Source organism: Bradyrhizobium sp. SZCCHNPS1003, assembly GCF_032381555.1.
Classification (GTDB): domain Bacteria; phylum Pseudomonadota; class Alphaproteobacteria; order Rhizobiales; family Xanthobacteraceae; genus Bradyrhizobium.
In genome coordinates, this window is record NZ_JAUHIU010000015.1 from 1 (window position 1) to 57671 (window position 57671).

General features: G+C 65.7%; 52 protein-coding genes and 1 riboswitch. Of the genes, 23 read left to right on the top strand and 29 right to left on the bottom strand.

Annotated elements, in window-relative coordinates; genetic code table 11:
• Positions 1–426 precede the first annotated feature (426 nt).
• Positions 427–1128, bottom strand: coding sequence for a response regulator transcription factor CtrA (ctrA, locus tag QX126_RS23645; RefSeq protein WP_012046382.1), 702 nt, complete (start codon positions 1126–1128; stop codon positions 427–429).
• A 422-nt stretch (positions 1129–1550) separates the two neighbouring features.
• Between ctrA and fliI the strand changes: the two genes are divergently transcribed.
• From fliI to QX126_RS23665, 4 genes are all read left to right on the top strand, one after another.
• A complete protein-coding gene (gene fliI, locus QX126_RS23650; RefSeq protein ID WP_315734073.1) occupies positions 1551–2873 on the top strand; it encodes a flagellar protein export ATPase FliI in 1323 nt (440 codons plus the stop codon).
• A 109-nt stretch (positions 2874–2982) separates the two neighbouring features.
• Positions 2983–3402: a flagellar export protein FliJ gene (gene fliJ, locus QX126_RS23655; protein ID WP_315714036.1), complete on the top strand. Its 420-nt coding sequence runs from the start codon at positions 2983–2985 to the stop codon at positions 3400–3402.
• Between the two features lie 153 nt (positions 3403–3555).
• Positions 3556–4104 (top strand): sigma-70 family RNA polymerase sigma factor, encoded by a 549-nt coding sequence (locus QX126_RS23660; protein WP_315714037.1) that lies wholly within the window; start codon positions 3556–3558, stop codon positions 4102–4104.
• Between the two features lie 51 nt (positions 4105–4155).
• Positions 4156–5145, top strand: coding sequence for an anti-sigma factor domain-containing protein (locus QX126_RS23665; RefSeq protein WP_315784001.1), 990 nt, complete (start codon positions 4156–4158; stop codon positions 5143–5145).
• 132 nt (positions 5146–5277) lie between these two features.
• Here the strand turns inward: QX126_RS23665 and QX126_RS23670 are convergent, their stop codons facing one another.
• From QX126_RS23670 to QX126_RS23685, 4 genes are all read right to left on the bottom strand, one after another.
• Entirely contained in the window at positions 5278–5478 is a 201-nt protein-coding gene (locus QX126_RS23670) for a hypothetical protein (RefSeq protein ID WP_315734069.1), read from the bottom strand.
• Between the two features lie 372 nt (positions 5479–5850).
• The gene (gene flhA, locus QX126_RS23675; protein WP_315714040.1) at positions 5851–7977 is read right to left on the bottom strand and encodes a flagellar biosynthesis protein FlhA; all 2127 of its coding nucleotides are present in this window, start codon (positions 7975–7977) and stop codon (positions 5851–5853) included.
• An 885-nt stretch (positions 7978–8862) separates the two neighbouring features.
• Complete coding sequence (locus tag QX126_RS23680) at positions 8863–10527, bottom strand: hypothetical protein (RefSeq protein WP_315784003.1); 1665 nt, start codon at positions 10525–10527, stop codon at positions 8863–8865.
• Entirely contained in the window at positions 10527–10964 is a 438-nt protein-coding gene (locus tag QX126_RS23685) for a very short patch repair endonuclease (RefSeq protein WP_315784005.1), read from the bottom strand. Before QX126_RS23685 ends, QX126_RS23680 begins: the two co-directional genes overlap by 1 nt.
• 46 nt (positions 10965–11010) lie before the next feature.
• Here QX126_RS23685 and QX126_RS23690 point away from each other — a divergent pair, with 46 nt between their 5' ends.
• Positions 11011–13110 carry a Z1 domain-containing protein gene (locus tag QX126_RS23690; RefSeq protein ID WP_315784007.1) on the top strand — a complete coding sequence of 700 codons (2100 nt, stop codon included), beginning with the start codon at positions 11011–11013 and terminating at the stop codon, positions 13108–13110.
• A 6-nt stretch (positions 13111–13116) separates the two neighbouring features.
• Positions 13117–14217 (top strand): DNA (cytosine-5-)-methyltransferase, encoded by a 1101-nt coding sequence (locus QX126_RS23695; protein WP_315784008.1) that lies wholly within the window; start codon positions 13117–13119, stop codon positions 14215–14217.
• 234 nt (positions 14218–14451) lie between these two features.
• Here the strand turns inward: QX126_RS23695 and QX126_RS23700 are convergent, their stop codons facing one another.
• The gene (locus QX126_RS23700; RefSeq protein ID WP_315784010.1) at positions 14452–15462 is read right to left on the bottom strand and encodes an NAD(P)-dependent alcohol dehydrogenase; all 1011 of its coding nucleotides are present in this window, start codon (positions 15460–15462) and stop codon (positions 14452–14454) included.
• An 83-nt stretch (positions 15463–15545) separates the two neighbouring features.
• Between QX126_RS23700 and QX126_RS23705 the strand changes: the two genes are divergently transcribed.
• From QX126_RS23705 to maiA, 3 genes are all read left to right on the top strand, one after another.
• On the top strand, positions 15546–15893 hold the full coding sequence (locus QX126_RS23705; protein ID WP_315784012.1) for a MerR family transcriptional regulator: 348 nt from the start codon (positions 15546–15548) through the stop codon (positions 15891–15893).
• Positions 15894–16398: 505 nt separating this feature from the next.
• Complete coding sequence (locus QX126_RS23710; RefSeq protein ID WP_315784014.1) at positions 16399–16914, top strand: cytochrome family protein; 516 nt, start codon at positions 16399–16401, stop codon at positions 16912–16914.
• Between the two features lie 99 nt (positions 16915–17013).
• Positions 17014–17685 carry a maleylacetoacetate isomerase gene (maiA, locus tag QX126_RS23715; protein ID WP_315784016.1) on the top strand — a complete coding sequence of 224 codons (672 nt, stop codon included), beginning with the start codon at positions 17014–17016 and terminating at the stop codon, positions 17683–17685.
• A 110-nt stretch (positions 17686–17795) separates the two neighbouring features.
• Here maiA and QX126_RS23720 read toward each other — a convergent pair whose 3' ends face one another.
• The 5 genes from QX126_RS23720 to QX126_RS23740 all read right to left on the bottom strand — a co-directional run bounded on the left by QX126_RS23720 (position 17796) and on the right by QX126_RS23740 (position 23435).
• Positions 17796–18965, bottom strand: a complete 1170-nt coding sequence (locus tag QX126_RS23720) for a TAXI family TRAP transporter solute-binding subunit (RefSeq protein WP_315734048.1) — start codon at positions 18963–18965, stop codon at positions 17796–17798.
• Between the two features lie 383 nt (positions 18966–19348).
• The gene (locus tag QX126_RS23725; RefSeq protein ID WP_315784018.1) at positions 19349–21580 is read right to left on the bottom strand and encodes a tetratricopeptide repeat protein; all 2232 of its coding nucleotides are present in this window, start codon (positions 21578–21580) and stop codon (positions 19349–19351) included.
• 360 nt (positions 21581–21940) lie between these two features.
• Positions 21941–22234 carry a DUF1330 domain-containing protein gene (locus QX126_RS23730; RefSeq protein ID WP_315784020.1) on the bottom strand — a complete coding sequence of 98 codons (294 nt, stop codon included), beginning with the start codon at positions 22232–22234 and terminating at the stop codon, positions 21941–21943.
• 192 nt (positions 22235–22426) lie between these two features.
• Positions 22427–22639 carry a 4-oxalocrotonate tautomerase family protein gene (locus QX126_RS23735; RefSeq protein WP_315734040.1) on the bottom strand — a complete coding sequence of 71 codons (213 nt, stop codon included), beginning with the start codon at positions 22637–22639 and terminating at the stop codon, positions 22427–22429.
• A gap of 55 nt (positions 22640–22694) precedes the next feature.
• Positions 22695–23435, bottom strand: coding sequence for an SDR family oxidoreductase (locus tag QX126_RS23740; RefSeq protein ID WP_315784022.1), 741 nt, complete (start codon positions 23433–23435; stop codon positions 22695–22697).
• A gap of 103 nt (positions 23436–23538) precedes the next feature.
• On the opposite strand from QX126_RS23740, the gene QX126_RS23745 reads away from it, so the two are divergent.
• Positions 23539–24432: a LysR family transcriptional regulator gene (locus QX126_RS23745; RefSeq protein WP_315784024.1), complete on the top strand. Its 894-nt coding sequence runs from the start codon at positions 23539–23541 to the stop codon at positions 24430–24432.
• Between the two features lie 30 nt (positions 24433–24462).
• On the opposite strand, the gene QX126_RS23750 is transcribed toward QX126_RS23745, so the two are convergent.
• The 6 genes from QX126_RS23750 to QX126_RS23775 all read right to left on the bottom strand — a co-directional run bounded on the left by QX126_RS23750 (position 24463) and on the right by QX126_RS23775 (position 28938).
• Positions 24463–24759: a copper-binding protein gene (locus QX126_RS23750; RefSeq protein ID WP_315734032.1), complete on the bottom strand. Its 297-nt coding sequence runs from the start codon at positions 24757–24759 to the stop codon at positions 24463–24465.
• A gap of 95 nt (positions 24760–24854) precedes the next feature.
• On the bottom strand, positions 24855–25313 hold the full coding sequence (locus tag QX126_RS23755) for a cupredoxin family protein (protein WP_315784027.1): 459 nt from the start codon (positions 25311–25313) through the stop codon (positions 24855–24857).
• Positions 25314–25360: 47 nt separating this feature from the next.
• Complete coding sequence (locus QX126_RS23760) at positions 25361–26695, bottom strand: copper oxidase (RefSeq protein WP_315784029.1); 1335 nt, start codon at positions 26693–26695, stop codon at positions 25361–25363.
• Between the two features lie 13 nt (positions 26696–26708).
• A complete protein-coding gene (locus QX126_RS23765; protein ID WP_315784030.1) occupies positions 26709–28121 on the bottom strand; it encodes a TolC family protein in 1413 nt (470 codons plus the stop codon).
• Positions 28122–28131: 10 nt separating this feature from the next.
• Complete coding sequence (locus QX126_RS23770; RefSeq protein WP_315784032.1) at positions 28132–28422, bottom strand: hypothetical protein; 291 nt, start codon at positions 28420–28422, stop codon at positions 28132–28134.
• 72 nt (positions 28423–28494) lie between these two features.
• On the bottom strand, positions 28495–28938 hold the full coding sequence (locus tag QX126_RS23775; protein ID WP_315734021.1) for a hypothetical protein: 444 nt from the start codon (positions 28936–28938) through the stop codon (positions 28495–28497).
• 195 nt (positions 28939–29133) lie between these two features.
• Between QX126_RS23775 and QX126_RS23780 the strand changes: the two genes are divergently transcribed.
• Both QX126_RS23780 and QX126_RS23785 read left to right on the top strand, forming a co-directional pair.
• Complete coding sequence (locus tag QX126_RS23780; protein ID WP_315784035.1) at positions 29134–30372, top strand: MFS transporter; 1239 nt, start codon at positions 29134–29136, stop codon at positions 30370–30372.
• A gap of 310 nt (positions 30373–30682) precedes the next feature.
• Positions 30683–31999 carry a TAXI family TRAP transporter solute-binding subunit gene (locus tag QX126_RS23785; RefSeq protein WP_315784038.1) on the top strand — a complete coding sequence of 439 codons (1317 nt, stop codon included), beginning with the start codon at positions 30683–30685 and terminating at the stop codon, positions 31997–31999.
• A gap of 19 nt (positions 32000–32018) precedes the next feature.
• Here the strand turns inward: QX126_RS23785 and proC are convergent, their stop codons facing one another.
• Positions 32019–32846: a pyrroline-5-carboxylate reductase gene (gene proC / locus QX126_RS23790; protein ID WP_315784041.1), complete on the bottom strand. Its 828-nt coding sequence runs from the start codon at positions 32844–32846 to the stop codon at positions 32019–32021.
• Between the two features lie 163 nt (positions 32847–33009).
• Positions 33010–33510, bottom strand: coding sequence for a YbjN domain-containing protein (locus QX126_RS23795; RefSeq protein WP_315771836.1), 501 nt, complete (start codon positions 33508–33510; stop codon positions 33010–33012).
• A 393-nt stretch (positions 33511–33903) separates the two neighbouring features.
• Positions 33904–34100, top strand: a riboswitch (FMN riboswitch).
• Between the two features lie 76 nt (positions 34101–34176).
• Here QX126_RS23795 and QX126_RS23800 point away from each other — a divergent pair.
• From QX126_RS23800 to QX126_RS23835, 8 genes are all read left to right on the top strand, one after another.
• Complete coding sequence (locus tag QX126_RS23800) at positions 34177–34782, top strand: 6,7-dimethyl-8-ribityllumazine synthase (RefSeq protein WP_315784044.1); 606 nt, start codon at positions 34177–34179, stop codon at positions 34780–34782.
• A gap of 482 nt (positions 34783–35264) precedes the next feature.
• Positions 35265–36473, top strand: a complete 1209-nt coding sequence (locus tag QX126_RS23805; RefSeq protein ID WP_315784047.1) for an MHYT domain-containing protein — start codon at positions 35265–35267, stop codon at positions 36471–36473.
• A gap of 328 nt (positions 36474–36801) precedes the next feature.
• Complete coding sequence (locus tag QX126_RS23810; RefSeq protein ID WP_315784049.1) at positions 36802–37665, top strand: xanthine dehydrogenase family protein subunit M; 864 nt, start codon at positions 36802–36804, stop codon at positions 37663–37665.
• A 192-nt stretch (positions 37666–37857) separates the two neighbouring features.
• Complete coding sequence (locus QX126_RS23815; RefSeq protein ID WP_315734004.1) at positions 37858–38358, top strand: (2Fe-2S)-binding protein; 501 nt, start codon at positions 37858–37860, stop codon at positions 38356–38358.
• The gene (locus QX126_RS23820) at positions 38355–40778 is read left to right on the top strand and encodes an aerobic carbon-monoxide dehydrogenase large subunit (RefSeq protein WP_315784052.1); all 2424 of its coding nucleotides are present in this window, start codon (positions 38355–38357) and stop codon (positions 40776–40778) included. The genes QX126_RS23815 and QX126_RS23820 overlap by 4 nt, the downstream gene beginning before the upstream one ends.
• A 169-nt stretch (positions 40779–40947) precedes the next feature.
• Positions 40948–41817, top strand: coding sequence for a MoxR family ATPase (locus tag QX126_RS23825; protein ID WP_315784055.1), 870 nt, complete (start codon positions 40948–40950; stop codon positions 41815–41817).
• A complete protein-coding gene (locus QX126_RS23830; protein WP_315784058.1) occupies positions 41814–43019 on the top strand; it encodes a VWA domain-containing protein in 1206 nt (401 codons plus the stop codon). Before QX126_RS23825 ends, QX126_RS23830 begins: the two co-directional genes overlap by 4 nt.
• 216 nt (positions 43020–43235) lie before the next feature.
• Positions 43236–44051 (top strand): XdhC/CoxI family protein, encoded by an 816-nt coding sequence (locus QX126_RS23835; RefSeq protein WP_315784060.1) that lies wholly within the window; start codon positions 43236–43238, stop codon positions 44049–44051.
• A 6-nt stretch (positions 44052–44057) separates the two neighbouring features.
• Here the strand turns inward: QX126_RS23835 and QX126_RS23840 are convergent, their stop codons facing one another.
• From QX126_RS23840 to lgt, 10 genes are all read right to left on the bottom strand, one after another.
• Positions 44058–45152, bottom strand: a complete 1095-nt coding sequence (locus QX126_RS23840; RefSeq protein WP_315784063.1) for an HWE histidine kinase domain-containing protein — start codon at positions 45150–45152, stop codon at positions 44058–44060.
• A 274-nt stretch (positions 45153–45426) separates the two neighbouring features.
• Positions 45427–46251, bottom strand: coding sequence for a carbohydrate ABC transporter permease (locus QX126_RS23845; RefSeq protein WP_315784066.1), 825 nt, complete (start codon positions 46249–46251; stop codon positions 45427–45429).
• Positions 46248–47183 carry a sugar ABC transporter permease gene (locus tag QX126_RS23850; RefSeq protein WP_315757369.1) on the bottom strand — a complete coding sequence of 312 codons (936 nt, stop codon included), beginning with the start codon at positions 47181–47183 and terminating at the stop codon, positions 46248–46250. The genes QX126_RS23845 and QX126_RS23850 overlap by 4 nt, the downstream gene beginning before the upstream one ends.
• Positions 47180–48499 (bottom strand): sugar ABC transporter substrate-binding protein, encoded by a 1320-nt coding sequence (locus QX126_RS23855; RefSeq protein WP_315757368.1) that lies wholly within the window; start codon positions 48497–48499, stop codon positions 47180–47182. The genes QX126_RS23850 and QX126_RS23855 overlap by 4 nt, the downstream gene beginning before the upstream one ends.
• Positions 48500–48624: 125 nt before the next feature.
• Entirely contained in the window at positions 48625–49857 is a 1233-nt protein-coding gene (locus QX126_RS23860) for a benzoate/H(+) symporter BenE family transporter (RefSeq protein ID WP_315784068.1), read from the bottom strand.
• A gap of 1048 nt (positions 49858–50905) precedes the next feature.
• Entirely contained in the window at positions 50906–51859 is a 954-nt protein-coding gene (locus QX126_RS23865; RefSeq protein ID WP_315735662.1) for a ribose-phosphate pyrophosphokinase, read from the bottom strand.
• A gap of 186 nt (positions 51860–52045) precedes the next feature.
• Complete coding sequence (locus tag QX126_RS23870) at positions 52046–52609, bottom strand: hypothetical protein (protein ID WP_315733982.1); 564 nt, start codon at positions 52607–52609, stop codon at positions 52046–52048.
• 198 nt (positions 52610–52807) lie between these two features.
• On the bottom strand, positions 52808–53554 hold the full coding sequence (gene pgeF, locus QX126_RS23875) for a peptidoglycan editing factor PgeF (RefSeq protein ID WP_409999119.1): 747 nt from the start codon (positions 53552–53554) through the stop codon (positions 52808–52810).
• 20 nt (positions 53555–53574) lie between these two features.
• Positions 53575–54702, bottom strand: coding sequence for a class I SAM-dependent methyltransferase (locus QX126_RS23880; protein ID WP_315784075.1), 1128 nt, complete (start codon positions 54700–54702; stop codon positions 53575–53577).
• Entirely contained in the window at positions 54699–55556 is an 858-nt protein-coding gene (gene lgt, locus QX126_RS23885) for a prolipoprotein diacylglyceryl transferase (protein WP_315784077.1), read from the bottom strand. Before lgt ends, QX126_RS23880 begins: the two co-directional genes overlap by 4 nt.
• Positions 55557–55814: 258 nt before the next feature.
• On the opposite strand from lgt, the gene QX126_RS23890 reads away from it, so the two are divergent.
• The 3 genes from QX126_RS23890 to pth all read left to right on the top strand — a co-directional run bounded on the left by QX126_RS23890 (position 55815) and on the right by pth (position 57658).
• Positions 55815–56105, top strand: a complete 291-nt coding sequence (locus QX126_RS23890; protein ID WP_315714079.1) for an accessory factor UbiK family protein — start codon at positions 55815–55817, stop codon at positions 56103–56105.
• Between the two features lie 185 nt (positions 56106–56290).
• Positions 56291–56980 carry a 50S ribosomal protein L25/general stress protein Ctc gene (locus tag QX126_RS23895; protein WP_315733977.1) on the top strand — a complete coding sequence of 230 codons (690 nt, stop codon included), beginning with the start codon at positions 56291–56293 and terminating at the stop codon, positions 56978–56980.
• A 72-nt stretch (positions 56981–57052) separates the two neighbouring features.
• Entirely contained in the window at positions 57053–57658 is a 606-nt protein-coding gene (gene pth / locus QX126_RS23900) for an aminoacyl-tRNA hydrolase (RefSeq protein ID WP_315733976.1), read from the top strand.
• Positions 57659–57671: the final 13 nt, after the last annotated feature.

Sequence of the window (57671 nt, forward strand, 5' to 3'; positions counted from 1 at the left end):
CTCTCCACCGAACCGGTCGAAAACTTTGAATCACATCCAGAAATCGCTTGGAATCGCTTTCGGGCATCCCGTAGCCCCTTGCGGGGAGGGGTTGGGGGTGGGGGTTTCTTGCTCCGAACGAAGTTTGTGGCGCATGCAGGCACGAGCGGCGTGTGCGCTGTAGGGATGACTAATCAGCTGTCGGTGGGGTGGCTTCCATGAAGTCCATTTCCGTGGACCCCCACCCCCGACCCCTCCCCGCAAGGGGGAGGGGAGCGCACTGATCGGGTCGCGAGAGTTTGGGTCGAGCGCCCCCAAGGCTCCGAGCAAACAAGCACCGGCCCCACAGCAATCACACCCCCCACAAACAAAAACCCCGCCATTTGCGGCGGGGCCCAGTCTGGGAGGAGCAAGCCGGTGAGGCCTGCCGGAGTACCCAGTGAAAGATCAGGCGGGGATGCGCTCGTCCATGTCGTGCGGCTCGCGCAGCACGTAGCCGCGGCCCCAGACGGTCTCGATGAAGTTGCGGCCTTCGGAGGCGTTGGCGAGCTTCTTGCGCAGCTTGCAGATGAAGACGTCGATGATCTTCAGCTCGGGCTCGTCCATGCCGCCGTAGAGATGGTTGAGGAACATCTCCTTGGTGAGCGTGGTGCCCTTGCGGAGCGAGAGCAGCTCCAGCATCTGGTATTCCTTGCCGGTCAGGTGCACGCGCTGGCCGCCGACCTCCACCGTCTTGGTGTCCAGGTTGACGACGAGGTCGCCGGTCTGGATGACCGACTGGGCGTGGCCCTTGGAACGGCGGACGATCGCGTGGATGCGGGCGATCAGCTCGTCCTTGTGGAACGGCTTGGTCATGTAGTCGTCGGCGCCGAAGCCGAGACCCTTGACCTTGTCCTCGATCCCGGCGAGGCCGGAGAGGATCAGGATCGGCGTCTTGATCTTCGAGACGCGCAGCTGCTTGAGCACGTCGTAACCGGACATGTCGGGCAGATTGAGGTCGAGAAGGATGATGTCGTAATCGTACAACTTGCCGAGGTCGACGCCTTCTTCGCCAAGGTCAGTCGTGTAGACGTTGAAGCTCTCAGACTTCAACATCAGCTCGATCGACTGCGCGACGGCGCTGTCATCCTCAATCAGCAAAACGCGCATGCCAGTTCCCCATAGTCGCCGCTCCGGGCGTCAGGTCGGCCGCCATCGCGGCACTCAAAACGCCTTTGAACAACTGATTCGGATCCTGACGAGAGATGGTTAACAAATCCTGATTCCCCTCCGCAAGCTCTATCCGTGCAATTTTTATCGAATCGCCGTAAGGTGTTGCGATAAGGCAGTTTTTCTTAGCCGTCCTCGTTCAAGCTCCATGTTAAGAGATGGACCTAACCGACTCTCAGATCTCACCGCTTTTCGAAGGCGGCAAAGCGAAGCACGTCAGTCACTCCAGACCATGACGTAATGATTAATGATGCGAGTAAACACAGAGTTAAACCGACGACGCGAATCTGCCCCTACTTAAGGTTTTCGCAATGAAGGCTCTGGCGCAATGAACTTTCTCTCGCGATGAAGGCGCTTTGGCAATGAAGGCCCTGGCCGAGCAGATCAGCGACATCGACGCCGTGAACACCTATGGGCGTGTCGTCGGCGTGAAGGGACTCATGGTGGAGATCGCCGGGCCGATTCATGCGATGTCGGTCGGCGCGCGCATCGTGATCGAGACCGGCAACAATTACATCCCTGCCGAAGTGATCGGTTTCTCCGGCAAGAATGCCGTGGTGATGCCGTTCGCCGGGCTGGAGGGCGTGCGCCGCGGCTGCCGCGCCGTGATCGCCAATGCGGCCAACCAGGTGCGGCCGTCGCCGGCCTGGCTCGGCCGCGTCATCAATGCGATGGGCGAGCCGATCGACGGCAAGGGGCCGCTGCCGCAGGGCGCCTCGCCGGTTCCTTATCGGAACAATCCGCCGCCGGCGCATTCGCGCAGGCGCGTCGGCTCGCCGCTCGATCTCGGCGTCCGCGCATTGAACACCTTTCTCACCTGTTGCCGCGGTCAGCGGCTCGGCATCTTCGCCGGCTCGGGCGTCGGCAAATCGGTGCTGCTGTCGATGCTGGCGCGCAACGTCGATGCGGCGGTGTCGGTGATCGGACTGATCGGCGAGCGCGGCCGCGAGGTGCAGGAGTTCCTGCAGGACGATCTCGGCGATGAGGGTCTCGCGCGCTCGGTCGTCGTGGTCGCGACCTCCGACGAGCCGGCGCTGATGCGAAGGCAGGCGGCGTATCTGACGCTCGCGATCTCCGAATATTTCCGCGACGAGGGCAAGGATGTCCTTTGTCTAATGGACTCTGTGACGCGCTTTGCGATGGCGCAGCGCGAGATCGGGCTGTCGGCTGGCGAGCCGCCGACCGCCAAGGGCTACACGCCCACCGTGTTCACCGAGCTGCCGAAACTGCTGGAGAGGGCGGGGCCGGGCAGCGGCGACGGCACCATCACCGGGATCTTCACGGTGCTGGTCGATGGCGACGATCACAACGAGCCGGTGGCGGATGCGGTGCGCGGCATTCTCGACGGCCACGTCGTGATGCAACGTTCGATCGCCGAACGCGGCCGCTATCCGGCGATCAACGTCCTCAAATCCGTGTCGCGGACGATGCCGAAATCGGCCGACCCCGTATTCTTGCCGACCATCATGCGGGCGCGCCAGGTGATGGCGACCTACGCCGACATGGAGGAGCTGATCCGGCTCGGCGCCTACCGCGCCGGTTCCAGTCCGGAGGTCGACGAGGCGATCCGGCTGCACGAGCCGTTGGAGGCGTTCCTGCGCCAGCGCAAGGACGAGGTCTCGACGTTGCAAAGCGGGTATCGGGAGCTGGAACAGATCCTGGGGCGCTTGGAAACGGAAAGCTAACTTTGTCGGGTAATCATCCCCTCCATGTAACGAGCCTAGTCGGCGAGCCCAGGGAGGGCGGCCGGCCCTGTCCCGCGCCGTACACGGGACTTCTGGGGAGTATGAGTCGATGAAGTCGCGCGAAACGCTGATCCGTCTGAAGAAGTTTCAGGTGGATGAGAAACGCCGCCGGGTGACGCAGATCGAGGGCATGATCGCTGACTTCCAGCGCATGTCGGCCGAGCTCGAGCGGGAGATCCAGACCGAGCAGGAGCGGGCCGGCATCAACGACCCGACCCATTTTGCCTATCCGACCTACGCCAAGGCCGCGATCCAGCGCCGGGAAAACCTGACGCGCTCGGCCGACGAGCTGCGCACCCAGCTCGAGGACGCCAAGGCCGCGTTGTCCGAGGCGTTCGAGGAGATGAAGAAGGTCGAGCTGCTCGACGAGCGTGACCAGGCCCGAGAAAAGGCCGAGGAGAGCGCCCGCGAGCAGGCCGACATGGACTCTATCGGCCTGATGCGCGCCCGGCTCGGCGTCATCGCCTGAGCCTCTCGCCGTCACGGCTGTCGCTTTCGAAAACCCGGGCCGCGAGGTCCGGGTTTTTCGTCGCGCCCGCCCCGGTGGAGAGTTGCCCAGGACTTGTGCTACGGGAGGACGTAGGCTCGAACGAGGGAGTGGGGCGATTTTCGGGGAAGCTGAATGCTGACGCCGGCAGAGCTGGTCTGGTTGCTTGCCGCTGTTGCCAAGGGGGACGAGGCCGCCTTCGAGCGCCTCTACGCGGCGACGCGCGCGAAACTCTATGGCGTCGTGCTCCGTATCTTGCACCGACAGGACCTCGCCGAGGAGGTCGTCCAGGAGACCTATGTGAAGGTCTGGAACAACGCCGCGCAGTTCAACCCGGCCGTTTCTTCCCCGATCACCTGGATGGCCGCCATCGCCCGCAACCGCGCCATCGACCTGGTGCGCAAGCGCGGTGAGTTGTCTTTGGAGGATGAGCCCTCCGCGCTCGAGGTTGCGGCCGAGACGCCGGATCCGCTGGCGCGGCGCGAGATGTCGGAGGAGCTCAAGCGTCTTTTGGAATGTGTCGGCCAGCTCGAGCCCGACCGCCAGAAGCTCGTGCTGCTTGCCTACTATAACGGCTGGAGCCGCGAGCAATTGGCGACCAAGTTCGAGGCGCCGGTGAACACGGTGAAGACCTGGTTGCGGCGGAGCATGATGGACATCCGCCAATGCCTCGGTCTCGGATGAGGTGCCGTTCGAGCCGGCGAGAGACCTTGTAGGACGTGACCTGGACCTGTGATGGCGTATAGCGAAGACCATATCGCGCTGGCGGCGGAATATGCGCTCGGGACGCTCGACGCCGCCGAACGGGCGCAGGTCGAGACCATGATGGTGGTCGACAAGGATTTTGTCGCGCTGGTCCAGGCGTGGGAATTTCGTCTCGGTCCGCTCAACCAGATGGTCGGGCTGGTCGAGCCGCGCCCCGAGCTGTGGGAGCGCATCAAGGCCGAGATCGCGCGGTTGCGCGCGTTCGCCGAGAGCGCGCCGCCGGCTGAACCGGTGGCGGTGGCCGAGGCTCCAGTCTTTGCTGTTCATCCTGACCCTGCGCCTCCCGAGGGTTCGCCTGTCGCGGCGGAAGCCCGGCCGATCGAAGCGGCTTCGGTCGAGGCGCCCGAGCCTGAGGTCGCGGCCGTCGCCGCGATGCGCAGCGCGTCTGCAGCGCATGAGATCGCGAATGACGATGCGAATGTGGTGCGGCTCTCGTCCAAGGTCCGGCAGTTGCGCGCGGTTGCCAACAGCATGACCGCGCTCGCGGCCGTGCTGCTCGCGCTGGTCGGTGTCCAGGTTTACCGCCCCGATCTCTTGCCGCAGCCATTGCGGCCGAAGCCGCGGATCCAGACTGTGGAGGTCAAGGTGCCGGTCGCGCAACCCTCCGCCCAGTTCGTTGCCCTCCTGCAGAAGGACGCGGCGTCGCCGGCGTTCATCTTGACCGTCGATGCTGCCAGCAAAAGCTACACCGTGCGCCGGGTCGGCGCTGCGCCGGAGCCGGGCAAGAGCTTCGAGCTGTGGCTCGTATCCGACAAGCTGCAGAAGCCGCGCTCGCTCGGCGTGATCGGCGGCAGCGACTTCACCAGCCGTCCCGTTCTCTCGTCCTACGACGCCGACACCGTGAGTCGCGCGACCTACGCCGTCACGGTCGAGCCCGAGGGCGGGTCGCCGACCGGGCAGGCGACCGGGCCGATCGTTTTTTCCGGCAAGCTGATCGAGACGGTGCCGCCGGCGCGGTGATTCAAGGCCCAAAAAAGAAAACGCCCGTGGGGAGCGGGCGTTTTCAGTAGTCGACTTGGGGTTGGGTCTACTACATATCCACGCGGCCAGTTGGGGGGGCTGTGAGAACCGCGTGAATTCGGGAAATTCCTGTCAGCGAACCAGCGATGTCTCCGAACTCGTCACCACGACCGGCTTGCCGGCCTTGAGGACCTTTGCCGTCTGCGCGTAGTTCGGCTCCGCGTTGAGACGGGCGGAGATGCCGAAGCCGGCCACTGCGATGCCAGCCACGAGCGCCACCACCACGATCTTGAGGTGGGTGGTCCGATCCGCGCTGTAAATCGAGTGGTTCATGGAAGCCTCCTGCCGTCTTCCGTCCTTCGCTGATTCGTGTGAGCCGGGGGCTTTCCGGTTCATCGTCTCGCGTGAACTAACGTAGGAAACCTCAATTCTGTTTCGTAGACCACATCACAAGTGTGTGATAAGGCGTGATGCTTCGCGATCGAAAGTCGATGAAACATACATTTATATAGCTATATCAATAACTTGACTTGTTGTTCGGTGTGCGGATGAAACTTCAGCCACTTAACGCAAATTTAAGAATTTGTTTGCCTGTGGCGGTAAAGCAAGGGGTGGTCTGCCGGTAAAAACGGCAAAAGCCGGCGCCTGGCGCCGGCCCCGCTGATCAAACGCGCTCGGGATTCCGCGGTTCCGCAACGCCAGCCGTCACACGCTCCCCACCGTCTTCAGCCGCGCCCGCGGATGGATTTCTGCCTGCGACAGCACCGTGGTCTGGGCCCGGAAGCGCTCGACCAGCGAGCGCACGAAGGGCCGGATCGCGGCCGACGTCACCAGCACCGGCGATTCGCCCTCGCGCGCGGCGCGCTCGAACGCATCGCGCGTCGCGGTCATGAACTCCGACAGCTTCGACGGCTGCATCGCCAGGCTGCGCTCCTCGCCCTGGCCGATCAGCGATTCCGCAAACGCCTGCTCCCACCTGGCCGACAGCGCGATCAGCGGCAGGTAGCCCATCGGCGAGGTGTTCTGAGCGCAGATCTGGCGGGCGAGGCGGGCGCGCACGTGCTCGACGATCGTGGCCGGGTTGCGCGAGAACGCGAGCGCGTCGGCGATGCCTTCGAGGATGGTCGAGAGGTCGCGGATCGAGATGCGCTCCGACAACAGCAGCTGCAGCACGCGCTGGATGCCGGAAATCGTGATCTGCGTCGGCACGATGTCCTTGACCAGCTCGCTCTGCTCCTTCGGCAGCTCCTTCAGGAGCTTCTGCACCTCGCCGTAGGACAGCAGGTCGCTCATATTGGCCTTGAGCAGCTCGGTCAGGTGCGTCGACAGCACGGTCGCCGCGTCGACGACCGTGTAGCCCTTGAGCGTCGCCTCTTCCTTCAGGCCGGCGTCGACCCAGGTGGCGGGCAGGCCGAAGGTCGGCTCCGTCGTGTGGATGCCGGGCACCGCGACCTGGTTGCCGCCGGGGTCCATGACCATGAACTGGCTCGGCCAGATCTTGCCGGAGCCGGCGTCGACCTCCTTGATCTTGATGATGTAGGTGTTGGCCTCGAGCTGCACGTTGTCGAGGATGCGCACCGACGGCATCACGAAACCCATCTCGATCGCCAGCGACCGGCGCAGCGCCTTGATCTGGTCGGTCAGGCGGTCGGTGCCGTCGGGTGCGTTCACGAGCGGCAGCAGCGCATAGCCGAGCTCGATCTTGAGGTCGTCGATCTTGAGCGCGGCCGAGATCGGCTCCTCGGCGGCCGCGGCGGTGGCAGCCGCCGCCGGCGCTGCAGCCGCGGCGACCTCCTCGGCCTTCGCGACCTCCTTCTGCTTGCGCGCCTTGAGGGCGAGCGCGGCGGCGCCGCCGCCGAGCGCCAGGAACGGAAGGGTCGGGATGCCCGGCAGCAGCGCCAGCACCAGCATCACGGCGGCCGACATGCCGAGCGCCTGCGGATAGCCCGAGAACTGCTTGATCAGCGCCTTGTCGGCGGCGCCGCTGACGCCGGCCTTGGAGACCAGGAGGCCCGCGGCGGTCGAGACGATCAGCGCCGGCACCTGGGTGACGAGGCCGTCGCCGACGGTCAGCGTGGTGTAGGTGCGGGCGGCCTCGGCAAAGCCGAGACCCTGCTGGGCGACGCCGATGATGATGCCGCCGATGATGTTGATGAAGACGACGAGCAGGCCGGCGACGGCGTCGCCGCGGACGAATTTCGAGGCACCGTCCATGGCGCCGAAGAAGCCGCTTTCGTCCTCCAGCTCCTTGCGCCTGATCTTGGCGACCTTCTCGTCGATCAGGCCGGCGGAGAGGTCGGCGTCGATCGCCATCTGCTTGCCGGGCATGGAGTCCAGATGGAAGCGCGCCGCGACCTCGGCGATGCGGCCCGAACCCTTGGTGATGACGACGAAGTTCACCGTCACCAGGATGGCGAACACGATGATGCCGATGACGAAATTGCCGCTCATCACGAAGTTGCCGAACGCCTCGATGACGTGGCCGGCGGCATCCGTGCCCTCGTGGCCGCGCGACAGGATCAGCCGGGTCGAAGCCAGGTTGAGCGACAGCCGCAGCATCGTGGAGATCAGGAGGATGGTCGGGAAGGACGAGAATTCCAGCGGCGCCTGGATGAACAAGGCGGTCATCAGGATCAGGATCGACAGGGTGATCGAGATCGCCAGGAACAGATCGAGCACCAGCGAGGGCAGCGGCAGGATCAGCACCACCAGGATGGTAAGGATGCCGAGCGCCAGCGCGATGTCGCCGCGCAGGACTGCTGTCTTGAGGTCAGCGAATGAGAACCCGCCGGCCGGAGATCCGACCCCCTGACCCGCCGTGACGTCGACCATGGCTTTCGCCCCTTCCCGCCGGCCGCGTGTGCCGGCCCCAAACGACTGCGCGACGGCCGCAGGGCCGCCGTTCCGAAACTGAGGTACCGCGCCGGCGTCCACGGAAGGTCTCCTCCGTCAACTGCACCCAACCACGACACGCACATTCCACCCGGCAATTTTTGCCCGGTGGTTGGTTAGCGTTCGGTTAACGGCGGTTAACAAAAGGTTGCGGGGGGCAGGAGAGCGGGCGCACTCGGCGAGCCAGGCGCTGATCTGCATCGGTCGGTCTCCTGCATCGGCTTGGTTGGCGTGCGCCCGCGGTCTCGCGGCGCCGTGCGCCCGAGTTGTGCGTCAGGTCCGCCCTCGATCGGATGGAGGGCGCAGGGAAGGCCGGGCGCTGGCCGCGCCCGTGGCCCGCCTGCAGAAAAAAAGCAGGCGGCAGTCACCACAGGTCTGGCCGAAACACCCGGCCTTCCCTGCGCGACGGTTGGAACGGCTTATACGTGGTCTCCCTGGTGCACCGGGCTTGTTGGCCACCATGCGCGACGGCGCGCTTGCGCACGCCAGCCGCGGGACACCAGCATCGGGGTGTCAGGACCGCACGATTTCGCCGTGCGCAACGAACCGTTCGTCCGCGCGACCAGGGGCCACGCTGCGATTCCTCGCGCCCATCGCATCCCACTCCCCACGTCTCATGACGGTCGCGACACGCCCCTCCGGCGGAAGCAGGACGGGGGGATATAAGCATGATTTCTGAAAAAAGGAAATAGAAAAATTACTGTGTGACTTGGGCCTAGAAGCTGGACGCAAGAGTGTTGCAGGGTCGATCATGCGCGCGGATCCAAGCTGCAGCGTCAAGACGCAGAGCGGCTCGGTTCACGAGAGCCGCGCAGCGGTCGCGCCTTACAGCGCCGATACAAGAACGTCTAGCCCGCGTAGCTTGTAAGTGAAGTCCTCCGGGCGACTATAGGATGCGAGAGATCCGCCACTCTTGAAGTCGCGATGGAGGTCGAACAGAGGGGCTTCGGCCTCTTTGTTTTCTGTCCGCATCCGCACCACTTCGGGCCATGCGACCCAACAGGCGCGTTCATCAAGGTGGTCATTCAGCGTGAACCGGGCTGCATACCGCGGAATCACCATAAGGGTCGGCGGTTTCGATTCAGAGGCTCCGTCGGGCATGCCAAGCGCTTTTGCAATCCGTCTCGCGCTGCGCCCATCGACCCAACTAGAGACCCGATCCACCCATTCATTTGCCTTGAGCAGATTAAGTCTTCGACTTTCGCGCTCCTTCGGCGACATACCGTGTATATCGGGCCACTTCAGCTGAACCAGAGCGAGATCACCGGTCTGGCGGTCAAGAATGGCCGCATCCACATCGGTGATATGGCTGCCGTCTTCACGACGGAGTGTCATGCCGTGATCAGGCACATGGAAGCGTGGTTCGCCAAAGTGATTTTTCAGGTCCTCGCGAAAATACACCTCGCGCCCATCCACTGCTTTGTCCCAGTCGCGGGTGTGTCTCAACCGCAGTGTGCGAACAAGGCCGCAAACGGGATTGAGAAGGCCGCCGAACAACGGAAGCAGAAGCCAGCCGCCGCCAACGTCCACATAGAACGGAGCCGGGATTTCGTGGTGGTGCTGCCAGGACGCGATCGACTGCGCGTCCAAAGCCAAGTGCGCGATCGTATCATTCGCATGTTTCGGCTGGTCTCCCGCTTCGATCCACACGGCACGGGCATCGCGTCGAAGTACGGGAACCGTGAGCAAGTTTCGGATCGATAAAGCGGGAAACCGCGTCATGAGGCGTGAGGCATACGCGACGTGGTTGAACACGCGACCAAGCGCGGCCACGCAAAGCGTACGCCATTCGGCAAATGGTCTGCCGCCAATCATGGCGTCGTGAGGCAATGCTTCCGCTTCCGCGCAGCCGAGCACATCGATCATTGCGCGTTGTCGGTACGTCTCGATCAGTTCGGGATGGCCTTCGTAGTTGATGAACCATCCGTCATGCACGGTAGAGGTGGCGTCCAGCAGGCTCTCTACATACGCATTATCACGCGTCGGACCCTGCATGAGCGCGACGCGGCGCATGGTTTCGGCGGTCAACCAGCGTGCGGCATGTACGTCCATTAACTCCCCCACACCAGCGTTCATCTCAATCCGCATCGTGGCGACGTCGACCATTTCGCTTCGCGCGAGGCCATACCGCTCTAAGGCGGCGAAGCGCCGCATGCGGGCAAGCGTACCGAACTCGAAGAGCATCCGGTCGATCCAGCGGGCAGTCTGAGGCGCCGCCGGGCCAAAGGGCAGCCCCCGGCCTCCCTTTATCAGCGGCAGGAAAGTGGCAAGCGCGGGCGCGACACCCAATAGGATCAGCCGCAACTCGTCCCGGGCCACCGCGTTCAGGGAATTGTCCGCTTCGGACGCGCACTGGATAATGTAGGCCGCATAATCGGCGGAGCGGACGATTTCGATGACAGCTTCGCGCTCAAGCCCGTTCCACGTCTTGCAGACCTGGGCCTGAAGCTCGTCAAACTTTTTCTGCAAAATGGGCTCGGCAATTCCCATCATCGGTTTCCGCCGGGCTGCCTGGTCTCAAGCTTCGATCTCACCTTCCGCACGACGGATTGCGGATTGGTCTTGATCTGGGTTTCACCAAAACGAAGCACTGACCAGCCATCGCGCCTCAACGCGCGGTCGACTTGGCGATCCCGCTCCATGTTGCGCTCGATCTTGGCTCGCCAGAACCCGTTCATACGCGACTTTAGTCGATGATAGTTTCGGCCATGCCAAAAATCGCTGTCGATAAATACCACGAGGCGATGCCCGACAAACACGATATCCGGTGTTCCGCGCAACCGCCGATAATGCTTGCGGTAGCGGTAGCCAAGCGGATAAAGCTCCGCGCTGAGGGCGCGCATGATCTTGAGCTCGAACCGCGTATTGCGACCGCGAACAGCGGCCATGAGGCGGCTTCGCTGGTCCTTTGACATCACGTCGGGCATAGTTATAGCCTAGGTTGTTTCCTCAAAAAACATACCTTAGTCCATCATGCAAACGAACGGGCCTCATTTCACCGAAACCCTCAAAGCGCTCCAACTGACGGGTCAACAGGAGGCGGACGCGCGCCGGAACGCCTCCGACATTGTTGGGGGTATCATCGAAGCTTACGGCACCAGAGCCGATGGCGGACTTGACACGGCACGAATCCCTAACGCGCCGATAACCGGTTTGGTCTATGGCCGCATCCAGAGCGGCAAAACGCGCGCCATGATCGCGAGCACGGCGATGGCGTTCGACAACGGTTTCCGGATATCGATCGTGATGACTAGCAACATCAACGATCTTGTCAGACAGACCCACCTCGATTTCGCGGGCGGCACCTCCGGCGTTCTCATCCTGACAAAAGACGATGCGCTGGATCGGGAGGTTGCGGATACCAAGCTCGTGATGGAGCGGACTGGCAATTGCCTGTTAATCGTCTGCTCGAAGGGCAACAAGAGCCTGACGAATGTGGCGAAGTTCCTGCGGGCGATCGATGCCGATCAATATCCCGCAATCATTTTCGACGACGAGGGCGATCAGGCGTCGCTCGATACGAATACGCGGAAGCGAACCAAACAGGCTGCCGCTTCCGGAGTTCGCGTTGGCCCGAGCCCGATCAACAACATTATTCAAACCAAGCTGCGCCCGGCCGTGCAGCGGCATGTGTATGTCAGCGTGACCGGCACGCCGCAAGCCGTGTTATTGCAGAGCGCCGATTCAACCCATCGACCAAGCTTCATCAAGATGCTTCCGGCGGGTTCATCCTACGTGGGGGGCGAAGCTTTTTTCAGCACGGAAGAGCCGGAGGACAACGAGCGGCTCATCACGCTGGTTGATCGTAACGAGAAGCAGCAACTCTTGGACGCGAGGAGCGAGATTCCGCCGGGATTACGCGATTCTATCCTCTTTTTTCTCGTGGCGGCAGCGGCGGCCATCCGCAATATTGGACTGAAGGACCATGGGTATTCGTATCTGTGCCATCCGAGCCTGAAGAACAACGAGCAGGCTATAGCCGAAGATCGCATTGGTCGCTTTTTGACCGATGTCCTGGACGCGCTGACGGGGGGGACTGGTGGTCGGCAGGTCCTCGATGACCTGGAATCGGCCCACGCCAGGTTGTCCGCGACGCTTGGCGCTCAAACGCCGACCTTCGACGAGGTAAAGGAAACGCTGCGAAAGTTCCTGCCCTTGAAGCGCCTCTTGGTAATCAATGCCAAGGTGAAACGCGTCGGGATTAACTACGGCAAAGGCCTGAACTTCCTTATCGGCGGCAATACGCTTGGTCGGGGCATCGCGATTCGAGACCTGCTGGTCACATACTACATTCGCGAGGCGAAGGTGTCGCAAATCGACACGATGCATCAGCACGCGAGAATGTATGGCTATCGCAGCGTGACGATCGAGTACACACGCCTCTTCATCCCGCGTCACTTGTACTATCGCTTCCGCGACATCTATCAATCGGACGAGGATCTTCGGGCGTACATCGAACGGCACGCGGCGCTGCCCGCGACCTTTCCCGTCGAATACACGTCCGGGCTGCGAGCGACGCGTCCCGGCGTTCTCGACGCCAAGAAGATCGATACGGTCGTTCCCGGCAAGCAAGTGTTTCCGAATTACATCGTGCTTCCGCAATCCGATCGGGTGTACGAGAAGGTCCTTGGGTTGGTTCGGCATCAATTCGGATTTGCGACCGAGAGCGTCGACGAAATGGTGAGCCGAGGACGCCAAGGCGTAGAGATCGACGCCGCGGCCGCGGCCGCTCTGATCGCGCCCATCAGGAGTCGCTCCCGTAACATTTGGCGCGACAACACCATCGCCGAGATAATTCGTCGCGTCGCAGCAAAGGAGCAGTTCGGCGGCCGGATCATGCTGCGGTTCAGAACCGCCGACCGCCGGGTGGACGACGAAGGCTTCATATCGACAGGTATACTTTTCGGCGGCGAGTTGGACGCGGCCCGCGCGGCAAGGATTCCGACGCTTTGGATTTTCGCGGCTACGACGCGGGCGGGCAGCGCGGATGGTGCAGGGCTCAAGTTCATGTACCCGACGTTCGTCGTCCCGAACTCTTATCCAACCTTGTTCATGTTCAATCGCGGCGAGTAAAGTGCTATGTCCAAGAGAGTAACGCGTCGCGCGAAACAGCCCGCGGAACCGAAAATAAAAGTCGTCGATCTCTTCTGCGGGGTCGGCGGCCTTTCGCATGGCCTCAAACTCGAAGGCTTCGATGTCGTCGCTGGCGTCGATAACGACAAGTCATGCAAATTCGCATTCGAGCGCAATAACCGCGCGAAATTCATCGGCAAAGATATCGCACGTTTCTCGTCGTCGGAATTGAACAAACTTTTCGGCGATGCCTCGATCCGTGTGCTTGTGGGTTGTGCGCCATGCCAGCCGTATTCGTCCCTGACGCGCAAGAAACTTTCGAAGGAGAAAACTCGAGAGCGTTGGTATCCGTTGTACCGGTTCATGCGTTTGGTGAGCGCGGTGCAGCCGGAAATCGTTTCCATGGAGAACGTACCCGACCTCTCCAACAAGAAGAAGTATGAGGTTTTCGATACGTTTGTGAAGCGTCTCACTCAGTTGGGCTATCGCGTTTCCTTCAAGACCGTGGACGCGTCGCGGTATGGCGTTCCACAGCGCCGCAATCGGCTCGTCTTGCTGGCTTCAAAACTTGGGGAGATCGACCTTATCGCCGAGACGCATTCCGAAGAGACGGTCGTGACGGTTCGCGATACTATAGGGGAATTGCCCCGTCTGCGCGATGGCGGAATGGATCGAATGGATCCGCTGCATCGTGCCAGCAAGCTGAGCCCGCTAAACAAGATGCGTATCGCGGCGACGCCGAAGAACGGGGGAAGTGCGACGAGTTGGAAGACCTCTCTCATACCGAGTTGCTATCGTAAAGAATCCGGGAAGTCGTATATGGTGACCGTGTATGGTCGTATGCGCTGGAACGATCCTGCACCGACCATGACGACCCATTGCACCACATTGGGTACGGGCCGTTTCGGTCATCCGACGCAGAACCGCGCCATTTCTTTGCGTGAAGCCGCACGTTTTCAAACGTTTCCCGATAGTTATGTGTTTCACGACGAGCAAGATCTGAACATTACTAGGACGGCGAAGCACATTGGCAACGCCGTGCCGGTCTTGCTTGCTCGCGCTATCGGCAAATCCATAAAGAAGCACATTCGTCAAGCGGCGACTTGATTGAGGGCGTCGGAGCTATCGGCATATGCCTGTTCCGTAATCGTGGCCGCGTGATCTAGTCGAACCATTTTCAACCTAAGGAACGGCGGGTGCCGCCGATGGTGTCGATCCAGATCGGCAACGACGGCGGGATGCGCAGAGAGATGGCCGGCCGGTTCCGTGGCAGACGGCGAGCATTCCGCGACGACGCACCTTCCGTCGTCGCAGATCGGCGAAGTGCTCACATCCTCTCGCCTATAGCTTCAAAACGATCTTGCCGAAATGCGAGGCCGACCGGAGACGGGCGAACGCTTCGGGAGCCTCGTCGAAGCCGAAGACCCGATCGACGATCGGGTGGATCGCGTGTTCGGTCAGGAAACGATTCATGGCGGTGAAATGGTCGACCGATCCGACGGTGACGCCGATGATGTCGGCATTTTCCCACTGCAGGCGCGCGAGGTCGGGCTTCGGGCCGAATCCGGTCAGGACGCCGATCTGAACGATCTTGCCGCCCGAGGCGACCGATCGCATCGATCGGTCATAGGTGCCGGGGCCGCCGAGCTCGAGGATATGACTGGCGCCTTGGCCGCCGGTCGCCGTCATCAGTGCCACGTCCCAGTCAGGCGTGGTGCGGTAGTTGATCAGGATCGCAGCCCCGAGCGCCTTGGCACGGGCGAGCTTCTCATCCGACGACGAGATCACGATCGCACGCGCGCCCAGCGCGGTGGCGAACTGGAGCCCGAACAGCGCGACGCCGCCGGTGCCCTGCACCAGCAGCGTGTCGCCTTGGCCCATCCCGCCGCGCGTGACGAGGCCATGCCAGGCTGTGACGGCGGCGCAGGGCAGGGTCGCGGCCTCGATCGACGTGAGGTGCTCCGGCACGGCGACCACCGCCGTGGCCGGCAGCACGACATGCTCCGCCAGCATGCCATCCATCGTGTTGCCGCCCAGCGCTGACGCGACGTAGTCGGTCTTGTACGGACCCGAGACCCAATCGCGAAAGAACGACGCGGCGACCCGGTCGCCGACCTGCCATTGGGCGACATCGGGGCCCACGGCATCGACGACGCCGGCGCCGTCGGAGAGCGGAATGCGGCCATCCAGCCCGTCTTGGCCCGCGCGGTCGAGGATGATGAGGTCACGGTAGTTGAGGCTCGCCGCCTCGACGCGGATGCGGACCTCGCCGTTGCCCGGTTCGGGCTTGCGGACGTCTACCCGCACGAGGCGGCCGGCGCCGGCATGGCCATTCACATGATAGGCTTTCATGGTTGCTCCTTTCCAAGGGCATTCACCTGGATGAGCAGACTCTGTAAGGTCTGACAGTGCTGTCAGGGTCAAGAGGTTTTCAGGTGAAGATTGGCGAGCTCTCCCGGAGGACGCGGGTCAGCGTCCGGATGCTGCGTTACTACGAAGACCAGGGATTGCTGGCGCCGCGACGGACCGATTCCGGCTATCGCGACTACGGCCGGGCGGAAGAGGAAACCGTGCGCCGGATCAAATTGCTCGGTGCGGCCGGGATGACGCTCGAAACGATCCAGCAGTTGCTGCCATGCGTGACCAGCGACCAGCCGGCTTTCACGCCATGCGACAATCTGCGACGCATCTTGGCCGAGCAGGTTGGCCTGATCGATCAACGGATCGAGACGCTGAGCCAGAGCCGGACAATCTTGGCCGGCTTCCTGTCGAGCGTGAACTGAGCTCTCTGTCGACGGCCGGACGGCATCGAAGCGTCATCACCAGGCCGCGGCGGTCGGCGTCCGGGAGTTGCCGCCATGGCCCGCAAGGCACCGCGGCGACGCGCTCCGCAAGCGGCGCATCGCATTGACCGCTCACCGACGCAGGGATGATCGAGCAACTCGGAAAAAAAGAAAGCAGATTGTTTCGATAAATCAAGAATTGCAGGGAGACCTGGAGGAGCTCTCGCGGTTTTGCTCAGGCTCGATCAACTCTGTCTCATCGCGCCTTGGCGCGGATCAGCAGGGTGATCCGCCGCTTCCATTCGCGGAGGTTGCAGGCGATTCCAGTTCGACCTGGAGGGGGCGCGGGCCGAGTGCCCACGGCACCAGGCAATGTGTCCGTATCGTGCGCGTCGTGCGGCGGGCAGCTTCAAGTTTTTCTGATCGCTGCGATCAGCGATTGCGATTGGCGATGCGGGACGTTGCTCTTTAGAAGGCTTCTAAATTTTTCTCAGGAGACCCGAAGATGCATCGACCGAAGCTCCGCCATGGTCTGCGGCTGACAGTGACGGCCGCTGGCCTTGCCGGGCTTGCATCGCTCATCGCGATCGCCGCGCCAAGGGCGGAGACGCCGACACCCGCACCAGCACCGGCCTATCTGCCGACCGTCAGCGACCTGATGATCGCGACCATCCAGCCGCGCCATCTCAGGCTCTGGATCGCCGGCCATAGCGGCAATTGGGCGTTCAGCGCCTATGAGCTCGGCAATCTCAAGGGCGCGTTCAACCGTGTCAGCCGGGCGCAGCCGCTGGTCGAGGGCAATTCGTTCGCCGACATGACGACGGCCGTGACGCAGCAGCCGTTCGACGAGCTGGCGCAGGCCATCAAGCAGAAGGACATCGGCCGCTTCGAGCGCTCCTATGCCGACCTCACGGCCGCCTGCAATTCCTGCCACCAGGCGCTCAATCGCGCCGCCGTGGTCATCAAGGTGCCGCAGACCGCCGGCGTTGCCGACCAGGACTTCACGCCGGGCACGGAGTGACGGGACGAGCCTCGGGCAAGACGATTCGGAAGCGGCGGGCGCCTTCATCGAAACGATACTGGTTGCTGAAATGCGATATTGAGGTGAAGGGGGACCCGCATGAAGCTCTATTCGTTCTGGCAGTCGCTTGCGAGCTTTCGCGTGCGCATCGCGCTCAACCTCAAGGGCATCGCCTATGAGCAGGTCGCGGTCGATGTCGACCGGCAGCAGCAGCGGGACGAGGCCTATGCCGCGCTCAATCCGCAGATGGCGCTGCCGGCGCTGGTGCTCGACGACGGCACCGTGCTGACGCAGTCGCTGGCGATCCTCGATTATCTCGACGAGGCCTGTTCCGGCGCGGCGCTGCTGCCTGGTGATGCCAAGGGGCGCGCGCGGGTGAGGGCGCTGGCGGCGATGATCGCCTGCGATGCGCATCCGCTGACGACGCCGCGGGTGCAGCGCTATCTCACCGAAGCGCTGCACGTGGACGACGCGGCACGCGCGGCCTGGCTCAGGCACTGGACGGCGGAGATGCTGGTCGCGATCGAGGCCCAGCTTGCAGGCCATGTCGCGACCGGCCGGTTCTGCCACGGCGATGCGCCGACGATGGCCGACATCTGCCTCGCCGGCCACGCCGTCTACGCGCGCAATAAAGGCCTCGACCTCGCCGCGACGCCGACGGTGCAGCGCGTCGTCGAGGCCGCGATGGCACTGCCGGCCTTCGCGTCCGCCCATCCGCTGGCGCAGCCGGACACGCCGCCGGCGCTGCGCGCCAAGCCGGCTGCGCCGTAGCCTCATCTCTTTGTTGAGCATGATCTCCGCGCAAACGCCTTCGGCGTTTGTCGCGAGGGAATACCGGTTTCCACTTTTCCGGATCATGCTCTACGCCAGAACCATCGGCGCTACCGCGCCGGCTGGCCGCCGTCGCGCTTCATCCAGTCGCGGAACTGCTCGAACAGCACCCGGGTTTCGTCCTCGCTCATTCGCCGGCCGCCGGTCGGTGCCCTTGCGCTCATCCACTCGTCGAACTGCTGCTTGATGGCGGCGCCGTCGGCCTGCGGCGCGCGCGTGCTGGCCAAAAGCTCCTCCGCGGCGCGGAAGCGGGTCCAGCCGGGCAGCGAGGAGGAGAGGCTGATCTCGTTCCATTTGGGGTGGAACGGCGGCCGCTTGAACTGATCGAACCGCTTGAACAGATAGTCGACGAAGCGCGCGACGCGGCGGTAGCGCTCGGTCTCCGGCGGCCAGTTGTAGACCGCCAGCACCTGCGGCACGCCGATGGTCTCGACGCTCTCGCCGGGCTTGAGCAGATTGGGGTAGTCCTGCGAGGTCAGCTTGGTCGGCACGTAGTAGTCCTGCAGGCTGCGCGCGAACGGAATCGGCAGGAAGTGGAAGCCCGGCTCGGGCTTGAACTTGGCGAACAGATCGGTCGGCTTGCCGGTGACGTGGACGACGCCGGCGATCTCGCCGCTGCGCATCTTCTCCAACGCCACCGAATTGTTGATGAACACCTTCTCCGCGCCGATCTTGAGCCGGTCGAACACGATGCCGCCGGTGAGGTTGGCGGCGCTGCCCACGGTGTTGAAGGAGACCTTCTTGCCGGCGAGATCCTCGAGCGTCCTGATCTCCGGGCGGACGTAGACATGCATCTCGTTGATGTAGAACGAGCAGATGTAGCGGATCCGGTTCTTGATGTTGGCGAGCGTGCCGTTGCGGACGAACTCATCGAGCACGTCGGCCGAAGTGATGGTGACGTCGACGCCGCGCAGATAGAGCAGGTCCTCGATGTTCCCGAGTGCGCCGTAGGTCACCATCGGCAGCACGCGCAGGTTCGGGCGGTCGTCGAGCACCTTGGCCATCTCGGCCGCAAAACGGATGTTGGTGCCTTCGAGCAGGCCGCCGGCGACGCCGACCGTCCATTCGTTGGACTCCTGCAGCTTGCCGCCTTCGCCGGCCGCGGCGGCCGTTGCCGCCGCCGGCCTTCCGGTCCGCGCCGTCTGTGCCATGGCCGGCAGCAACGGTGCCACCAGACTCAATCCCGCCGCAACGACGCAACTCAACAACGCGACCCGCATGCCCCAAATTCCTCCGTTGCCGGCCGCACGGCGATCGTGAGGCGCGGCCGATTTTCGCGCATTATCTCCTTGGTTGAGGAATGAGGTCTACTACTCGCCGGTTGGGCGCAGCCGGGGCTGCTGCGAGGCGCATCCTTGCCACCAAAAAGCCATAGGCTTGATTGCGCCTCGGTCTGGACGGAGAAACGCCGCGATATCAGTCCGAGAGTCGTCGCCTCATCGCACGCGGCCACAATGGCTCGCTGGAAACCGGTGCAGCTTGCGGTTGCAGGGAGCGGTCGAAGCCGGACCGTCGTGAGCGCGGCTCGTGCGCTCGCGGGACGTTCTTGCGATCGGGCCTCTAGGCCTGCTGCGAGATGCTGACCTCGGCGATGCCGGCGCGATCAGGCGCCGGCCTTGCTTGCCTTGGCGCAATGGTCGCGCCAGAACTGCCGATAGCCGGCCTCGACGCAGCGCGTGTAGTTGGCGACGTCGCCGGCCGGCGAGCGTGCGACAATGCCGGGCAGCTCCGCCCGCAGCTTCGCCAGCAGCTCGGGCTGCGCGGCAAAGCTCTTGGCGATCCGGATGTAGCCGTCATCGTTGTCGGCGACCCAGTCAGCGAGGCCGGCCGCGGTCAGGATGCCGCCGGCGGCGCGCGAGGCCGCGCCGGCGCCGAGCTTGGCGACGACCGGCACGCCCATGTAGAGCGATTCGAACGTCGAGATGCCGCCGTTCTGCGGGAACGGGTCGAGCGAGATGTCGATGCGCTCGTAGGATTTGAGATGCTCGACGCGCTCGCTGGCGCCGAGGCAGAGGATGCGCGCCTCGGGCACGCCCTGGGCAACGAAGCGGGCGAGCAGCCCGTCGCGCACCGCGGGATCGTTGAGCGCGAGATGCTTGACGACGAGCTTCGCGTCGGGGATCTCGGCGAGCAGCCGCGCCCACAGCGCGATCGCCGCGTCGGAGATCTTGTCGATGCGGTTGTAGACGCCGAAGGTGACGTGGCCGTTGGTGAGCATCGGCAGCGGTGCCGGCGGAACGTCGAGCACCGGATCGATCGTGATCACCGACGGCAGGTCGTGGACGTGCTCGGCGAACAGCGGCCGGACGCTCTCGGGTACCGTGACCGGATCGGCGAAGAAGTAGTCCATGGTGGCAAGGCCCGTGCCGGTGCCGCTGCCCCAGGCCGTGACCTGGATCGGCGCCGGCTTGCGCGCGAACACCGGCATGCGCGTGCCCGTGGTGTAGCCGGAGAGGTCGACCAGGATGTCGACGCCGTCAGCCTGGATGCGGTCGGCCAGCTCGTCGTCGGACAGGCTCGAGGCCTCGACCCAGACGTCGGCGATCGACTGGAATGTCGCGGTGTAGGAATCGTGCCGCGGCGAGGTCGAGTAGCAGTTGACCTGGACCTGCGTCTTGTCGTGGCCGCGCAGCACGGGCAGGAAGGCGAAGGCCGCCGAGTGCATGCGGAAGTCGGCCGAGACGTAGCCGACGACGATGCGCCGGTCGGGATCGAGCGAGCGCGGCGCAAGCTTGCGGCGCGGGAATTTGGAGCCGACCGCCATCCACCAATACTGCCGCGCCGCCTGCTGGACCGCGAAGTCGGCGCCGGGCAGGAAGTCGAGGTAGAAGATCTTCTTGGTGATCGCCTCGTCATAGTCCGGCTGCACCGCGAGCGCCTGGTCGAACTGGGCGATGGCGCCTGCGACGTCGCCGAGCCGGCCGCGGCAGGCGCCGAGCAAGGTGAGCGCGACCTGCGCCTTCGGATTGGTGTCGAGCACGCGCTTGCAGGCGGCCATCGCCTGCGCAACGTTGCCGTTGAGGATGCAGATCTGCGCCTTGCCCTGCCATCCCAATTGCAGATTGGGATCGAGCGTCACGGCGGCGTCGAAATCGGCTTCGGCGTCCGCGGTGCGTCCAGAGATCATGTAGAGCCGGCCGCGATGCGCCCGCAGCTCGGCGTGGGCCGGGCGTGCCGCCAGCGCCGCGTTGAAGGTCGCTTCCGCCAGCTCGAAATGGTGCAGCTCGAGATGCGCGAGACCCTTGTTGACCGTGGCCTCGAAATGGTTCGGGTTGAAGGCCAGCGCGCGCTCGGCGCTGGCGGCAGCGGCGTCCCAGCGCCGCAGCATCAGTTCGGCGACGCTGCGATTGCACCAGGCATCGACGTCGTCGGGCTTGAGCTCGAGGGCCCGCGTCGCGGCCGCGAGCGAGGCCTCGCCCTGTCCGAGCCGCAGCAGCGCGATCGCGAGGTTGCGCAAGGTGATCGGCGCATTCGGGCGCAGCGCCAGCGATCGCTCCAGCGCGGCGCGCGCCTCCTCGTAGCGCTCGCAATTGACCAGCGCCCAGCCGAGATTGGACTGCGCGTCGGCGGAATTCGGCTCCATCGCCACGGCCTGCGCCAGGAAGGCGGTGGCCTCGGCGAAGCGTGCCGACGACACCAGGGACACGCCGAGCAGATGCATGGCATCGAAGCAGCCGGGGACCTCCTGCAGCAGCTTCGCGCACAGCGCCTGCGTCTCCGCCTGGCGCCCGGCCTGGAAGGCCTTGAACGCCACCGCCAACTGCCCCTCGACGAGCTTCTTCTGTTTCTTTTCCTGTCGTGCCTTCTGGAAGGCGCGCGAACCGACGGTGCTCAAGGACTTGGGTCTCCGGACAGACAGGACGGCATGGCGTCGGACGCCGCAGCGATGCGCTGCGGCCGGCAACCGGGGCGCCGCCATGCCCGGCGGCAGCAAAGCCCAGGATGTCCTGTGGTCGTCCGGTCGCCGGCCACGCGCAGCGCGACGCGGCAAAGCTTGCCCGCGTCGTGGTTAGCAAATGGTTAACGGGATGACGGAGGGAGCTTGTCGCGCCCCGCGAATGCCCCGGGGAATGACGGGGCAGCTCGCGCAGGGTGGATCAGCGCCGCGTGATCCGCCAACTGCGGATGTCACGCCGACGAATAGGGATCTTCCTTAGCTGGGCACCGTCGTCCGGCACGACATTGCAACGCGCGCTCACGCCGCGCAGCCGTCGACCAGCACCAGCCGGCTCGTCGTGGCGCCGTGCCGGATCGCGAAGAGGTGCTGGATCTCGGGATCACCGAGGAAGTCGGTGGCGGTCTGGCGCGACGGGAATTCCAGGATCACCATCCGCTCGGGCGTCCAGCTGCCTTCGACCGGCGTGGGCACCGCGCCTTGGACGATGTAGCGGCCGCCATGCCTCGCGATGAAGGCGGGGATCGCATCGATATAGGCCTTGAACGAGGCGTGGTCGTGAATGGCGAGATCGAGGACGAGATAGGCCTTCATGGCGGGCTCCGCGCGACGCGGTGGATCATACGATCGGAACATCGGCGCAGCCATAAGCGGCCGACAGATCGGTGCGCATTCCGTCGACGTGCGCTTCCGATGCATTCGCGGGGGAGGGCGGATGATACTGCTGCTCATCCGCCCATGCCTGCCCGTTCGGCGACCGTTGCGCGAGCGGCCGCGGCCCGCGGCTCACGTCGTCGCGCGATAGGCTTGCGGGATCACGAACACCTCGTCGGCGCGGCCGTAGCCGCCGTCGGGCACCTCTTCGATCAGCACCATCGTGTGCGGTCGCGCGGCCTCGCTGAAATAGTCGACGAACATCGCGGTCACGCGATGCACGATCTCCTCCTTCTGCGCCTTGGTCAGCGCGGCCTGCGGCACCTTGATGTTGGCGAACGGCATGGGAACTCCTTTGGTGTTGGGCCGGCATCGGCCGGCGGGTGACAGCAGCGCGGCGTCAGATCACGCCGCCATTGACGCGCACAACCTGGCCGTTGACCCAGCCGGCCTCCGGGCTCGTCAGGAAGGCCACGACATCGGCAATCTCGCGCGGCTGTCCGAACCGGCCGAACGGGTTCGCTGCGGCCATCGCGCGCAGCTGCTCGTCGGTCTTGCCGTTGAGGAACATCTCGGTCTCGGTGGGGCCGGGCGCCACCGCGTTGACCGTGATGCTCCGCCGCGCCAGCTCCTTGGCGAGCACATGCGTCATGGCTTCCACCGCGGCCTTCGCGGCGGCGTAGGCGCCGTAGCGCGGCTGATACAGCCCGACCACGCTGGACGAGAAATTGACGATGCGGCCGCCGTCGCGGAGCCGCCGCGCCGCTTCGCGCAGGGTTCGGAACACGCCCGCGACATTCACCTCGAATTGGCGCGCGACATCTGCGTCGCTCAGCTCCGCGAAGGCGCCGAGCGCCATCGTGCCGGCATTATTGACCAGGATGTCGACGCCGCCGAAGGCCTGCTCGGCGGCATCAAACAGCGCCGCCGCGCTGGCGGGATCGGCAACGTCGGCCTGCACGGCGCGCGCGCGGCCGCCGGTCGCCTCGATCTGTTGCACCATGTGCGCCGCGGCCTGCTCGGCCCGGGCATAGTTGATGACGACCGCGACGCCATCAGCGGCGAGGCGTTCGGCGATGGCCGCGCCGATCCCGCGCGAGCCGCCGGTGATGATCGCGACCTGGGATGAAGAATTGGGCATGGTCAGTCTCCCTCTTTTCAATGCGAGCGGACATAGCTGATCGCCTCGTCCGTATAATCGGCCTTGGCTTGACATCAGATGTCGGCCTGGGCGAACAATCGCTATGGATCGCCTGGATGCCATGCGTCTGTTCATTCGCGTCGTCGAGCGCCGCAGCTTCACCGCCGCTGCCGCCGATCTCGGCCTGCCGCGCTCGACGGCGAGCGAGGTGCTGAAGGAGCTCGAGGCGCGGCTCGGCATCCGGCTGATCGAGCGCACCACGCGCCACGTCACCCCGACATTGGATGGCGAGGAGTACTACCGGCGCTGCGTCGGCATCCTCGCCGACATCGAGGAGGCCGAGACTGCACTGCGCGACTCGCGCCCGCGTGGCCTGCTGCGCATCGACGCGCACCCGCTGCTGACGAGGACGTTCGTGCTGCCGCATCTGCCCGCGTTTCTCGCCGCGCATCCGCAGCTCGATCTGCGCATCGGCCAGGGCGACCGCCTGGTCGATCTCGTGCGTGAGGGTGTCGATTGCGTGATCCGCTCCGGCGAGCCGGAGGCGAGCGGCATGATCCAGAGCCGACTCGGCACGATCGAGGAGATCACCGTCGCCAGCCCGGCCTATCTGCGCGAGCACGGAACGCCGGCTGGACCTGATGATCTCGACGGCCACCGCATGGTCGGCTTCATCTCGTCGCGTACCGGCGAGGTGCTGCCGCTCGAATTCACCTGCGGCGGCACGCTGCGCCATCTGGTTCTGCCGAGCCGCGTCACGGTCAACAATTCCGACACGATGATGGACCTCGCCCGGCTCGGCCTCGGCCTGGTGCAGGCGCCGCGCTATCGCTTCGCGCCGGATCTGGTGGATGGCAGCCTGGTCGAGATCCTCGCCGACACGCCGCCATCACCGACGCCGCTGCACGCGCTGTATCCGCAGAACCGGCAGATGACGCTGCGGCTGCGCGTGTTCCTCGACTGGATCACGGCGATATTCGCCCGGGCGAGGCTGTAGCGGTTGGGCAAAGCAGCCGGATGCCCGTTGCTACTTGCCCTTCTCGATCTTCGTCACCGTGTAGCCGGAGGCGTCCTCGACCGCCTCGAACTTCACCTTGTCGCCGGCCTTGAGGCCTTTCAGCAGCGCGGCGTCCTTGACGCGGTAGACCATGGTCATGGCCTCGTCCATGCCAAGACTCTTGGCCGGGCCGTGGTGGAGCGTGATCTTGGCGTTGGCCTCATCGACCTTCTTGACGTCGCCGCTGATCGCCTCGGCGGCGAGGGCAGGGGTCGCGAGAGCGAGAACCAACGCGGCGGCGGTCGTGAGCTGAGAGAACGTCTTCATGATGTGTTTCCTTCTACTGGTGAACTCATAGCGAGGCGTAGGGCGGATGACGCTGCGCTGATCCGCCCTACGCGTTGTCAAGACGGCTTCATCCGTCACTTCACGGCAACGTGGCCGGTCATGCCGAACTCGCGATGATCTGGGATCAGGCAGGAATATTCGAACGTGCCGGGCTTGGTGAACCGCCACAGCAGCTCGGCGGTCTTGTTCGGCGCGAGCCGGGTGCCGTTCGGCTCGTCGTGCTCCATATGCGGGTGCTTCTTCATGACCGCGGCGTGCTTCAGGTTCTCGGCCTTGGTGGCGAGCAGGAACTCGTGATCCTCCTTGCCGGCGTTGCGCAGCACGAAGCGGATCTGCTCGCCGCGCTTGACCTCGATGCGCGCCGGCGTGAACTCCATCTCGCTGAGGAGCACCTCGATGGTGCGCGACGGCTGTTTGGGATCGCCCGGCTCGCCGGCGGAATAGCCGCGCGATCCGTGCTGCTCATGGCCACGGGCCGGTGCGACGATCAGAGCGGCCGCCGCCATTGCGCTGATCGCGAATGCAGTCTTCATGGAGATCTCCTGATGGTGGTCGTCGGTTGATGCGGTGCTTGGTGAATTCAGCGCTGGGGGCGGACCTGCGTCGGTGGGCCGTCGCTTCGCCGCACCGGCTCCGGTGCGCTTGCGACCTCATAGGCCACGCTGCCCTGCGGGAACTGATAAGGGCCGGGATCGCGGTAGTCGTCGCGGGCGAGGCCCTCGCGCACCTTCACGGTCGTGAACATGCCGCCCATCTCGATCGGGCCGAACTGGCCGCTGCCGGTCATCATCGGCAGCGTATTGTCGGGCGCCGGCATCTCCATGCTGCCCATCGCCATGCCGGTGTTGCCCATCACCATGCCGTCGGGCGCGAGCTTGCCGACGGCGGCGGCCAGCTCCTTGCGCGGCACGCCGATCAGGTTGCGCATGTCGTGGCCCATCGCATTCATCGTATGATGCGACTTGTGGCAGTGGAATGCCCAGTCGCCGGGATTGTCGGCGGTGAAGTCGAGCACGCGCACCGCGCCGACCGGCACGTCGGTCGTGGTCTCCGGCAATTGCGCCGTTTCGGGAAGCCAGCCGCCATCGGTGCCGATCACCTTGAACTTGTGGCCGTGGAGGTGGATCGGATGGTTGGTCATGGTGAGATTGCCGATGCGGATGCGGACGCGATCGCCGAGCCGCACCGGCAGGGGATCGATGCCGGGAAACACCCGCGCGTTCCAGGTCCACATGTTGAAGTCGGTCATCTCGGTGACCTTCGGCAGGTAGCTGCCGGGCTCGATGCGATAGGTCGACATCACGAACACGAAGTCGCGGTCGACCGGCGGCGGCTGCGGCCCGCGCGGATGCACGACGATCATGCCCATCATGCCCATCGCCATCTGCACCATCTCGTCGGCGTGCGGGTGATACATGAAGGTGCCGGCGTGCCTCATCTCGAACTCGTAGACGAAGGTCTTGCCCGGCTTGATGTGCGGCTGCGTCAGGCCGCCGACGCCGTCCATGCCGCAGGGCAGGATGACGCCGTGCCAGTGGACGGTGGTGTATTCCGGCAGCCTGTTGGTGACGAAGATCCTGACCTTGTCGCCCTCGACCGCCTCGATGGTCGGGCCCGGCGACTGGCCGTTATAGCCCCACAGATGCGTGGTCATGCCGGGCGCGAACTCGCGGGTGACCGGCTCGGCGACGAGATGGAATTCCTTCCAGTCGCCGTTCATGCGGAACGGCAGCGACCAGCCGTTGAGCGTGACCACGGGCTGATAGTCCGGCCCGGCGCTGGGATGCAGCGGGGGCTGCATCACCGCCTTGTCCATCACCGGCGCTTCGGGAATGGCGGCGGCCTGCACCCGGCCGGAGACGGCGGAGGCGCCGGCCAGCGCCGCGGAGCCGAGCAGTGTGCGGCGTGAAAACATGCGTGCCCTCCTGTCAGTCGTTGCCGGGCGCGAGCGCGCTCGCGGTCTGCTGTGCGCTGTCCTCGCTGCTCGCGACTCCGCCATTGACCGCAGCCGACAGCTCGGCCTCGGCGAGGAAGAAGTCTCTGACGGCGTCGATCGCGGCCCGGCGTGACGCCAGGCGCTGCCGCGCCTCGAGCAGCAGCGCGAAGATGTCGACCTGCATGCTGGAATAGCGCAGCTGCATCTCCTCGCTGATGATCCGGCGCAGCGGCAGCACCTCGCGGGCGTAGTGGCCGGCGATGTCGAAGGCCGCGCGGTAGCTGCGATAGGCGTCGCGCGCCTCGGAGCGGACGGTGACGGCGCGCTCGGTGAGGCGGTTGAAGGCGATGTTGTAGGTCTCGGCGGCCTGCCGCACGCGGACCTCGCCGCCGTCGAAGATCGGGATCTGGAACTGCACGTCGTAACCGCGTTCGCGGATGACGCGGCCGTCGGGCTCGACGGTCTTGCGATCGAGGCCGGCGAGATCGAGCAGGGTGACGAAGCGCGTCGCCTCGCTGAGCTGCAGCGATGTGGCGAGCGCCGTGAGCTCGAGGCGGGCGATCTGCAGATCGATGCGATGGCCGACGGCATCGGCCTCGACGAAGGGCTGGCTCAGCGGGCGGCGCGGCAGTGCCGGCAGCCGGTCGGGCAGGCGGAAATTCAGATCGTCGCCCCACAGGCCCATCAGCCGGATCAGCCGCTCGCGGGCGCTTCCTGCGGCACGGCGGGCGGTGGCGAGCTCGGCCGTGGTCTCGGCATAGAACACCTGCTCGCGCGCCTGGTCGAGCCGGTTGAGCGCGCCGGTCTCGCCGAGCTTCGAGGCGAGCTTCGCGGTCGCCTCCGCGGCCGATTGCGCCTCGACCAGCAGGGCCACCAGCTCGGTGGCGGCGACGACGCGCACATGCGCGCGGCGCACCTCCGCGGCGAGCCGCAGCGTCGCCAGCGCGGCCTTCAACTGGGCCTGGCGAAACCGCTCGCGCGCGATCTCCGAGCGCAGCGGCAAGGTGGCGAGCGCCAGGATGTCGCCGGCGACCTGGCGCTCGGCCTCCAGCGCGCCGTCGCCGCTGATGCGCATCAGGGAGAAGGTCGGGTTCGGCGGCAGGCTGGCCTCGACCATGTCCGCCTCGCTGAGCGCGAGCGCGTTGTAGGCCGCCTGCAGGCCCTTGTTGTTGAACAGCGCGACCTGCACGGCGGCATCGGCCGACAAGGGCCGGGCGAGCAGGCGGCGCGTCGCAGCGTGGACGCGTTCGGCGTCGTCATTGCCTCTCACGGAGGCGACCTCCTTGCCGGTGGTGTGGCCGGTGATGTCCGCGACGGCGCTCATGCCGCCGTCCGGCGAAAACGAGGCACAGCCTGCGAGCGCAAGTGCTGCAGCGAGCGCCGCGAGCCTGATGATCCCCTGCATCTGGCGCTCCTTAGCGGCTCGGCTCAGGGCGCGGTGCGCCGGGGTCGGTGCGCTGGCCCCAGGCGGCCGGCGCGACCGGGCGCAGCGGCGTGTAGGGCCCGACGATCCCCGACATGCGCACGGGCGCAACGTTCGCCGCCGGATCGGCCGGATCAGCCCCGGCCAATGCGATCGTGCGCGGCTGGCAGGCGCCGAGGCTCGCCGCGGCAAGCAGCGTCAATGCGCAAGCGGCAACGGAGAATGGCAGGCTGCGCCGCGCCGGAGATGCGGCAGCGGGCGTCGCCATGTATTGCGACAACATGAGGTATCCTTGGTCTGTCGATGAATCGCGAGCGGCCGCGCGCGACATGCGCGTGAAGCCGGCGTCGTTCGCTCAGACCAGGACGATGGGGGGCCGATACAGGCGCGGCGGCGTGCGACCGGGCAGGCCTTCGTCGCGCGGGGTCACGCTGGTGGCGGCGAACGAAGCGGGAAGGGTGACCGCCGGCAGCGCGGCAGCGAGGCCCACGGCGCACATCATGGCGCAACAGGGGCCCGGCATCTTGCTGTGATCGTGGTGCGACGGCGCGGGAGCTGGCGCCTGCATCCCAGCGTCTGCAACAGGGTGATCATGATGATGGGCGTGCGCGGTCTCTACCTGCGGCATCGCCGCCAAGATCATCTCGTGATGAGCCGCGTCATGATGAGTGGCCGCAACGGCAACGACGGTCTCGTCGAAGCAGGGCGCCGCCCCATCGCCCAGCGCGAGCGCCACGCCCGGGCTGAGCACGCAGACGAGGTAAGCGAGGACGAGCAGCCGTCCCGCCACCATCAGCATCTTCCGTGTCAATCCCAACGACATGCGCGCCCAAATCACTCCGATCCGCCGCGCAACCTAATGATAAAGCGCGGCGCCGCCAAGAGGGCCGGACCGTGATCGTGCAGATCCCTCCTGTTGCGCTGCTTCTGCATGCCCAATGCCGCAGCAATGTGGCTTGACCTGATGCGGTGCGGCAACGAAGTTGCGGACATCGTGCACGGACCCAATACAAGATTCGAGGAAGCGCCTCACTTCATTCCGGACTCGCGCCAGGCCTGGGCGCGGCTGGCGCTTGCGCTCGTCATCGGTTCCATCGGCGGCGCGGGGATGTGGACCGTCGTCGTCGTTCTGCCGGTCGTGCAGGCCGAGTTCGCCGCCAGCCGCGGCGCGGTGTCGCTGGCCTATACGCTGACGATGTTCGGCTTCGGCCTCGGCGGCGTCGTCGTCGGCCGCATCACCGACCGCTTCGGCATCGTCACCGCGATGGCCCTCAGCATCACCTGCACCGCGGCCGCCTATCTGCTCGCCGGCGCGTCGGTGACGCTGTGGCAGTTTCAGGCGGTGTATTTCCTGATCGGGATCGGTTCGTCCGTCACCTTCGCGCCGCTGATGGTGGAGGCATCGCACTGGTTCGTGCGCTATCGCGGCCTCGCCGTCACCATCGTCGCCTCGGGCAACTACGTCGCCGGCACGGTGTGGCCGCCGCTGGTGAACTGGGGCGTGCAGCAGATCGGCTGGCGCGCCAGCCATGTCGCGCTCGGTGTCTTCTGCGCGGTGACGATGAGCGCGCTGCTCCTGGTGCTGCGCGCGCGCATGGACGGTGCCGGCGCGCAGGACCATGCCGGCGCGGCGCCGCCGCAACTGGAGCTGCCGATCTCCACCAACGCGCTGACCGTGCTGCTCAGCATCGCCGCGATCGCCTGCTGCGTGGCGATGGCGATGCCGCAGGTGCACATCGTCGCCTATTGCGGCGACCTCGGCTATGGCGTCGCTGTCGGCGCGCAGATGCTGTCCTTGATGATGGCGCTCGGCATCGTCAGCCGGATCGGCTCCGGCTTTCTCGCCGACCGTGTCGGCGGCATGCGGACGTTGCTGATCGGCTCGCTGGCGCAGGGTTTTGCGCTTCTGTTCTATCTGTTCTTCGATGGCTTGACGTCGCTCTATTTGATCTCGGGCATGTTCGGCCTGTTCCAGGTCGGCATCGTGCCGAGCTATGCGATCATCGTGCGTGAGGCGATGCCGGCACGCGAGGCCGCCACCCGGGTCGGCATCATCATCTTCGCCTCGGTGTTCGGCATGTCGTTCGGCGGCTGGGTCTCGGGCGTCATCTTCGACGCCACGGGGTCCTATTCGGCGGCCTTCGCCAACGGCATCGCGTGGAATGGCCTGAACCTAGCCATCGTCGTGACGCTGCTGATCCTGGCACGACGGCAACACCGGCTGGCGGCCTGAAACAAGAGGCGTTGCATCGGAGCCACAGCCGGAGTCCAATATCCGGTTTATATGCACGTCGTCATACAAAATCCCGGCGCCCGCCGCAAATTCATCGAATCACCTCACCCAACTGTGGAACTCGATCGGAGCCGATCGTGGCCATTTGGCCTCGTGCGTGCTCCGCATCGCGAGGTTGGTTGTCGCGAGGTCTCAGCCGAGGCCGCGGTCGCCCGTCGCATGCCTGACGCAGGCAGGCCTCGAGGTGAATGCTCCGGACTGGTCGAGAACGCTGCGGCGGCATCGCGATGGTGCAGGAGGCCGTTGCGCTATGTCCATCGTCACGAAGGCAGCTTCGCAAGTCGTGCTTGCCGCGCTCGCAGCCGGACTCATGCTGAGTCAGGCATCGGCGCAGGCGTGGCCGCAGCTGCAACAACAACCGCCGCAGCCGCCGCGCCCGGCAGCGACCCGCTCCATCATCGTGCCTGTCGCCCCGGCCGCCCGGCCGAACGGCGCGCCCGTGATCCCCGCGCCGCCACGTCCCGCCGGCCTGCCGGCGTCGCTGTCGCCCGCGCCCGGCAGCGGGCCGGACGTATGGCGGCTGCCCAACCCGACCGACGTCAACGACGGCACCGTCACCATCATCACCGCGCCGGCCGGCGGCGCCACCTCCGTGTTCGGCTCGGACATGGCGCGCGTGCTCGATGATCAGACCAACGTCCGCGTGCTGCCGGTGCTCGGCAAGGGACCGGTGCGCAACGTCTCCGACATTCTGTTTCTGAAGAGCATCGACATGGGCGCGGTCGCAGCCGACGTGCCCGAATTCTACCGCCTGCAATACGGCATCCCCGACATCACCTCGCAGCTCCGCTACATCGCGCGGCTCTATCACAACGAGATCCATGTCATCGCGCGCTCCTCGATCCGCTCGATCTTCGACCTCAACGGCAAGCGCATCATCGCGCCGACCGATGTCGGCTTCTATTCCGCGCGCGTGATCTTCAACCGGCTCGGCCTGACGGCGTCGTTCGACTACGCGACCGATGATGCCAAATCGATCCAGAAGCTGATCGATGGCGACGCCGACGCCTACATCGTCTCCACCGGCAAGGTGTTCCAGCTCGCCCGCAGCATCAGGAACGACAACCGCGCGCTGCACCTCGTGACGATCCCCTACGACCGCCGGCTGCAGGACCTCTATCTGCCCACGACATTGTCCTCCGAGGAATATCCGAACCTGCTCAACCCCGGCGAGACGATCGAGACGGTGGCGATCGGCATGCTGCTCGTCAGCTACAATTGGCCGGAGAATACCGAGCGCTATCGCAAGGTGGCGCGCTTCGTCGAGGCGTTCTTCGCCAACTACGACGAGTTCATGAAGCCGCCCCGGCATCCCAAATGGCGGGAGTCGAGCATCGTCGCCGCCATTCCGAACTGGAAGCGCTTCAAGGCGGCGGACGAGTGGCTGCTGGCGCGCAACATGGTGCCGCGGCCGCAGGTTGCCGACGTGCGCCAGACCCAGTTCGAGAGCTTCGTGCGCCAGAGCGGGGGACAGCTGTCCAACGATCCGGCTGAGCGCAGCTCCCTGTTCCGCCAGTTCCTGCAATGGCGCCAGCAGCATGGCGGGCCGCCGACGCCGTCGCGCTGAGCTGTCAGCTCGTTGTTGTCTACTTCGCGAGCTCTTTCGAGCGCGCCGTGGCCGCGGCGACCGCCCTGGTCAGCAGCGGCTGGAAGCCGTCGGCTCCCATCAGCACCGACAGCGCGGCGGCTGTGGTGCCGCCCGGCGAGGTGACGTTCTGGCGCAGCGTGGCGGACGGCAGGTCCGATTGGCGCAGCAATTCGCCGGCGCCCGACACGGTGTGGCGCGCGAGCTTTGTCGCCAGCGACTCGGGCAGGCCGGCGGCGACGCCGGCGCGGGCGAGCTCCTCGGCGAGCAGGAACACATAGGCGGGACCCGAGCCGGACACCGCGGTCACCGCGTCCATCAGCGCCTCCTCGTCGACCCATTCCACCGCGCCGGTGGCGCGCAGCAGCGCGTCGGTCAGCGCCCGTTGCGCGGCGCTGACGTTGGCGGCGGGCACCGCCACGGTGATGCCGCGGCCGATCGCGGCGGGCGTGTTCGGCATCGCGCGCACCACCGCGCCGCCGATCGTTTGGTGCAGGCCGGCGATCGTCGTCCCCGCCATGATCGACAGCACCAGCGTCGCGTCGCCGACCCACGGCTTCAAGGCGGGGCCGGCGTCCGGGAACATCTGCGGCTTGACGGCGACGATGACGACCTCGGCCGGCGCAGCCGCCGTCGGATTGAGGCGGACGCCCCTGGCCACCAGCGCCGTGATCTCCGCCGATGGCATCGGCTCGATCACCACCACGCGCGCGGGATCGAGCCCGCCGGCCAGCCACCCGGTCAGCATCGCGCCGCCCATCTTGCCGGCGCCGGCCAGCACGATGGTGCCGGTGAGCTGATGAAGCAGGTTGTTGTCCGCTGATGTCACGACGCACTCCGCTGTCGTCCCTGCGAAAGCAGGGACCCATAACCACCGGCGGTTCTAGTGGAGCAGGGGCAGAGCGACAAGCGTCGCGCGCCAGACGGACATCACGCGGTATGGGTCCCTGCGTGCGCAGGGACGACAGCGCGTGTGAGGAAGCGGCGGCGGCTTACGCCTCGCCGTCGGTATCGAACAGCGCGGCCGCCATGGCCTCCTGGGTCGACTTGCCGGCCCAGACCACGAACTGGAAGGCCGGGAAATAGCGCTCGCAGGCGTGGATGGCGCCGGCCAGCATGCTCTCGCATTGCAGTCCCGACGCGGTGATCCCGCCGGGCAGCACCAGGGCCTGGCGGTGCATCACCATGCCGGTGTGGGTCCAGATGTCGAAATGGCCGAGCCAGAGCTGCTCGTTGATCGCGGCGATCAGCCGCTGCACCTCGGCGCGGCGCGCCTCGGGGATCTTCATGTCGAAGGCGCAGGCCAGATGCAGCGCCTCGATCTCCGCCATCCAGGTGAAAGAGAGCTGATAGTCGGTCCACTGCCCCTTGGAGGCAATCGTGATCTCGTCCTCGCCGGAGCGCTCGAACATCCAATTGTTGTCGGCCGCAATGGTCTCGACCACGCTCAGCGGGTGGTCGGTGGAATCGATAGTGCTTTCGAGCAGGGACATGCCGTCTCGACCTCGTCTTCTTGATCTCGTTGGTACATACGCGGCGACCCGGCCCACGCCCTCTCGGCGCTTCGAGACCCGGCTTGCAGTCCCGGAGGTACCCCGGGCGTGCGAGGACAAACTGATGTGATTTGCGGAATCTGCGCAACGGGGGGGCGAGTCCGTCCACAGCCAAACACCGCTTCGTCCACAACTCCTGTCCGGCCTGTGGAATCATGGCCGAATGAGAACAAAACGGAATCGGATTCGCCGCAACCGCCCCGTCCGAGCCGATTTGGCCGCGGGAACGGCCGCGAGCGGTTGCATGGCCGCCCGTCGTGGACCGCGGGCGTGAGGCCTTGCCGCAGCCGCCGACCGCCTGCATAGTTCGTTCAGGCCGTCCATCCGGGCGGCCGATGTTCTCAGGGCGGGGCGAAATTCCCCACCGGCGGTAAGCGTTTCTCGGTCGAGCGCGCGAGCCCGCGAGCGCCTTCTCGGCAAGGCAGGGTCTGGAGAATTCTGTTCTCCGGAACGCGTCGCGCAGAGAAGGGTCAGCAGATTCGGTGCGACTCCGAAGCCGACGGTCACAGTCCGGATGAAAGAGAACGGGTCCCGGCACCCCGCGCAATCCAGCGTGGGGCGTCGTTGTTCCGTGTGCCCTGATTCTGGTCTCTGACGAGGACAACCATGAATCAGATGTTGCAAGACGCGCCTACTGATACGCCCACCGACACCATCACCGTAGGAACGTCGCCGCCGGCGGATACGCCGGTCGCGTCACCGCCCGACGAGTCGCCACCGGCGCCGTCGCATCCGCGCTTCAGCAAGCCGCAGCGCGTCGCCTTCGTGCAGTCAGCCTGGCATCGCGACGTCGTCGCCGAATGCCGTCTCGCCTTCCTCGACGAGATCGAGGCGCGCCACATCCCGCGCGATCGTGTCGACATCTTCGAGGTGCCAGGCTCGTTCGAGATTCCGCTACATGCGCAGCTCCTGGCCAAGACGCGGCGCTACACCGCCATCGTCGCGGCCGGCCTCGTCGTCGATGGCGGCATCTACCGCCACGAGTTCGTCGCCGACACCGTCATCAAGGCGCTGATGGACGTGCAATTGCGCACCGAGGTGCCGGTGTTCTCCGCGGTGCTGACGCCGCAGCAATTCCACGAGACGCAGGCGCATTTCGAGTTCTTCCGCAAGCATTTTGCGACCAAGGGCATCGAGGTGGCGACCGCCTGCGCCGAGACGCTGCTGAGCCTGGAGCGGTTGCGGGGGCAGGTGGCCGCGGGGATCATCTGAGGCGGTGATGTCGTGTGGCTGGCTTCAGGCTAGCCACGCACCCGCTATCGAAACGCCGGGATCGAGATCTCACGGCAACGGCAGTGAACTCCCCTCCCCCTTGCGGGGAGGGGTTGGGGGTGGGGGTCTCCGGGCGCCGAACTTCGTCATGTGCATCTTCTGTTTTACCGAACAAGACGAATGCGATGGCGTGTGTCATCGCCGTCATCCTCTCGAATACGAGTGATCATCATCGAGAGCACGACTCGTGGACCCCCCACCCCCGACCCCTCCCCGCGAGGGGGAGGGGGGCTCACCGTCTCGCGGCTCGAGCTCGAATTCAGCCTCTTGCTCCGCGCCGATCAGTCATCGTGTCGTCCGCCCCACCCTCAGCGACACCACGTCCCCTCACGCTCCCCGCCTTGTGTTGTCAATTTCCTCGCCACCCCTGTAAAATCTCTCCTGGGAGGAGGCTTGCCCGTGGCGACGGGCGGCCGACAAGGATGATCGAAGGATACGATCCTTATCTCGTCGCGCTCTCGGTCGTGATCGCGAGCCTGGGTGGCTATACCGGTTTCAGTCTCACCGCGCGCATCCGCAGCGGTCCGGGAGAGAATGCGCGCGTGCTGCTGTCCGGCGCCGCCGGCATTCTGGCCGTAGGCATCTGGACCATGCACTTCGTGGGCATGATGGCGGCGCCACTGCCGGCCGATGCCGTCTATCTGGTGCTGCCGACCATCATCTCGTTCCTGATCTGCGCGCTCGTGATCGGCATCTCGCTGTTCTTCGTCAGCATCGGCGATCCCTCGCCCCGGCGCGTCGTCCCTTCCGCGCTGCTGCTCGGCGCCGGCATCGCCAGCATGCATTATGTCGGCATGCACGGCCTGTCCGGCTCATTCGGGCTGACGCATGATCCGGCGCTGGTGGCGCTGTCGGTGGCGATTGCGATTGTCGCCGCCTATGGCGGCCTGCGCATCTTCCTGGCGCGGCAGGACGGGCTACGGCTCGCCATCAGCGCGGTTGCGTTCGGCATCGCCGTGTCCGGCATGCATTACACGGCGATGCTGGGAATGCATGTCGTGCCGATCGGCGAGGGACACCATCACGCCGCACCGGGACTTGCTGCGTCGCCGCAAGCGCTCGCGATCGTCGTCGCCGTGCTGTGCTTTGTCATCGTCGCCGGATTTTTGCTGTCGCTGGTGCCGGACCCGCGCCGTCAATCGCAGCCGATGCCGGCCGTTGCCGAGGCTGCGCCGCAATTGGCCCCGGAGCCGGCCGCGACGGCGGCCGAGCCGGTTGTCGAGGTCGCCGCTCCGAGCCGGGCGACGGCGGCGCCGTTGGGGGGCATCGGCCAGCCGCCGCGCGCGACTGCGGCGCGATTGCCGCTGGAGGGCGCCAACGGCACCCATTTCATCGATGCCGGGGACGTGCGCAGCGTGCGCGCCGATGCACACTACACACGGATTCACGACGGCACCCGCGAGCGGATGTGCCCATGGTCGATCTCCGAGGCTGAGGCGCAGCTCGATCCCGGCCGCTTCATCCGCGTGCACCGCAGTCACATCGTCGCGATCGAGCATGTGATCTACGTCGGTCGGGAAGGCGAGGGCGCGATCATCGAGCTCGATGGCCCCTCGAAGCCGCGCGTGCCGGTGAGCCGCGCCAAGGTCGCCGAGGTCAAGGCGCGGCTCGGGCTGCGGCGGCCGGCCTGAGTTCAGCGTTCGTTTCGCTGCTGCAACAGAGCGCCGCCATTCTCCCCAACGCATGCAACACCGCGCGCGCGTCTTGCTCGGCCGCTCACGCCGTCACTCGCGCGATTGGGTCGCCCTCGCTGACGCAATTCGTGCGCGACCAGCCGCATTTCGTGCGATTTCGCCGCTCTCCGTGCTGGCTTCGTTGCGCGGCCAGCGATCCCGATCGACGCTCCGCGCCAATCCGCGATGCGTCCGCGTTCGCACTTCGCTCTCGCAGCACGAACGCCCGCCGCAACAACGCGACGGCCTTGCCGATAAAGCAGGCCAGCACAGGAGAGGAAACGTCATGATTCCTGGCCCGTTCGACTATCACCTGCCGGCGAGCGTCAGCGATGCGATCAAGCTGCTCGCCGACCTCGGTGATGACGCGCGACCGCTCGCCGGCGGCCACAGCCTGCTGCCGATGATGAAGCTGCGACTGGCGACCCCGGCGCATCTGATCGATCTGCACGGCATCGCCGGGCTCAAGGGCATCCGCCGCGATGGCGACCGCATCGTCATCGGCGCGATGACCACGCAGGCCGAGCTGCTGGCGTCTGCCGACATCGGTGAGGCGCTGCCGATCCTGCACGAGACCGCGCTCTTGATCGCCGATCCGCAGGTGCGCTACCGCGGCACGCTCGGCGGCAATGTCGCCAATGGCGACCCCGGCAACGACATGCCGGCCTTGATGCTGGCGCTGGACGCCTCCTATCGGCTCGAAGGGCCGAACGGCGTTCGCGAGATCGCGGCGCGCGAGTTCTACCAGGGCGCTTATTTCACCGCGCTCGAGCCCGGCGAGATCCTGACTGGCATCAGCATTCCGCTTCCGGCTGCGGGGCACGGCTACGCCTATGAGAAGCTGAAGCGCAAGGTCGGCGACTATGCGACGGCCGCAGCCGCCGTGGTGCTGACGATGGCGGGCGGCAAGGTGGCGACGTGCGTGATCGCACTGACCAATCTGCACGAGACGCCGTTGCTGGCGACCGACGCGGCGACTGCAGTGATCGGCACCACGCTCGACGATGCCGCGCTGAAGGCGGCGGCGAGCGCCGCGCGCGCGATCATGCAGCCGGCCTCCGACGCGCGGGGACCTGCCGAGTACCGCACGCATGTCGGCGGCATCATGGTGATGCGCGCGCTGCAGCGCGCTGCGAGGCGGGCAACCTGAACGCACATCGCCACTCGGCGAACTCTCTCTTCTCCTCCCCCCATGTGGGGGAGGGCCGGGGAGGGGGGAGCCCTAAGCGACACTGCCGCTGAGGACCCCTACCCCCGACCCCTCCCCGCAAGGGGGAGGGGAGCGCACTGACACTGCGGCTCAAGTGGTGCCCAAGCTTTGCGATTTCCCAGGGAGCAACGAATGCCCAAAACCCATATCACGATGAAGGTGAACGGCAGCGAGGTCGAAGGCCTCGCCGAGCCGCGCACGCTGCTGGTTCATTTCCTGCGCGAGCAGGCGCAGCTCACCGGCACCCATATCGGCTGCGAGACCAGCCATTGCGGCGCCTGCACCATCGACATCGACGGCATGAGCGTGAAGAGCTGCACCATGCTCGCGGTGCAGGCCAATGGCTGCGAGATCACCACGATCGAGGGCATGGCCAACGCCGACGGCACGCTGTCGCCGCTGCAGGAAGGCTTCCGCATGATGCACGGCCTGCAATGCGGCTTTTGCACGCCCGGCATGATTCTTCGCGCGCACCGGCTGCTGCAGGAAAATCCGTCGCCGACGGAAGCTGAGATCCGCGCCGGCATCTCCGGCAACATCTGCCGCTGCACCGGCTATCAGAACATCGTCAAGGCGATCCAATACGCCGCCGCCAAGATCAACGGCGTTGAATTCCAGGAGGCCGCGGAATGAACGACATGACTCCCACGCGGGAACAACGCGAAGCCGCGCTCGAAGGCATGGGCTGCCGGCGCAAGCGCGTCGAGGACATCCGCTTTACCCAAGGCAAGGGCAACTACGTCGATGACGTCAAGCTGCCGGGCATGCTGCACGGCGACTTCGTGCGCTCGCCGCATGCCCATGCGCGGGTGAAGGCGATCCACACCGAGGAGGCGCTGAAAGTGCCCGGCGTGCTCGCGGTCATCACCGCCGAGACCTTGAAGACCGTCAACCTCGCCTGGATGCCGACCTTGGCCGGTGACGTGCAGATGGTGCTCGCCGACGGCAAGGTTCTGTTCCAGAACCAGGAGGTCGCCTTTGTCGTCGCCACCGACCGCTATGCCGCCGACGACGGCGTCAACAAGGTCGTGGTCGAGTACGAGCCGCTGCCGGTGCTGGTCGATCCGTTCAAGGCGATGGATTCAGATGCGCCCGTGCTGCGCGAGGACCTCGTCGGCAAGACCTCGGGCGCGCACGGCCCGCGCAAGCACCACAACCACATCTTCGAGTGGAGCGTCGGCGACAAGGAGCTCACCGACGCCGCGTTCAAGAAGGCCGACGTCACGATCAAGGAGATGATCTCCTATCACCGCACCCATCCATCGCCGCTGGAGACCTGCCAGTGCGTCTGCTCGTTCGACAAGATCAAGGGCGAGCTGACGATCTGGGGCACCTTCCAGGCGCCGCATGTCATCCGCACGGTGGTATCGCTGATCGCAAAACTGCCGGAACAGAAGATCCACGTCATCGCGCCGGATATCGGCGGCGGCTTCGGCAACAAGGTCGGCGCCTATCCTGGCTACATCTGCGCCGCGGTGGCCTCCATCGTCACCGGCAAGCCGGTCAAATGGGTCGAGGACCGCATCGAGAATCTGACCGCAACCGCCTTTGCGCGCGACTATCACATGACAACGGAAATCGCTGCGACCAAGGACGGCAAGGTCACCGGCCTGCGCGTCCACGTGCTGGCCGACCATGGCGGCTTCGATGCCTGCGCCGATCCGTCGAAATGGCCGGCCGGCTTCTTCAACATCGTCACCGGCTCCTATGATTTCCCGGTCGCGCATTGCGTCGTCGACGGCGTCTACACCAACAAGGCGCCGGGCGGCGTCGCCTATCGCTGCTCGTTCCGCGTCACCGAGGCGGCCTATTGCATCGAGCGCGGCATGGACATTCTGGCGCAGAAACTCGGCATGGATCCGGCCGAGCTACGCCTGAAGAACTTCATCAGGCCGGAGCAGTTTCCTTATCACTCGGCGCTCGGCTGGGAATATGACTCCGGCGACTACCACACCGCCATGCGCAAGATGATGGAGGCCGTGGACTACGCGGCCTTGCGCAAGGAGCAGGCCGAGAAGCGCGCCGCCTTCCAGCGCGGCGAGACCCGCGAGATCATGGGCATCGGCGTCTCCTTCTTCACCGAGATCGTCGGCGCCGGTCCGTCGAAGAACTGCGACATCCTGGGCATCGCGATGTTCGATTCCTGCGAGATCCGGCTGCATCCGACCGGCGCCGGCATTGCGCGGATGGGCACCAAGAGCCAGGGCCAGGGGCACGAGACCACCTGGGCCCAGATCATCGCCAGCGAGATCGGCATTCCCGCCGACAACATCATGGTCGAGGAGGGCAACACCGACACGGCGCCCTATGGTCTCGGCACCTACGGCTCGCGCTCGACGCCCGTCGCAGGGGCAGCCATCGCCATGGCCGCGCGCAAGATCAAGGCCAAGGCGCAGATGATCGCGGCCTACAAGCTCGAGGTGCACGAGGACGATCTCGAATGGGACATCGACGGCTTCCGCGTCAAGGGCCTACCGGAGAAGGTGATGTCGATGAAGGACATTTGCTGGGCGGCCTACAACTCCGTGCCGCCGGGCATGGAGCCGGGGCTGGAGGCGGTGAGCTACTACGATCCGCCCAACATGACCTATCCGTTCGGCGCCTATCTCTGCGTGATGGACATCGACGTCGACACCGGCGTGTACAAGGTCCGGCGCTTCTATGCGCTCGATGACTGCGGCACCCGCATCAATCCGATGATCATCGAGGGCCAGATTCATGGCGGCCTCACCGAAGCCTTCGCGATCGCGATGGGCCAGGAGATCCGCTACGATTCCGAGGGCAATGTCGTGACCGGCTCGTTCATGGACTTCTTCATGCCGACCGCGGTCGAGACGCCGCATTGGGAGACCGACTTCACGGTGACGCCCTCGCCGCATCACCCGATCGGCGCCAAGGGCGTCGGCGAAAGCCCCAATGTCGGCGGCGTGCCGGCGTTCTCCAACGCGGTCAATGACGCGTTCTCGTTCTTAGGCTCGACCCACATCCAGATGCCGCATGACTATTGGCGCAACTGGCAGGCGGCGAAGAACCTGGGCGTATTGGGGTCGTAATATTGAAGGCGTTGGCGTTCGCCGCGCGCGCGCGTTCCCTCCCCCCTTGTGGGGGAGGGCTAGGGAGGGGGGTACCCCACGGGCAGTGTGCGTGGAGATCCCCACCCCCAACCCCTCCCCACAAGGGGGAGGGGAGTTCACCTCCGATGACGCAGCAGTCGAACTTGACATGAAGACCCGCGACCACATCGCGCAATCGCTCTCCGCCTGCGGCTACATCGCCGATGGCGAGCTTGCGACTGCGATCGCGCTGATGCATCTGCTCAAGCGGCCGTTGCTGCTGGAAGGCGAGGCCGGGGTCGGCAAGACCGAGGTCGCCAAGGCGCTCGCCTGCGTGCACGGCACCGAGCTGATCCGGCTGCAATGCTATGAGGGTCTTGACCAGAGCTCCGCGCTGTACGAGTGGAACTACCAGCGCCAGCTGCTTGCGATCGAGGCGCATCGCGGCCAGCCGGATACCATCGAGGACCAGATCTTCTCCGAGAAGTATCTGCTGGAGCGGCCACTGCTTGCAGCGATCCGCCGCGCCACGCCGCCGGTGCTGCTGATCGACGAGATCGACCGCGCCGACGACGAATTCGAGGCGTTCCTGCTGGAGCTCCTGTCGGACTTCCAGATATCGATTCCCGAGCTCGGCACCATCAAAGCCATCAGCATCCCGCACGTGGTGCTGACCTCGAACGGCACCCGCGAGCTGTCGGACGCGCTGCGCCGGCGCTGCCTCTATCACTATGTGGACTATCCCGATGTCGATCGCGAGGCCCGCATCATCCTGGCGCGGATCGATGGCGCGTCGGCGTCGCTTGCGCTGCAGATCGCGCGCCTGGTCGAGGGCCTGCGAAAAGAAGAGCTGCGCAAGGTGCCGGGTGTGGCCGAGACGCTGGACTGGGCAGCCGCGCTGGTCGGGCTCGATGTGCGCGACCTCGAGGACCAGCCGGAGGTCGTGCATGACACCTTGATGTGTCTGCTCAAGACGCATGAGGACCGCTGCCACATCACCCGCGAGGTCGCCGCGCGATTGTTGGGGAAGGTCGCATGAGCTGCTGCGGCGCCACGCCTGATCATGAGGACATGGACGCGGTGGCGCGGCTGGTCGCGGGACGCCTCAGTGCATTTCTCAAGACGCTGCGCGACAACGGCTTTGCGGTCGGCCTGTCGGAGGGGCAGGATGCGGCGGCCGTGATGACCGCAGGCTATGCCGACAGGCCCGGCCTGTTGCGCTCCGCCTTCAAGCACCTGTTTTCGGCGCGCAAGAGCGAGTGGGATCGCTTCGACGGCCTGTTCGACGCGTTCTGGCTCGGCAAGCGCGTGCGCTCGCGCGTTCTGACGGCAGGGTCGCCGCAATCGGCGAACAGCCCGTCCCTGAAGAGTCTGCAGGATGCGAATGCTGCTCGGCAGGGGCATCACGGCCCGACCGATCAGATTCCCTCTGACGAAACCCCACGCGAGGCGGGCGGCGAGGGCGTCCGCGAAGGTGCCTCGCGCGTGGAGTCCATCAGCGATACCGACTTCCGCAAGCTCGCAGATCCCGACCAGGTCGCGCTGGCGCATGAGGCGGCGGCGCGGCTCGCCCAGGCGATGCGGACACGGCTGACGCGCCGCGATCAGTTGCGGCGCAAGGGCGAGCGGCTCGACCTGCGCCGCACCATCCACCGCAACATCAGCCATGGCGGCGTGCCGATCGCGCTGGTGTATCGCCGCCGCAAGCCGAAGCCGCTGCGGCTGGTGGTGCTGCTCGACGCCTCCGGCTCGATGAGCCCCTATACGTCGGTGTTTGTTCGTTTCATCCACGGCGTGCTCGACGCCTTCCGCGAGGCCGAAGCGTTCCTGTTTCACACCCGGCTGGTTCACGTCTCCGATGCGATGAAGGAGAGGGATGCCGCGCGGGCGCTGGATCGGCTGTCGATGATGGCGCAGGGCGCCGGCGGCGGCACCAGGATCGGCGAAAGCCTAGCGACCTTCAACCGCTGGCACGCGCCGCGCGTCATCCATTCGCGCACCTGCGTGATGATCGTCTCCGACGGCTACGACACCGGTGATCCAGCCTTGCTCGGCCGCGAGATGGCGCAACTGCGACGCCGTTGCCGCCGTATCGTCTGGCTCAATCCGATGCTCGGCTGGCACGGCTACGCGCCGGAAGCCCGCGGCATCAAGGCGGCGCTGCCGCATGTCGATCTCTACGCGCCCGCGCATACGCTGGGCTCGCTCGCGGCGCTCGAGCCTTATTTGGCGAGGTTGTGAGATGACGAGGGTGAGCCGCTCTGAAGTGTTGTTGACGCAGACTGCCTCGGCATCGGCGGTCGGCTCCCTCCCCCCTTGTGGGGGAGGGCTGGGGAGGGGGGCACCCCGAGTTCGGTGCAAGACGCCCCCCTCCCTAACCCTCCCCTACGAGGGGGGAGGGAACAGACCTTCAGTGCTGCTGCAGACTGCCTCGAACGTGCGCCAGAGGAGGCACCCATGACCACCTCCTCCGAACTGCTCGATCTCGCCGCCCAATTGAAAGCTGCCGACGAAAGCTTCGTGCTCGCCACCGTCGTCCGTACGGTGTCGGTGACCGCCGCGAAGGCCGGCGCCAAGGCGATCATCCGCCCCGACGGCAGCATCGTCGCGGGCTGGATCGGCGGCGGCTGCGCCCGCGGCGCGGTGCTGAAGGCGGCGCGCGAGGCGCTCGCCGACGGTGTCCCGCGCATGGTCTCGGTGCAGCCGGACGACCTGCTCGCCGAGCTCGGCGTCAAGCCGGGTGAGATGAAAGAGGGCGTGCGCTTCGCTTCCAACATGTGCCCGAGCAAGGGTACGATGGACATCTTCGTCGAGCCGGTGCTGCCGTATCCCGCGCTGGTGATCTTAGGCGCGAGCCCGGTGGCGCTGTCGCTCGCCGCGCAGGCGCGGCCGCTCGGCTATCACGTGACGCTGGCGACGCCGGCGTCCGATCTCGTCACGACACCAGAGGCCGATGTGCTGATCGATGGCTTCGCGCTGGATCAACCGGCCGGGAGCAGCCGCTTCGTCGTGGTGTCGACGCAAGGCAAGGGCGACGAGGCGGCCTTGCGCGCCGCACTCGCCTGCGATGCGGCCTACCACGCCTTCGTCGGCAGCCGCCGCAAGATGGACAGCCTGCGCGACAAGCTGATCAAGGACGGCATCGACGCCGCGCTGCTCGACAAGGTCAAGGCACCGGCGGGCCTCGATCTCGGCGCCATCACGCCGGAGGAGATCGCGATGTCGATTCTGGCCGAGATCACTCAGGTGCGGCGTCGCGGCCAGCGCGGCTGAATTCCGTCACGGCGCGAGCGGCAGGTCGAACGAGACCCTGAGCCCGTCCGGCGCGAAGTCGCGCGTGACCTCGCCCTTCAGCGCGGCGCCGAGAATGCGCTCGAACAGCAGCGAACCGAAGCCGTTGCGTGCGGGCGGGGAGACATCCGGCCCGCCGTTCTCCTGCCAGAACAGCTTGAGCCGTCCGTCGGCATGGGTCCAGCCCAGCGTCACGCGACCCGCATCGTTCGACAGCGCGCCATACTTCACCGCATTGGTGACGAGCTCGTGCAGGCCCATCGACAGATACAGCGCGATGCCCGGCGCGAGCTGCAGGGCGGGGCCGTCGACGGCGATCCGGTCGGACTGCAACGGCGCCAGCTCGGCGCACACCAGCTCATTGAGCGCGATCGCTTCGCGGCCGCGATCCAGCGCCAGCGCGTGGCTGCGCGTCAGCGCCGCGATGCGGCCGCGCAGCACCTCGCCGAACTCGGCCAGCGCCGAATCGGCGCGGATGCTCAGCGCGATGACGCTGTCGACCAGCGCCAGCGTGTTCTTGACGCGGTGATTGAGCTCGTGGACCAGCACGCGATGGTGCTGCTCGACCGTGCGCCGCCGCGCATTCTCGGTGCGCAGTGCGATTTCGTCCATCACGATCTCGCTGAGCTCGGTGAGCTGGGCGATGTCGTCGTCGCTCCACGGCCGTGGCTCGTGATCGATGGCGCAGAGCGCGCCGATCACCTCGCCGCTCGGCAGCCGCAGGGGGACGCCGAGATAGGCGATCACGCCGAGAACCGGTACCGCGAGATTGTCCTTCACCAGCGGATGCTCGTTGGCGTCGCTGATCACCAGCGGCTGCGCCGAGGTCACGACGTGCTGGCAGAAGGAGTGGCTGAGCGGCGTCTCGCGCAGCGACGCCCATGGCTCGCACAGGCCGACCGAGCTCTTGAAGAACTGCCGGTCGCGATCGACCAGCGCGATGATCGCCGCTGGGGCCTGCAACAGCCGCGTGGTCAGGCGCGTGACGCGGTCGAAGCCCGGCTCCGGCGGCGAGTCGAGCAGCTCGGTCTGCAACAGGGCAGTCAATCGGTCTGGCGCGGAGGCGTCGCGATCGGACGTCATGCAGCTTTCGTCGGTCGGGCGTTCAGCCGGTGACAGGTTGCAAGACGGACCGGACGGAGCGCAAATCCGGAGGCGGTCGATCGTGCGGCGCAGTGGTATTCGGCTGGAACGAAGCCGGCGCAGAGACGAGATGAAGCCATCAACGCGGCCATCGCCGCGCTTCAGGGGCGGGGCGAATCCCGGTTCCACGCAGGTAACCAAGTGGTAGACTATGGCCTGACCAAGGCAAGTTCGGCATTCCGCCGCAGGTTCTCTTTGGTATGCATTATACCCGTCAGCCCCCCTTGACCGCACCCGCCGTCAGGCCGGCCACGATCTGCCGCTGTGCGAACACGGTCAGCAGCAGCACCGGCAGGGTCACGATCAGCGCCGCCGCCGCGAGCGGCCCCCACGAGAGCTGATCGAACGAGATCATGTTGTAGACCGCGACCGGCAAGGTGCGGGTCTCGCGTCCGGCCAGCACGATGCCGAACACGAAATTATTCCAGGAGAAGATCACCGCGAGGATGAAGGCGACCGCCAGGCCGGGCTTCGCCACCGGCAATGCCACGTGGCGGAAAACCTGCCAGCGCGTTGCGCCGTCGATGCGCGCGGCTTCCTCGAGCTCGATGGGCGTGGTCTCGAAATAGCCGATCATGATCCAGATCACGATCGGCACGGTGACGACGAGATGGATGATGATCTGCGGCCACAGCGTGCCGAGCAGGCCGAGCCACTGAAACAAGAGGAACAGCGGGATGAGGTACGACAGGCCGGGCGTGATGCGCGCGATCAGGATCACGATCGCCGATTTATGCGCGGCCATCCGTGCGATGCCGTAGCCGGCGGGCACGCCGACCAGCATGGCGAGAAAAGTCGCGCCGCCGGTCACCAGCAGGCTGTTCTTGAAATAGGTGAAGAAGCGGTTGGACGACAGCACGTCGCCGTAGTTCTTCCAGGCGAAATGCTCCGGCCAGAACACCGGCGGATACGCGGCGTTGTCGACCTCGAACTTCACCGACAGCGAGATCATCCAGAGGAAGAACAGGATCGCCGGGGAGACGATGAGGAAGACGCCGAGCGCGAGGCCGAGCCGGCCGAGGATGGTCTGCGCGCTCATGCGTCGCTCCCCAGCGCATTCCACTGTGCGCGCCGACGCAGCACCAGCAAGAGCGCAGTCAGCGCGATGATCAGCGCGAAGAACACCACCGCGATCGCCGAGGCATAGCCGAGGTCGTAATAGACGAAGGCGACGCTGTAGAGATAGAGGTTGATGGTCTCCGACGCCGAGCCCGGCCCGCCCTGGGTGATCGCGAAGATGATGTCGAAGCTCTTGATGGCGTCGATGGCGCGGATCATCGCGGCGATGAACAGGAACGGCATGATCAAGGGCAGCGTGATGTAGCGGAACATCTGCCAGGTGCTGGCGCCGTCGATCTGCGCGCTCTCATACGGTTCGGTCGGCAGCGAGGCGATGCCGCCGAGCACGATCAGCATGACCAGCGGCGTCCACTGCCAGGTCTCGACCAGCACCAGCGAGGGGATCACCGTGCCCGGGTGAAACACCCAGAGCTGTGGCGGCAGGCCCACCAGCGACAGAAGATAGTTCAGGATGCCGAGCTGCGGGTGGAACATCATGGTCCACACCAGCGCGATCGCGACGGGCGTCGCCATCATCGGCATGATGAAGAGGGCGCGCAGCAGCCCGCGCCCGGGAAAGCGGGCGTGGAAGACGACCGCGGCGAAGGTGCCGAGCACCAGCGGCAGCAGCACCGACAGCGCGGTGTAGGACAGCGTGTGTCCGACCGACTCGACAAAGCGTGGATCTGCCGGCAGCCGCAGGTAGTTCGACAGCCCGACGAAGGTCGTGGGTGAGCCGACCTTCCACTCCTGGAAGCTCATCCAGATCGTGAACAGCCAGGGAAAGATGATCACCGCGAGCACGGTGACCAGCGCCGGCACCACGAACGGCCAGTACGACGGCGGCCGCAACGCGCGTTCCGGCGCAGCGGCGTCCGCTGCCGCGCCGGCCTGTTCGACGATCGTGCTCACGCTTTCTCGCTGCGCTCCAGGATCGGGCGGAACTGCTCGTGCGCCTTCTTCAGCTCGGTCGCGGGATCGGCGCCCGACAGCGTGGCGGTCAACGCAGCACCGACGAGATCGCGGAATTCGGCGACCGGGATGATCACGGGCAGGCCGAGCTTAGAGATCTTGCCGGAGTCGATCGCCGACTGCAGCCACTCCTTCGGCATCTTCACGCCGCCCTGGACTCCGGGATCGTTGAGCACCGAGTTGCGGAACGGTACGCCGCCGCCGGCTTGCACCAGGCGGGCGCCTTGCGGCTTCGACACCAGCCACTGGCACAGCAGCCAGGCGGCTTCCTTGTTCTTGCTCGCAGCCGCAATGCCGATGCCGTCGCCATAGGTCGCCGAGTACTGTCCCTTCGGTCCGGCGGGCACCACGGTGTAGCCGACCTTGCCGACCACGCGCGAGGCATTGGCGTCCTCCAGCGGCGGCGCCCAGCCGACGCCGTCGATCCACATCGCCGAGCGGCCTTGCGTGAACGAGGCCATCGACTCCATCCAGTTGAAGCCGGCCACGCCCGGAGGCGCGCAGGTGGTCAGCAGCTTCTGATACAGCTTGGTCGCCTCGACGGCCTCCGGGCCGTCGGTCAGGATGTTGCCCTTGGCGTCCAGGAACTCGCCGCCATAGTTGAGGAAGAAGTTCGTCCACAGCGTCATGTTGGCGTTGCGCAGGCCGCGGCCGACGAAGCCGAACGTGCCGTCCTTGGCATCGGTCAGCTTCTGCGCCGCCGTGACCATCTCGTCGAGCGTCTTCGGCACTTCGACGCCCTTCTTCGCGAACAGCTCCTTGTTGTAGTAGAGGATGAAGTAGTCCACCGACCATGGCAGCGAGAACATCCGGCCCTTGTCGTTGCTGGCGTAAGTCAGGCCGGCGGCGGAGAAATCGCTCTGCACGAGGTCCGGCGCCGTGAGGTTCGGATCCTTCATGAAGTCGGTGATGTCGGCGAGCCAGCCGGCCTTCTCGAACTGCCGCTTCTGCACGTGATAGCTGAGATGGACGACGTCGAAGCTCGGCTTGCCCGACGACAGCTCGATCACGACCTTCTGTCGCTGCTGCTGCTCCGGGATCTGCTCGGATTCCACCTCGATGCCGGTCAGCGCGGTGAATTCCTTGATGTTCTTCTGCAGATTGTCGCCGCGCGGCCCCTTGGCGAGGATCACCTCGAGCTTGGTACCGGCATATTTCTTCCACTGCGGCTCAGACCAGGCCGGCTGGCCGGTGAGCGCCAGCGCGCCTGCTGCTGCCGTGCCCGCAAGCATGTTGCGACGCGTGATCGCGGTCATTGGTATCCTCCCGGAAGACTTCTTGTTTGGTCGTGAAGTGTAGCGCGATCCAGCGGCGCTGCAACAGCATGGTGCCCGTTCGACTGGGGATGCGACGACCGCGCGTGGTGCGATGCGGCAATCCGTTATGCGCCCGATGCGGCTGTGAAATCCGCCCGCTCCAGCAGCCACGACAGTGCAAAGCCAGCGACGAGCCCCCAGAACGCAGCGCCGATGTTGAGCAGTGGCACGTCGGCGACGGTGACGAGGAAGGCGATCAGGGCGCCGAGAGAAAAGTTCGTCTTGAACGCCGTCACGAACGCCGTCTGCAGCACGCGCAGCATGGCGAGGCCGGCCAGCGCGGTGATCAATGATTTGGGTGCGATCAGCAGCAGCGTGGTGAAGGTCGGCGCCAGCAGGCCGAAGCCGAGCGCAAGCACGCCCACGACCATCGCCGCGGTATAGTGGCGCTTGCGCTCGCCGCCGGAGACGACGATGGCGTTGGTCGGTCCGGTCAGGCAGGTCGACACGCCGCCCACGACAGCCGCGAGCGCCGAGCCGATGCCGCAGGCCACGGTCACCACATTGACCGGGGGCGTGTGGCCGGCGGCGGTCAGCACCGCAAAGCCCTGGCCGTTCTGCACCACCAGCACGGTAACCGCGAGCGGCACGATCAACTCGATCATCGCCGCCAGCGACCAGGACGGCGTCTGGATCACGGGCCGGATCAGCGCGATTTGCAGCGACGCGCTCTGGTCGTATTTGCCGAACAGGATGGCTGCGAGCGTGCCAATGACGAGCGCGCCGATGATCGGCGGGCAGCGCCGGCCGAGCGCTGGCAGCGCGGTCAGCAAGAGCCAGGCGACGACCATCGGCCCGGCGATGGCGAAGTCGGCGAACACGGCGCGGACGAGATCGAGGCCGAAGCGCAGGAATACGCCGGCGACCATGCCCATCACGATCGGCATCGGCACCAGTTGCATCGCGCGCTTGACCCAGCCGGTGAGCCCGAGCACCAGCATCAACAGCGCGGTGCCGTAGAATGCACCGACCACCTGCGGAAAGCTGAGATGCGTCAGCGACTGGCCGACCAGGACGGTGCCCGGAATGGTCCAGAACAGCACCAACGGCTCGCGATAGCGCCACGACAGCGCAAGCGTGATCAGGCCGTTGATGAAGAACACGCCGAAGATCCACGACGCGATTTCGCCTTGCGACAGCCCGCCATTGGCGCCGACCGACAGGATGATGGCGACCGGTCCGGTGATCGCGAACAGCCAGCCGATGAAGCCGTGTGACACATAGAGTGGGCCCAAATCGCTGGTGATCTGCCCCGCTGCCGGCGGCGGGCCTGCGGGACGTTCGATGGCGCTGAACATGGGAAGGCGGCTCGGGCGGGGTTCTTGTTGTTGTCGTTGGTGTCGTGGGGGATGTTGGCCGAAGCGGACGGGGCGTGCAAGGCGGGGGGCTGATTGGCGGATGACGCTGCGCTAATCCGCCGAATGCATCCTCGCCGTCGGCTGCTGGTTGGCTCCAATGCTGCCCGTCGACCAAAATCAGCTCGTCTCCCTGAATCCTGTCCAGCCCTTCGGATAAAAATAAATCGCTTGTCGAGTTCGCCAAATCAGCATTATGGTCCCGCTTGTTCCGTTGCGTCGGAGGGGACGTATCGCGGTCGTCATGGACGTCGGCAGCGGAATGCGATGGGCGGGTCGGGTTGCAGCGCGTTTTCGCGCCGACGAACAACTCGGCACGCACGGTCAAGTCGCGCGGTCCTGATACCCCGATGCTGGTATCCCGCGTCATGCGCTTAAAGCGCATGGGGCGCACGGTGGCCAAAAGCCGGTGCACCGGGGAGAACGCGAAGCAGCCGTTAAAGCCATCGCGCAGGGAGGGCCGGGTGTGTTCGGCCAGACCTGTGGTACCTGCCGCCTGCATTTTTTTCAGCAGGCGGGCCACGGGCGCGGCCAGCGCCCGGCCTTCCCTGCGCCCTTCATCTCGTGAGGGCGGCACGATGAGCAAAGCTCGGACGCAAAATGCGTCGCGAGATCGCGGAGCTGTATCTCCAGATGTCGGCAGACAATGTTGCCATGAAAGACACCGCGGGCGTCGTTGCGAGCGCAGCGAAGCAATCCAGGATCTCTCCGTTGAGGCACCCTGGATTGCTTCGTCGCTGCGCTCCTCGCAATGACGGCGTACGGGGCAAGCTGTCCACCCTCCCCTGGAGGGGGAGGGTCGCCTCACGACGAGCGAAGCGAGACGTGAGGCGGGGTGGGGTGATCTCTCCACTTGCACCAGAGCCTGCGGAGAGATCACCCCACCCCGCTCGCCCGCTTCGCGTGCGATCGACCCTCCCCCTCCAGAGGAGGGTGGCCAAATCGAGTTCTAGCGCGAGAAGGATGAGGCGACGTTCGCAGACAACCGAGGTCAGTCGAACAGGCTCGACACCGATTCTTCCGCCGCGGTGCGGCCGATCGCCTCGGCGATCAGCGGCGCGATCGCCAGCGTGCGGATGTTGGGCGCGTTGCGGACCGCTTCGGTCGGCATGATGGAGTCGGTGATGACGAGCTCCTTCAGGCGCGACGAGGTGATGCGAGTCGCGGCACCGCCGGAGAGCACGCCATGCGTGATATAGGCGTAGACGTCCTTGGCGCCGTATTTGAGCAGCGCATCCGCCGCGTTCACCAGGGTGCCGCCGGAATCGACGATGTCGTCGATCAGGATGCAGGTGTGGCCGGAGACGTCGCCGATCACGTTCATGACCTCGGATTCGCCGGGACGTTCGCGGCGCTTGTCGACGATGGCGAGCGGCGTGTTGATGCGCTTGGCCAAGCCGCGGGCGCGCGCCACGCCGCCGACGTCCGGCGAGACGACCATGAGGCTGGAGAGATCGAAGCGATCCTTGATGTCGCGCACCATCAGCGGCGAGGCAAAAAGGTTATCGGTGGGGATGTCGAAGAAACCCTGGATCTGGCCGGCGTGCAGATCGAGCGTCATGACGCGGTCGACGCCCGCATGGGTGATCAGATTGGCGACGAGCTTGGCCGAGATCGGCGTGCGCGAGTTCGATTTGCGATCCTGCCGCGCATAGCCGAAATAGGGCACCACGGCGGTGATGCGGCGCGCGGAGGCGCGGCGCAGCGCATCGGTGATGATCAGGAGCTCCATCAGCAGGTCGTTCGCCGGATAGGACGTCGATTGAATGATGAAGACGTCGGAGCCGCGGACGTTCTCCTGGATCTCGACGAAGATCTCCATGTCGGCGAAGCGCCGGACCACCGCTTTCGTCAGCGGCAGCCCAAGTTCAGCGGCGATGCCGGCGGCGAGGGCCGGATTGGAGTTGCCGGCGACGAGTTTGATGGAGCCGTTCTTGGCCGACATCGTGAATTCTCCTCGCGTCTCGCTGGAGACCTTGTTCAGCATATCGGGCTATCCATGGAACCGGCAGTTTTGCACGGGCGAGGTGATATCAAGGACACTGCGCGCATGGCAACCCGCCGCAGGCGTTTTTCCCGGTCAAACAGGTGTTTTTCCCGGTCAAGAACGGCGCAAATTGCGCCTCTTTGCCTAATGGTCGGTGTAGCCGAGGGCCGCGACGCTGGTGCCGTCGGATCTGGGCGATGCGGGCTCGGCCGCGGCGACCGCGGGGCCGCGGGCGGCCGGCGCCGCCGGTGGCGCGCTGTCGGCCGGCGCGGTGCCGTTCAGCATGTTCGAAAGTCCGCTGAAGCCAGCCTGCGCGATTTTCCGAAGCACCATGTCGTCGACATTGTTCCACGGATCGCGGCCGCCGCGTCCGACCGGCTCTTCGCCCGACAGCCGCAGCGCGCGCTGCTGATTGCGATCGTAGACGTCGAACACCCAGGCGATCACGCCCTTGCCGCTGACGACCTGGGCGGAGAGATAGGTGCGGACACGATACGCTGCAGGGGCCTCGCGCGACACGATGGCGAGGCTGCGCAGCTTGGACTCGCTGTCGAGCACGCTGACCATGCGATCGAAGATTTGCGGCGGCGGGCCGTCGATCTGCTCGAAGGCGATCGTGGCGCTATCGGATGCAGGCGCCATCGCATAGGCGTTGGACGGACCACCGCTGCTGGTCGCGCAGCCGCCGAGCGTTGCGGCGGACGTCATCAGCAAAACGGCAACGCAGGCGTGCTGCGCAGCGCGGCTGATCCGTCGAAGTGGTGTCGGCGCTCCCCTCATCGTCGGGAGCGATATCGTTAAAATCGATTAACGTCTAGGTCGCGGCTGCCACAGATCGGGACAGAGTGCACTCAGTTGTACAGAAAGGGTTAAGCAATCCACATGCGGCCACAATGGCGCCCAGCTTCAGCCTTCGAGCATGATGGCGTGGACGTGCCGGCCATAGTCCGGCTCGTTGCGATGGACCGAGCGGCGGTAACTGAAGAAGCGCTCGTCGACATAGGTGTCGAGGCCGAGATCGTCGATCAGCAGCACGCCGGCGTTTTCCAGCCGCATCCGGATGAAGCCGGCGAGGTCGAACATCGCGTGGCCGTCGCGAACCGACGGCAGGAAGAAGCGCGCGTGCTCGGCGTCGTCGTCGAGGAAGCGCGTGACGAACTCGGCGCCGACCTCGTAGCTCGGCTGGCGGATCAGGGGGCCGATCGCGGCAATGATCCGGCCGCGCTCTGCGCCGAGCTCCTCCATCGCCTGCAGCGTGCCTTCGAGCACGCCGGTGAGCGCACCTTTCCAGCCGGCATGCGCCGCGCCGATGACGCGCTCATGCGGGTCGACGAACAGGATCGGCCCGCAATCGGCCGTGGTAACGCCGATCGCGAGATTCGGCGTCGCGGTCACCAGCGCATCGGCCTTAGGCCTGACGGGGCCGTCCCAGGGCCCGGTCGCAACCACGACGTCGGGCGAATGAATCTGGTGCAGGCTGAGGAACTGGTCGGGCGCGACGCCGAGATGGACGGCCATGCGGCGGCGGTTTTCGCGGACGTTCTCCGGCACGTCATTCGATCCAAGCCCGCCATTGAGCCCGGCATAGATGCCGTCGGAGACGCCGCCCTCGCGGGTGAAGAACGCGTGGCGCAGGCCAGGAATCGCGGACATCACATCCGATGATACCAGCATCATGCGCCTCCCGTCGTCTCGTTGGTGTGTTCGTCGCTGATGCCCGCCAGCACCGGAATGGCCGGATCGGAGATGCCGACCACCTTGAACAGCGACCCCATTCCGCCGCGGCCGCCGCCGGTCAGGCGCTTCAGCCCGCTCGCGATGTCCTCCGAGACTTCCGGCGACGCCTTCTGCATGAGGGTCAGCGCGCGGGTTTCGATGCCGAGCCGCTGCAGGAACTCGCCCTGCGTGACCGGGCCGTGAACGCGCGCGCCGACGGCTTCCGCGGCCCGCGCCAGCGCGTCGAAATCGACATGGGCGGTGATGTCGGCAAGCCCCGGTGTCTTGAGGGGATCAGCGAAGCTATGACGGGCGATGGCCTGGAAGGTGTCGCCGACGTCGCTGCGCACATGGCCGTAATCAATGATGACGGCGGCGCCGCGCTGGTCGCGGATGCGCCTGGCGATGGCCATCATCTCGGTGTTCGGCCGCCATTCGAAGATCGCGCCGGCCGGGGCGGCGCGCACCAGAGGCGGCAGCAGCAGCTCGAAGCCGGGCGTCGGATCGGCGGCCGCGCCGTAGACGAAGTTCTCCTCCTCGTCGAGCTCGACCACGCGCTCGTGCCAGCCGGTTTCGCGCTTCACCATCTGGTGAATCGGCAGCACGTCGAAATACTCGTTGGCGAAGATGACGCTGGGGCCCTCCGGCACCTCGTCGAAGCTCTCGTGCCAGGTGACGTTGCGCAGGCCGGTCAGCGTCACCTTCTGCTTTTCACGCAGCACCGGATTGACCTCGACCATGTGAACCGAGATCGTCTGGTACAGCGGCGGCAGCACGCGCAGCGCCCGCAGCGCATCCGACATCATGGTGCCGCGGCCGGGCCCGAGCTCGATCAGCCGGAACTGCTGCGGCGAGCCGGCCGCCTTCCAGATCGAGGCCGCCCACAGCCCGAGCAGCTCGCCGAACATCTGGCTCACTTCGGGGGCGGTGGTGAAGTCGCCCTCGCGTCCGAGCGGATCGCGCGAGATGTAGTAGCCGTGCTCCGGATGCATCAGGCACAGCTCCATGTAGCGCCAGACCGGCATCGGGCCGGACGCCTTGATCAGTCGCTTGATCTCGGTGTGGAGCGGAGACGTCTCGATCACGGATTGGCCTGCAGCGACGGAGTGGCTTGACGACTCTCGGGCCTGCGCAGCGCCCGTGCCACCAGGATGGCGCCGACGATCAGCATCGGCACCGACAGCAGCATGCCCATGGTCAGGCCGCGCCAGAGGAAGCCGAGTTGCTCGTCCGGCTCGCGGAACAGCTCGCTGACGATGCGCGCCGTGCCATAGAGGCCGATGAAGCTGCCGAGGATCATGCCGGGCCGCCTCAGCGCGCCGAGCCGGATCATGATCGCCAGGACGATGAACAGCAGGATGCCTTCGAGGCCGGCTTCGTAGAGTTGGCTCGGATGGCGCGGCAGGTGGGTCGGATCGCGCGGGAAGATCATCGCCCAGGGCAGGCTGGGATCGGCCGTGCGGCCCCACAACTCGCTGTTGATGAAATTGGCGATGCGGCCAAGCAGCAGCCCGATCGGAGCGACGGCGGTGGTGAGGTCGCCGAGCGACAGGATCGGCAGGCCGTTGCGGCGGCTGAACCAGATCACGGCGATGACGCAGCCCATGAAGCCGCCATGGAACGACATGCCGCCCTTCCACAGCTGGAAGATCTCCAGCGGATGGTCGATGAAGAATGGCAGGTTGTAGAACAGCACGTAGCCGGTGCGGCCGCCGAGAATGATGCCGATCGTGACCCAGAGAATGAAATCGTCGAGCTGTGGCAGCGAGATCGGCGCCGGGCCTCCCCACAGCCGGTCCTTCTTCAGCAGCGAGCGAGCGTAGAGCCAGCCGATCACGATGCCGCAGATATAGGCCAGCGCGTACCAGCGGATCGCGAACGGGCCGATGGCGATCGCAACCGGATCGAACACGGGGAAGTCGATGAGGAGAGGCGTCATTCACTGGCTTTCGTGGACACGGCGTCCCGCTTCTGGAAGCCCTCGGGGCGATGCGGGCTTCGAACGGGCCCCGCCACATGAACAGGCGCGGCGCGATGTGATCTCAGGGCTGCTCATACCAGCGCCGCGGGCCGGCGCAACAAGTACGATGACAAGGAAACCAAGGCATGACAAGACGGGCCCATCTTGCGGGCGGCGACAGGGATCGCCATTCTGTCTTCCACAATCGTGCTCGTCGCGGGACGCGGAGTTTCTCACATGACCCAGACCAACAACCGGTTTTTCGACGAACTCGGCCGCCTGATGAACGATGCCGCCGGTGCCGCCCAAGGCATGAAGCGGGAGGTCGATTCCGTCATCCGCAACCAGGCGGAAAAGATCCTGAACGACCTGGACATCGTGAAGCGCGAGGAGTTCGAGGCGGTCAAGGACATGGCCCGGCTCGCCCGCGAGGAGAACGAGGCGCTGAAGGCCCGGATCGCGGCGCTGGAAGCCAAGCTGGGCGGCGCGGCCGGCACGCCGCCGGGTGCCGGCAGCGCGGACGGCTGACGCCGCGGCCGGGTCGCCCTGGGACGGGAGGGGCAGGCGGCCCCTTCATTTCCTTGTCATTTCCCAGGTTTGCCGCTAGAACGCCGCCACGTCCGCGGCCCCCGCACCCCTGGAGGCTTGCCGAAGGACGTCCAGCAACGGGCCGCATTGCGGCCTTTAACTTTTTAAAACAAGGACTTAACACGATGGCGACCGTCAGAGAACTGAAGGCGACCGCCCGTCCGTCAGTCGGCAAGGGGGCCGCACGGGCAGAGCGTCGCGCCGGGAGAGTGCCCGGAGTGATTTATGGAGACAACCAGCCCCCGCTGCCGATCTCGGTGGAAGACCGCGAGCTGCGCCAGCGCATCCTTGCGGGCCGGTTTCTGACCACGATCTTCGACGTCACCCTCGACGGCAAGAAGCACCGGGTGATCCCGCGTGACTTCCATCTCGATCCGGTCAAGGACTTCCCGATCCACGTCGACTTCATGCGGCTCGGCCAGGGCGCGACCATCCGCGTCAGCGTGCCCTTGCATGTGGTGGGTTCGGAAGCCGCGCCGGGCGTCAAGCGCGGCGGCACGGTCAACATCGTGACCCACACGCTCGACCTCGAGTGCCTGGCGGAGAACATCCCGCAGTTCATCGAGGCCGATGTCAGCGCGCTCGAGATCAACCACTCGCTGCACATCTCCGACGTCAAGCTGCCGACCGGCGTGAAGACGCTGTCGCGCGACGACGCCACCCTCGTCACCATCGTGCCGCCGTCCGGCTATGGTGAGGAGCAGAAGGCTGCTGCTGGCGCCGCCGCGGCACCCGCTGCCGCTGCTCCGGCTGCCGCCGCCAAGGCACCCGCTGCCGCGGCCAAGGCGCCGGCTGGCGGCGACAAGAAGAAGTAAGCCGTTCCGCTTGCGGGAAGCACGGGCGGGTCCCGTGCTTCCCGAAGCGACGGCGGGTGCGGATGCCGCGTCATGCTGCTGTTTGTCGGCCTCGGCAATCCCGGCGCGAAATATGCGCGCAACCGGCACAATATCGGCTTCATGGCCGTTGACGAGATCGCGCGGCGTCACCGCTTTTCGCCGTGGCGACGCAGGTTTCAGGGCGAGACCTCGGAAGGCACGCTGGACTCCGAGCGCGTCATCCTGTTGAAGCCCTCGACCTATATGAACGAATCCGGCCGCGCCGTGCAGGAGGCGACCAGCTTCTTCAAGCTCGGCGTCGGCGACGTCACGGTGTTTCAGGACGAGCTGGAATTGCCGCCGGGCAAGCTGCGCGTGAAGGTCGGCGGCGGCATTGCCGGCCATAACGGGCTGCGCTCGATCTCGGCGCATCTCGGCAACGACTATCGCCGCGTCCGGCTCGGCATCGGCCATCCCGGCGTCAAGGAATTGGTGCACGGCCACGTGCTGTCGGACTTCGCCAAATCCGACATGCCCTGGGTCGAGGCGCTGTGCGAGGCGGTCGCCGACAATGCAGGTTTGTTGACGGGCCGGCGCGATTCCACCTTCGCCAACAAGGTGCATCTGGCGCTGCAGGCCAAAGGTTTTCTGGACAAGGGCGACGCTGGCGCCGTGTGAGGCGCTTCGGGCC

Bases quoted from the DNA above. Each gene is read 5' to 3' on its own strand.
- QX126_RS23895 (WP_315733977.1), top strand. From the start codon at position 56,291: ATGGCGACCGTCAGAGAACTGAAGGCGACCGCCCGTCCGTCAGTCGGC.
- QX126_RS23720 (WP_315734048.1), bottom strand. From the start codon at position 18,965: ATGCGGGTCGCGTTGTTGAGTTGCGTCGTTGCGGCGGGATTGAGTCTG.
- QX126_RS23710 (WP_315784014.1), top strand. From the start codon at position 16,399: ATGCATCGACCGAAGCTCCGCCATGGTCTGCGGCTGACAGTGACGGCC.
- pgeF (WP_409999119.1), bottom strand. From the start codon at position 53,554: ATGTCCGCGATTCCTGGCCTGCGCCACGCGTTCTTCACCCGCGAGGGC.
- QX126_RS23795 (WP_315771836.1), bottom strand. From the start codon at position 33,510: ATGTCCCTGCTCGAAAGCACTATCGATTCCACCGACCACCCGCTGAGC.
- QX126_RS23815 (WP_315734004.1), top strand. From the start codon at position 37,858: ATGCCCAAAACCCATATCACGATGAAGGTGAACGGCAGCGAGGTCGAA.
- QX126_RS23735 (WP_315734040.1), bottom strand. From the start codon at position 22,639: ATGCCGTTCGCCAACATCAAGGTGCCGCAGGCCGCGCTGACCAAGGCG.
- QX126_RS23665 (WP_315784001.1), top strand. From the start codon at position 4,156: ATGGCGTATAGCGAAGACCATATCGCGCTGGCGGCGGAATATGCGCTC.
- QX126_RS23745 (WP_315784024.1), top strand. From the start codon at position 23,539: ATGGATCGCCTGGATGCCATGCGTCTGTTCATTCGCGTCGTCGAGCGC.
- QX126_RS23820 (WP_315784052.1), top strand. From the start codon at position 38,355: ATGAACGACATGACTCCCACGCGGGAACAACGCGAAGCCGCGCTCGAA.
- lgt (WP_315784077.1), bottom strand. From the start codon at position 55,556: ATGACGCCTCTCCTCATCGACTTCCCCGTGTTCGATCCGGTTGCGATC.
- QX126_RS23860 (WP_315784068.1), bottom strand. From the start codon at position 49,857: ATGTTCAGCGCCATCGAACGTCCCGCAGGCCCGCCGCCGGCAGCGGGG.
- QX126_RS23785 (WP_315784038.1), top strand. From the start codon at position 30,683: ATGTCCATCGTCACGAAGGCAGCTTCGCAAGTCGTGCTTGCCGCGCTC.
- QX126_RS23870 (WP_315733982.1), bottom strand. From the start codon at position 52,609: ATGACGTCCGCCGCAACGCTCGGCGGCTGCGCGACCAGCAGCGGTGGT.
- QX126_RS23825 (WP_315784055.1), top strand. From the start codon at position 40,948: ATGAAGACCCGCGACCACATCGCGCAATCGCTCTCCGCCTGCGGCTAC.
- QX126_RS23680 (WP_315784003.1), bottom strand. From the start codon at position 10,527: ATGGGAATTGCCGAGCCCATTTTGCAGAAAAAGTTTGACGAGCTTCAG.
- QX126_RS23845 (WP_315784066.1), bottom strand. From the start codon at position 46,251: ATGAGCGCGCAGACCATCCTCGGCCGGCTCGGCCTCGCGCTCGGCGTC.
- QX126_RS23835 (WP_315784060.1), top strand. From the start codon at position 43,236: ATGACCACCTCCTCCGAACTGCTCGATCTCGCCGCCCAATTGAAAGCT.
- QX126_RS23800 (WP_315784044.1), top strand. From the start codon at position 34,177: ATGAATCAGATGTTGCAAGACGCGCCTACTGATACGCCCACCGACACC.
- QX126_RS23890 (WP_315714079.1), top strand. From the start codon at position 55,815: ATGACCCAGACCAACAACCGGTTTTTCGACGAACTCGGCCGCCTGATG.
- fliJ (WP_315714036.1), top strand. From the start codon at position 2,983: ATGAAGTCGCGCGAAACGCTGATCCGTCTGAAGAAGTTTCAGGTGGAT.
- QX126_RS23685 (WP_315784005.1), bottom strand. From the start codon at position 10,964: ATGCCCGACGTGATGTCAAAGGACCAGCGAAGCCGCCTCATGGCCGCT.
- QX126_RS23740 (WP_315784022.1), bottom strand. From the start codon at position 23,435: ATGCCCAATTCTTCATCCCAGGTCGCGATCATCACCGGCGGCTCGCGC.
- QX126_RS23855 (WP_315757368.1), bottom strand. From the start codon at position 48,499: ATGACCGCGATCACGCGTCGCAACATGCTTGCGGGCACGGCAGCAGCA.
- QX126_RS23830 (WP_315784058.1), top strand. From the start codon at position 41,814: ATGAGCTGCTGCGGCGCCACGCCTGATCATGAGGACATGGACGCGGTG.
- QX126_RS23865 (WP_315735662.1), bottom strand. From the start codon at position 51,859: ATGTCGGCCAAGAACGGCTCCATCAAACTCGTCGCCGGCAACTCCAAT.
- QX126_RS23760 (WP_315784029.1), bottom strand. From the start codon at position 26,695: ATGTTTTCACGCCGCACACTGCTCGGCTCCGCGGCGCTGGCCGGCGCC.
- QX126_RS23765 (WP_315784030.1), bottom strand. From the start codon at position 28,121: ATGCAGGGGATCATCAGGCTCGCGGCGCTCGCTGCAGCACTTGCGCTC.
- QX126_RS23730 (WP_315784020.1), bottom strand. From the start codon at position 22,234: ATGAAGGCCTATCTCGTCCTCGATCTCGCCATTCACGACCACGCCTCG.
- QX126_RS23775 (WP_315734021.1), bottom strand. From the start codon at position 28,938: ATGCTGATGGTGGCGGGACGGCTGCTCGTCCTCGCTTACCTCGTCTGC.
- QX126_RS23750 (WP_315734032.1), bottom strand. From the start codon at position 24,759: ATGAAGACGTTCTCTCAGCTCACGACCGCCGCCGCGTTGGTTCTCGCT.
- QX126_RS23755 (WP_315784027.1), bottom strand. From the start codon at position 25,313: ATGAAGACTGCATTCGCGATCAGCGCAATGGCGGCGGCCGCTCTGATC.
- QX126_RS23690 (WP_315784007.1), top strand. From the start codon at position 11,011: ATGCAAACGAACGGGCCTCATTTCACCGAAACCCTCAAAGCGCTCCAA.
- ctrA (WP_012046382.1), bottom strand. From the start codon at position 1,128: ATGCGCGTTTTGCTGATTGAGGATGACAGCGCCGTCGCGCAGTCGATC.
- QX126_RS23840 (WP_315784063.1), bottom strand. From the start codon at position 45,152: ATGACGTCCGATCGCGACGCCTCCGCGCCAGACCGATTGACTGCCCTG.
- QX126_RS23660 (WP_315714037.1), top strand. From the start codon at position 3,556: ATGCTGACGCCGGCAGAGCTGGTCTGGTTGCTTGCCGCTGTTGCCAAG.
- QX126_RS23805 (WP_315784047.1), top strand. From the start codon at position 35,265: ATGATCGAAGGATACGATCCTTATCTCGTCGCGCTCTCGGTCGTGATC.
- QX126_RS23700 (WP_315784010.1), bottom strand. From the start codon at position 15,462: ATGAAAGCCTATCATGTGAATGGCCATGCCGGCGCCGGCCGCCTCGTG.
- QX126_RS23810 (WP_315784049.1), top strand. From the start codon at position 36,802: ATGATTCCTGGCCCGTTCGACTATCACCTGCCGGCGAGCGTCAGCGAT.
- QX126_RS23670 (WP_315734069.1), bottom strand. From the start codon at position 5,478: ATGAACCACTCGATTTACAGCGCGGATCGGACCACCCACCTCAAGATC.
- flhA (WP_315714040.1), bottom strand. From the start codon at position 7,977: ATGGTCGACGTCACGGCGGGTCAGGGGGTCGGATCTCCGGCCGGCGGG.
- QX126_RS23770 (WP_315784032.1), bottom strand. From the start codon at position 28,422: ATGTTGTCGCAATACATGGCGACGCCCGCTGCCGCATCTCCGGCGCGG.
- QX126_RS23695 (WP_315784008.1), top strand. From the start codon at position 13,117: ATGTCCAAGAGAGTAACGCGTCGCGCGAAACAGCCCGCGGAACCGAAA.
- pth (WP_315733976.1), top strand. From the start codon at position 57,053: ATGCTGCTGTTTGTCGGCCTCGGCAATCCCGGCGCGAAATATGCGCGC.
- fliI (WP_315734073.1), top strand. From the start codon at position 1,551: ATGAAGGCCCTGGCCGAGCAGATCAGCGACATCGACGCCGTGAACACC.
- maiA (WP_315784016.1), top strand. From the start codon at position 17,014: ATGAAGCTCTATTCGTTCTGGCAGTCGCTTGCGAGCTTTCGCGTGCGC.